General features: G+C 59.4%; 63 protein-coding genes and 1 pseudogene (1 of these 64 only partly in view). 26 read left to right on the plus strand and 38 right to left on the minus strand.

The window, feature by feature from the left end; all coding sequences use genetic code 11:
- Positions 1-346: 346 nt before the first annotated feature.
- The 6 genes from AC5ZGW_RS27280 to AC5ZGW_RS27305 all read right to left on the minus strand — a co-directional run bounded on the left by AC5ZGW_RS27280 (position 347) and on the right by AC5ZGW_RS27305 (position 5080).
- Positions 347-1357, minus strand: coding sequence for a methyltransferase (locus AC5ZGW_RS27280; RefSeq protein ID WP_130225123.1), 1011 nt, complete (start codon positions 1355-1357; stop codon positions 347-349).
- A gap of 349 nt (positions 1358-1706) precedes the next feature.
- Positions 1707-2813: a mandelate racemase/muconate lactonizing enzyme family protein gene (locus AC5ZGW_RS27285; protein ID WP_463327744.1), complete on the minus strand. Its 1107-nt coding sequence runs from the start codon at positions 2811-2813 to the stop codon at positions 1707-1709.
- A 136-nt stretch (positions 2814-2949) separates the two neighbouring features.
- Positions 2950-3357: an ACT domain-containing protein gene (locus AC5ZGW_RS27290; RefSeq protein WP_130225121.1), complete on the minus strand. Its 408-nt coding sequence runs from the start codon at positions 3355-3357 to the stop codon at positions 2950-2952.
- A 106-nt stretch (positions 3358-3463) separates the two neighbouring features.
- A complete protein-coding gene (locus tag AC5ZGW_RS27295) occupies positions 3464-3928 on the minus strand; it encodes a GNAT family N-acetyltransferase (protein WP_130225120.1) in 465 nt (154 codons plus the stop codon).
- A gap of 65 nt (positions 3929-3993) precedes the next feature.
- Positions 3994-4257 carry a hypothetical protein gene (locus AC5ZGW_RS27300; RefSeq protein ID WP_130225119.1) on the minus strand — a complete coding sequence of 88 codons (264 nt, stop codon included), beginning with the start codon at positions 4255-4257 and terminating at the stop codon, positions 3994-3996.
- Between the two features lie 454 nt (positions 4258-4711).
- Positions 4712-5080 (minus strand): hypothetical protein, encoded by a 369-nt coding sequence (locus AC5ZGW_RS27305; RefSeq protein WP_130225118.1) that lies wholly within the window; start codon positions 5078-5080, stop codon positions 4712-4714.
- A gap of 226 nt (positions 5081-5306) precedes the next feature.
- Between AC5ZGW_RS27305 and AC5ZGW_RS27310 the strand changes: the two genes are divergently transcribed.
- Positions 5307-5846: a DUF2380 domain-containing protein gene (locus AC5ZGW_RS27310; RefSeq protein WP_130225117.1), complete on the plus strand. Its 540-nt coding sequence runs from the start codon at positions 5307-5309 to the stop codon at positions 5844-5846.
- Between the two features lie 233 nt (positions 5847-6079).
- Here AC5ZGW_RS27310 and AC5ZGW_RS27315 read toward each other — a convergent pair whose 3' ends face one another.
- A complete protein-coding gene (locus AC5ZGW_RS27315; RefSeq protein ID WP_130225116.1) occupies positions 6080-8584 on the minus strand; it encodes an arylsulfatase in 2505 nt (834 codons plus the stop codon).
- 731 nt (positions 8585-9315) lie between these two features.
- Positions 9316-10218, minus strand: coding sequence for a LysR family transcriptional regulator (locus AC5ZGW_RS27320; RefSeq protein WP_130225131.1), 903 nt, complete (start codon positions 10216-10218; stop codon positions 9316-9318).
- A gap of 104 nt (positions 10219-10322) precedes the next feature.
- Between AC5ZGW_RS27320 and AC5ZGW_RS27325 the strand changes: the two genes are divergently transcribed.
- Genes AC5ZGW_RS27325 through AC5ZGW_RS27335 form a run of 3 tightly spaced genes read left to right on the plus strand, consistent with a single transcriptional unit; the run spans position 10323 to position 11758 of the window.
- Positions 10323-11060 (plus strand): SDR family oxidoreductase, encoded by a 738-nt coding sequence (locus tag AC5ZGW_RS27325; protein WP_130225115.1) that lies wholly within the window; start codon positions 10323-10325, stop codon positions 11058-11060.
- A 27-nt stretch (positions 11061-11087) separates the two neighbouring features.
- The gene (locus tag AC5ZGW_RS27330) at positions 11088-11351 is read left to right on the plus strand and encodes an SDR family oxidoreductase (protein ID WP_130225114.1); all 264 of its coding nucleotides are present in this window, start codon (positions 11088-11090) and stop codon (positions 11349-11351) included.
- 41 nt (positions 11352-11392) lie between these two features.
- Positions 11393-11758, plus strand: a complete 366-nt coding sequence (locus AC5ZGW_RS27335) for a nuclear transport factor 2 family protein (protein WP_130225113.1) — start codon at positions 11393-11395, stop codon at positions 11756-11758.
- 217 nt (positions 11759-11975) lie between these two features.
- On the opposite strand, the pseudogene AC5ZGW_RS27340 reads toward AC5ZGW_RS27335, so the two are convergent.
- A pseudogene (locus tag AC5ZGW_RS27340) lies at positions 11976-13326 on the minus strand (transposase).
- Positions 13327-13458: 132 nt separating this feature from the next.
- A complete protein-coding gene (locus tag AC5ZGW_RS27345) occupies positions 13459-14091 on the minus strand; it encodes a tyrosine-type recombinase/integrase (RefSeq protein WP_130225112.1) in 633 nt (210 codons plus the stop codon).
- A gap of 182 nt (positions 14092-14273) precedes the next feature.
- Here AC5ZGW_RS27345 and AC5ZGW_RS27350 point away from each other — a divergent pair, with 182 nt between their 5' ends.
- A complete protein-coding gene (locus AC5ZGW_RS27350; protein WP_130225111.1) occupies positions 14274-14627 on the plus strand; it encodes a hypothetical protein in 354 nt (117 codons plus the stop codon).
- 180 nt (positions 14628-14807) lie between these two features.
- On the opposite strand, the gene AC5ZGW_RS27355 is transcribed toward AC5ZGW_RS27350, so the two are convergent.
- The 3 genes from AC5ZGW_RS27355 to AC5ZGW_RS27365 form a co-directional block, all read right to left on the minus strand.
- Complete coding sequence (locus tag AC5ZGW_RS27355; RefSeq protein WP_130225110.1) at positions 14808-15065, minus strand: hypothetical protein; 258 nt, start codon at positions 15063-15065, stop codon at positions 14808-14810.
- Between the two features lie 149 nt (positions 15066-15214).
- Positions 15215-15535, minus strand: a complete 321-nt coding sequence (locus tag AC5ZGW_RS27360; RefSeq protein WP_130225109.1) for a hypothetical protein — start codon at positions 15533-15535, stop codon at positions 15215-15217.
- A gap of 2 nt (positions 15536-15537) precedes the next feature.
- Positions 15538-16485: an NlpC/P60 family protein gene (locus tag AC5ZGW_RS27365; protein ID WP_130225108.1), complete on the minus strand. Its 948-nt coding sequence runs from the start codon at positions 16483-16485 to the stop codon at positions 15538-15540.
- Positions 16486-16839: 354 nt separating this feature from the next.
- Between AC5ZGW_RS27365 and AC5ZGW_RS27370 the strand changes: the two genes are divergently transcribed.
- Positions 16840-17031 carry a hypothetical protein gene (locus tag AC5ZGW_RS27370; RefSeq protein ID WP_130225107.1) on the plus strand — a complete coding sequence of 64 codons (192 nt, stop codon included), beginning with the start codon at positions 16840-16842 and terminating at the stop codon, positions 17029-17031.
- Here the strand turns inward: AC5ZGW_RS27370 and AC5ZGW_RS27375 are convergent.
- The 8 genes from AC5ZGW_RS27375 to AC5ZGW_RS27410 form a co-directional block, all read right to left on the minus strand.
- Positions 17010-17204, minus strand: coding sequence for a hypothetical protein (locus AC5ZGW_RS27375; RefSeq protein ID WP_130225106.1), 195 nt, complete (start codon positions 17202-17204; stop codon positions 17010-17012). The genes AC5ZGW_RS27370 and AC5ZGW_RS27375 overlap by 22 nt on opposite strands.
- Before the next feature lie 76 nt (positions 17205-17280).
- A complete protein-coding gene (locus AC5ZGW_RS27380; protein ID WP_130225105.1) occupies positions 17281-17580 on the minus strand; it encodes a hypothetical protein in 300 nt (99 codons plus the stop codon).
- Positions 17581-17805: 225 nt separating this feature from the next.
- Entirely contained in the window at positions 17806-18420 is a 615-nt protein-coding gene (locus AC5ZGW_RS27385; RefSeq protein WP_130225104.1) for a hypothetical protein, read from the minus strand.
- Positions 18421-18806: 386 nt separating this feature from the next.
- Positions 18807-19259 (minus strand): hypothetical protein, encoded by a 453-nt coding sequence (locus AC5ZGW_RS27390; protein WP_130225103.1) that lies wholly within the window; start codon positions 19257-19259, stop codon positions 18807-18809.
- Between the two features lie 64 nt (positions 19260-19323).
- On the minus strand, positions 19324-19581 hold the full coding sequence (locus tag AC5ZGW_RS27395) for a hypothetical protein (RefSeq protein WP_130225102.1): 258 nt from the start codon (positions 19579-19581) through the stop codon (positions 19324-19326).
- Complete coding sequence (locus tag AC5ZGW_RS27400; RefSeq protein WP_130225101.1) at positions 19559-19828, minus strand: hypothetical protein; 270 nt, start codon at positions 19826-19828, stop codon at positions 19559-19561. Before AC5ZGW_RS27400 ends, AC5ZGW_RS27395 begins: the two co-directional genes overlap by 23 nt.
- Positions 19829-19937: 109 nt before the next feature.
- Complete coding sequence (locus tag AC5ZGW_RS27405) at positions 19938-20927, minus strand: HAMP domain-containing sensor histidine kinase (RefSeq protein WP_283813251.1); 990 nt, start codon at positions 20925-20927, stop codon at positions 19938-19940.
- Positions 20928-21357: 430 nt separating this feature from the next.
- Positions 21358-22041, minus strand: a complete 684-nt coding sequence (locus AC5ZGW_RS27410; protein WP_130225099.1) for a response regulator — start codon at positions 22039-22041, stop codon at positions 21358-21360.
- Between the two features lie 314 nt (positions 22042-22355).
- Here AC5ZGW_RS27410 and AC5ZGW_RS27415 point away from each other — a divergent pair, with 314 nt between their 5' ends.
- The 7 genes from AC5ZGW_RS27415 (at position 22356) to AC5ZGW_RS27445 (ending at position 29303) form a co-directional block, all read left to right on the plus strand.
- Positions 22356-22907: a hypothetical protein gene (locus AC5ZGW_RS27415; protein ID WP_130225098.1), complete on the plus strand. Its 552-nt coding sequence runs from the start codon at positions 22356-22358 to the stop codon at positions 22905-22907.
- 60 nt (positions 22908-22967) lie between these two features.
- Positions 22968-23978 (plus strand): YncE family protein, encoded by a 1011-nt coding sequence (locus AC5ZGW_RS27420; protein ID WP_245474637.1) that lies wholly within the window; start codon positions 22968-22970, stop codon positions 23976-23978.
- Positions 23979-24150: 172 nt separating this feature from the next.
- Positions 24151-25272: a DUF3182 family protein gene (locus AC5ZGW_RS27425; protein WP_130225097.1), complete on the plus strand. Its 1122-nt coding sequence runs from the start codon at positions 24151-24153 to the stop codon at positions 25270-25272.
- 428 nt (positions 25273-25700) lie between these two features.
- Positions 25701-25970 carry a hypothetical protein gene (locus tag AC5ZGW_RS27430; protein ID WP_130225096.1) on the plus strand — a complete coding sequence of 90 codons (270 nt, stop codon included), beginning with the start codon at positions 25701-25703 and terminating at the stop codon, positions 25968-25970.
- Between the two features lie 8 nt (positions 25971-25978).
- Entirely contained in the window at positions 25979-27376 is a 1398-nt protein-coding gene (locus tag AC5ZGW_RS27435) for a hypothetical protein (RefSeq protein ID WP_130225095.1), read from the plus strand.
- Between the two features lie 5 nt (positions 27377-27381).
- The gene (locus AC5ZGW_RS27440) at positions 27382-28632 is read left to right on the plus strand and encodes an ABC transporter permease (RefSeq protein ID WP_474418173.1); all 1251 of its coding nucleotides are present in this window, start codon (positions 27382-27384) and stop codon (positions 28630-28632) included.
- Positions 28629-29303 carry an ABC transporter ATP-binding protein gene (locus AC5ZGW_RS27445; protein WP_130225093.1) on the plus strand — a complete coding sequence of 225 codons (675 nt, stop codon included), beginning with the start codon at positions 28629-28631 and terminating at the stop codon, positions 29301-29303. The genes AC5ZGW_RS27440 and AC5ZGW_RS27445 overlap by 4 nt, the downstream gene beginning before the upstream one ends.
- Here the strand turns inward: AC5ZGW_RS27445 and AC5ZGW_RS27450 are convergent.
- Positions 29252-30511 carry a DUF3182 family protein gene (locus AC5ZGW_RS27450; protein ID WP_130225092.1) on the minus strand — a complete coding sequence of 420 codons (1260 nt, stop codon included), beginning with the start codon at positions 30509-30511 and terminating at the stop codon, positions 29252-29254. The genes AC5ZGW_RS27445 and AC5ZGW_RS27450 overlap by 52 nt on opposite strands.
- Positions 30512-30659: 148 nt before the next feature.
- Between AC5ZGW_RS27450 and AC5ZGW_RS27455 the strand changes: the two genes are divergently transcribed.
- Positions 30660-31256: an ABC transporter ATP-binding protein gene (locus AC5ZGW_RS27455; protein ID WP_130225091.1), complete on the plus strand. Its 597-nt coding sequence runs from the start codon at positions 30660-30662 to the stop codon at positions 31254-31256.
- Positions 31253-32059 carry an ABC transporter permease gene (locus AC5ZGW_RS27460; RefSeq protein WP_130225090.1) on the plus strand — a complete coding sequence of 269 codons (807 nt, stop codon included), beginning with the start codon at positions 31253-31255 and terminating at the stop codon, positions 32057-32059. Before AC5ZGW_RS27455 ends, AC5ZGW_RS27460 begins: the two co-directional genes overlap by 4 nt.
- A gap of 207 nt (positions 32060-32266) precedes the next feature.
- On the opposite strand, the gene AC5ZGW_RS27465 is transcribed toward AC5ZGW_RS27460, so the two are convergent.
- Positions 32267-32512 (minus strand): hypothetical protein, encoded by a 246-nt coding sequence (locus tag AC5ZGW_RS27465; protein WP_130225089.1) that lies wholly within the window; start codon positions 32510-32512, stop codon positions 32267-32269.
- Between the two features lie 300 nt (positions 32513-32812).
- Between AC5ZGW_RS27465 and AC5ZGW_RS27470 the strand changes: the two genes are divergently transcribed.
- From AC5ZGW_RS27470 to AC5ZGW_RS27485, 4 genes are all read left to right on the plus strand, one after another.
- The gene (locus AC5ZGW_RS27470) at positions 32813-33118 is read left to right on the plus strand and encodes a hypothetical protein (RefSeq protein WP_130225088.1); all 306 of its coding nucleotides are present in this window, start codon (positions 32813-32815) and stop codon (positions 33116-33118) included.
- Between the two features lie 35 nt (positions 33119-33153).
- Entirely contained in the window at positions 33154-33528 is a 375-nt protein-coding gene (copC, locus tag AC5ZGW_RS27475) for a copper homeostasis periplasmic binding protein CopC (RefSeq protein WP_130225087.1), read from the plus strand.
- Between the two features lie 2 nt (positions 33529-33530).
- Entirely contained in the window at positions 33531-34439 is a 909-nt protein-coding gene (gene copD / locus AC5ZGW_RS27480; protein WP_165435140.1) for a copper homeostasis membrane protein CopD, read from the plus strand.
- Between the two features lie 317 nt (positions 34440-34756).
- Complete coding sequence (locus AC5ZGW_RS27485; protein WP_130225129.1) at positions 34757-35395, plus strand: QcrA and Rieske domain-containing protein; 639 nt, start codon at positions 34757-34759, stop codon at positions 35393-35395.
- Positions 35396-35448: 53 nt separating this feature from the next.
- On the opposite strand, the gene AC5ZGW_RS27490 is transcribed toward AC5ZGW_RS27485, so the two are convergent.
- The 9 genes from AC5ZGW_RS27490 to AC5ZGW_RS27530 all read right to left on the minus strand — a co-directional run bounded on the left by AC5ZGW_RS27490 (position 35449) and on the right by AC5ZGW_RS27530 (position 41553).
- Positions 35449-35682: a PepSY domain-containing protein gene (locus AC5ZGW_RS27490; RefSeq protein ID WP_130225085.1), complete on the minus strand. Its 234-nt coding sequence runs from the start codon at positions 35680-35682 to the stop codon at positions 35449-35451.
- A gap of 17 nt (positions 35683-35699) precedes the next feature.
- Positions 35700-36431, minus strand: coding sequence for a hypothetical protein (locus tag AC5ZGW_RS27495; RefSeq protein ID WP_130225084.1), 732 nt, complete (start codon positions 36429-36431; stop codon positions 35700-35702).
- A gap of 347 nt (positions 36432-36778) precedes the next feature.
- The gene (locus AC5ZGW_RS27500; protein WP_130225083.1) at positions 36779-37072 is read right to left on the minus strand and encodes a hypothetical protein; all 294 of its coding nucleotides are present in this window, start codon (positions 37070-37072) and stop codon (positions 36779-36781) included.
- A 246-nt stretch (positions 37073-37318) separates the two neighbouring features.
- Positions 37319-37849, minus strand: a complete 531-nt coding sequence (locus AC5ZGW_RS27505) for a PepSY domain-containing protein (RefSeq protein WP_130225082.1) — start codon at positions 37847-37849, stop codon at positions 37319-37321.
- Between the two features lie 52 nt (positions 37850-37901).
- Entirely contained in the window at positions 37902-39068 is a 1167-nt protein-coding gene (gene chrA / locus AC5ZGW_RS27510) for a chromate efflux transporter (protein ID WP_165435139.1), read from the minus strand.
- Between the two features lie 265 nt (positions 39069-39333).
- Positions 39334-39744 (minus strand): hypothetical protein, encoded by a 411-nt coding sequence (locus tag AC5ZGW_RS27515; protein ID WP_130225080.1) that lies wholly within the window; start codon positions 39742-39744, stop codon positions 39334-39336.
- A complete protein-coding gene (locus AC5ZGW_RS27520) occupies positions 39726-39911 on the minus strand; it encodes a hypothetical protein (RefSeq protein WP_130225079.1) in 186 nt (61 codons plus the stop codon). Before AC5ZGW_RS27520 ends, AC5ZGW_RS27515 begins: the two co-directional genes overlap by 19 nt.
- A gap of 44 nt (positions 39912-39955) precedes the next feature.
- The gene (locus AC5ZGW_RS27525) at positions 39956-40897 is read right to left on the minus strand and encodes a DUF1259 domain-containing protein (RefSeq protein ID WP_130225078.1); all 942 of its coding nucleotides are present in this window, start codon (positions 40895-40897) and stop codon (positions 39956-39958) included.
- 65 nt (positions 40898-40962) lie between these two features.
- Entirely contained in the window at positions 40963-41553 is a 591-nt protein-coding gene (locus tag AC5ZGW_RS27530; protein ID WP_130225077.1) for a superoxide dismutase, read from the minus strand.
- A gap of 698 nt (positions 41554-42251) precedes the next feature.
- Here AC5ZGW_RS27530 and AC5ZGW_RS27535 point away from each other — a divergent pair.
- From AC5ZGW_RS27535 to AC5ZGW_RS27545, 3 genes are all read left to right on the plus strand, one after another.
- Entirely contained in the window at positions 42252-42932 is a 681-nt protein-coding gene (locus AC5ZGW_RS27535; RefSeq protein ID WP_130225076.1) for a twin-arginine translocation signal domain-containing protein, read from the plus strand.
- 141 nt (positions 42933-43073) lie between these two features.
- Complete coding sequence (locus AC5ZGW_RS27540) at positions 43074-44885, plus strand: GMC family oxidoreductase (RefSeq protein ID WP_165435137.1); 1812 nt, start codon at positions 43074-43076, stop codon at positions 44883-44885.
- An 83-nt stretch (positions 44886-44968) separates the two neighbouring features.
- Positions 44969-46006 (plus strand): thermonuclease family protein, encoded by a 1038-nt coding sequence (locus AC5ZGW_RS27545; RefSeq protein WP_130225074.1) that lies wholly within the window; start codon positions 44969-44971, stop codon positions 46004-46006.
- 235 nt (positions 46007-46241) lie between these two features.
- Here AC5ZGW_RS27545 and AC5ZGW_RS27550 read toward each other — a convergent pair whose 3' ends face one another.
- The 4 genes from AC5ZGW_RS27550 to AC5ZGW_RS27565 all read right to left on the minus strand — a co-directional run bounded on the left by AC5ZGW_RS27550 (position 46242) and on the right by AC5ZGW_RS27565 (position 49714).
- Entirely contained in the window at positions 46242-46844 is a 603-nt protein-coding gene (locus AC5ZGW_RS27550; protein ID WP_130225128.1) for a c-type cytochrome, read from the minus strand.
- Between the two features lie 72 nt (positions 46845-46916).
- Entirely contained in the window at positions 46917-47759 is an 843-nt protein-coding gene (locus AC5ZGW_RS27555) for a hypothetical protein (protein ID WP_130225073.1), read from the minus strand.
- 73 nt (positions 47760-47832) lie between these two features.
- Positions 47833-48600: a sulfite exporter TauE/SafE family protein gene (locus AC5ZGW_RS27560; RefSeq protein ID WP_245474636.1), complete on the minus strand. Its 768-nt coding sequence runs from the start codon at positions 48598-48600 to the stop codon at positions 47833-47835.
- Between the two features lie 313 nt (positions 48601-48913).
- The gene (locus AC5ZGW_RS27565; protein ID WP_245474635.1) at positions 48914-49714 is read right to left on the minus strand and encodes a transcriptional regulator GcvA; all 801 of its coding nucleotides are present in this window, start codon (positions 49712-49714) and stop codon (positions 48914-48916) included.
- Between the two features lie 121 nt (positions 49715-49835).
- Here AC5ZGW_RS27565 and AC5ZGW_RS27570 point away from each other — a divergent pair, with 121 nt between their 5' ends.
- From AC5ZGW_RS27570 to AC5ZGW_RS27585, 4 genes are all read left to right on the plus strand, one after another.
- The gene (locus AC5ZGW_RS27570; RefSeq protein WP_130225072.1) at positions 49836-50084 is read left to right on the plus strand and encodes a DUF1127 domain-containing protein; all 249 of its coding nucleotides are present in this window, start codon (positions 49836-49838) and stop codon (positions 50082-50084) included.
- Positions 50085-50120: 36 nt separating this feature from the next.
- Positions 50121-50813, plus strand: coding sequence for a glutathione S-transferase family protein (locus AC5ZGW_RS27575; protein WP_130225071.1), 693 nt, complete (start codon positions 50121-50123; stop codon positions 50811-50813).
- A 42-nt stretch (positions 50814-50855) separates the two neighbouring features.
- A complete protein-coding gene (locus AC5ZGW_RS27580; RefSeq protein WP_283813249.1) occupies positions 50856-50984 on the plus strand; it encodes a hypothetical protein in 129 nt (42 codons plus the stop codon).
- A gap of 76 nt (positions 50985-51060) precedes the next feature.
- Positions 51061-51318 (plus strand): hypothetical protein, encoded by a 258-nt coding sequence (locus tag AC5ZGW_RS27585; protein ID WP_130225070.1) that lies wholly within the window; start codon positions 51061-51063, stop codon positions 51316-51318.
- 76 nt (positions 51319-51394) lie between these two features.
- Here the strand turns inward: AC5ZGW_RS27585 and AC5ZGW_RS27590 are convergent, their stop codons facing one another.
- Together AC5ZGW_RS27590 and AC5ZGW_RS27595 are read right to left on the minus strand one after the other, a co-directional pair.
- The gene (locus AC5ZGW_RS27590) at positions 51395-52462 is read right to left on the minus strand and encodes an efflux RND transporter periplasmic adaptor subunit (protein ID WP_165435136.1); all 1068 of its coding nucleotides are present in this window, start codon (positions 52460-52462) and stop codon (positions 51395-51397) included.
- A 201-nt stretch (positions 52463-52663) separates the two neighbouring features.
- Positions 52664-54888, minus strand: partial view of an efflux RND transporter permease subunit gene (locus AC5ZGW_RS27595; protein ID WP_130225068.1) — the 3' portion only. The gene runs 991 nt beyond the window's last position; the window shows 2225 of its 3216 coding nt (coding positions 992-3216); the start codon falls outside the window, past its right edge; the stop codon is at positions 52664-52666.

Raw genomic sequence — 54888 nt, forward strand, 5'->3', positions numbered from 1 at the left:
CACACTCGCGCTGTCACCAATTCGTGACACGCTAATCGAAGGCTTCAGCCACTTCGTTACCTCCATGACTGCTCCGACTGCTTCCGGCTGGAGCGTTTGCCGGGTGGGACTTGCACCCACTGGAAAGCGCCGCCTTGTCACGGCCCACACCCAGAACGGACATTCCGCGATGCTTGGACTTGCGTCGGGAATTAGGAAACGGGCCATGCCGACCGCGATGAAACGGTTCGTGATCAGGGGAGACCGGAAGTCATCACCGGAGAGCAAACGACGCGAAGGCCTCCTAAACGGGCCTCGCGCCATTGCACCTTGTGACGTATCTGACGGCAAGCCGAGCCCGGATAAGCTACTTTAATCCGATCACCATCGAATCCGGGCCGACAAGCGGTTCGACCCGCGTTTCTGAAAATCCGACTTCGCGCATCCAAGCCTGACAGTCCTCGCCTGTATAGTCGAACCCCCCGGCAGTTTCGATCAGCATATTTAAGCTCATCATGAGACCGAAAGCATTTTTGCGGCGGTCATCATCGATGATGGCATCATAAACGATGACTGCGCCGCCTTTCGGAAGCGCATCAAACGCTTTGCCGAGAAGCGCCTTTTTCTCGGCAAGGTTCCAATCATGGAGGATGTGCCCCATGACGATGACGTCAACTTTCGGCAGTGGGTCCTCGAAGAAATCTCCTTCGTGAAACCGCACGCGGTCCTTCACCCCTCGGTGAGCAACAAATTCCTCGAAAACCGGCTTGACCGCGGGAAGGTCGAAGCCAATGCCGATGAGGTGGGGATGGGCGCGGACAACAGTGGTGGGTACCATGCCTTGAGCGGAGCCAAGATCCATGAAGGTCTTGTAGTCTTTCCATGGGAAGCGGGCGGCGATGGCTTGGGCGGCACCCACACTTATTCCACTCATCGCGCTCAGAAACTCGCGCAACTGATCCGGATCGACATACAGTGCCGCAAAGAGGTTTTCTCCTCCACCCTTACTCTCGTTCTGCACTTCACCGGTGCGCAGGGCCTCCGTGAGCGATCCCCAGAAACGGTAGAGCCGGGCATTAGCCATCTCCAGGACACCGCCGATATAGGATGGCTTGGCTCGATCGAGAAACACGTCCGTGTCTGCGGTGTTGCTGTAGATGCCGTTCTCGCGCTCCAGCAACTTGAGTGCGACCAGCGCATCGAGGAAGTCGCGGGCTGATCGTTGATGCAGCGCAAGCTTTCTTTGAAGCGTCGGCAGGTCGGCGGGTGCATTGGCCAAAGTGCTGAATACGCCCAGTTCGACAGCACTCAGCAGCGTTTTGGATGCCCAAAAGCCAAAACCAACCTCAATAATATGTTCCGGTGTTGCTGCGCCCACGACTTGATCCTCAGTTTGGCTGTCACTTGATACGCCGGACTAGTCGCACGAACTCGCTACGGCGTAATTTCAAAACGATTGCGGCCGTAACATTCGGCTCGGCAGGCACCATCGGCGCAGATTAAGGGTTCTTCAGGTCCGCAACTGGCCCTAATGCGAAGTCCGCCCGGGTTCTGAAATTGGTCTGCTTATCGGGGTAGACCGGAAGTGACTGATCAACCTTCCAAGCGGCGCTTTTGACCCAAAGCCGACCTCCAGAGCTGAGCCCTCACGTCGGCTTGGGCCCAAACAGAACTATTGCGTTGCCTCTCGACGAAAGCTGGGCGGGAGTCTGATCCTTGGAAGCCTCTTAAGCCGCGTGGCCCCGCACCGCATCCAAATCGAAAGAGAAGCCCCACCCCGGTCGATCCGGGACGATCGCGTTGCCATCTCTGTCCAGTTCGATCCGCTCAGCATAAATCGGTTCGAACCACGGCATATGCTCAAGAATGTAAGCGTTCGGTGCAGCGGCAAGTAGCGACAGGCTCATCTCGCTGAACAAATGCGAAGACAGCTTGACGTCGAACGCCGCGGCGAGGTGACCCGTCCGAATGAACTCGGTCGGACCTCCCATCCGCTGCAGGTCCGGCATCAGAACGTCGGCCGATTTCATCTGCATCATCGCAAACATTCCGCGGCTTGTGTACTCGGTCTCACCGCTTGCAATCGGCGTGTCGAGCGCAGCCGCGATGGTTGCCTCGCCCGCGTGGTCCCAATACGGAATAGGCTCTTCGAACCATGTCAAATCGTATTCTTCCATCGCACGGCCAAGGCATATCGCCTCGGAGACGGTTAGTGATTGGTTTGCGTCGGCCATGAGCTTGATGTCTGGGCCGATCACTTGGCGCACGGCGCGGACCCGCTCGATATTCCACGCAACCGGGCGGGCGCCGACACGCATTTTGATCGCCTTAAAGCCGCAAGCCAAATAGTCCGCTGCCTCTCGCTGCAACTCATCGACGGATGAGGAGAGCCACAGTCCACCGCTAGCGTAGGTCGGTACCGCGGTTGCGGCAGCGCCAAGCAGGCGAGATACGTTGAGATCGACAATGCGACCCCGGAGGTCCCACAATGCGGTTTCGGCGCCGGCAAAACCGGCGATAGTCGCGCCGGTATGGCCAAAAAAGGCAATATCGGCCCAGGCGCGTTTGTAAAAAGACGATGCCATCGTCGGATCGAGGCCAATAAGTAGGGGTTCGAACGAGCGAACCATATCGTGCAAGAGATTCAGGCGGTTGCCGTTGAGTGCGAAGCACAGGCCTTCGCCGGTCACGCCTTCGTCGGTGTCGAGGAACACCAGAACTGCGTCCGTTGAATGGATCTCGAGAGTCGCCGACAAGATTGGCCGCGGTAGTGGCAGCCTCACGATCTTGGTACGTAGCCCGGTTATTTTCACCTTCCGTCTCCTTGCAGCCACCCTAGATGGCGCTAGTGGTAGCGTCGTATCCTGGTCCGATCCAGACAAGATTGCGCTCAGGAAGTCGGGCCATCGCCCAACTTAGGGGGCCGTTCTTGTTGCCGTAGGGGGCGGCTTCTGACCCCAAGCAGTCTTACTAATGCGCGGCCTTTCGCATCATCCCTTGCAGAAGAGCCAGAGCCTCATCGGCCCTGTCATGAGGCACAAACAGGTGATCGTGGTAAAACGCTGAAACCACGTTTACGCTTATTCCGGCTTCAGACAATCGCGTCGTGATCGTGGCCAGAAAACCGACAGCCTCAAGCGAGGAATGAACGGTCAAGGTGATAAGACGTGATATAAACTGGTAAGTGAGACCGAGACTTTCGGCTTCCTCTCGCTGGACGACAAATGTCGTTCCCTCGCTCTCACGGAAGGTAAAGAGCGGCTTTATCATGGCTGGAACTTCTGTCTCTTCCGAAATCGTGCAAAACACAAAGATGCCCGGCTGCATTTCCGGCTTCATACGGCTTAAGAGTACCTGAAGATCGATTTCGCTCGCCATTACAATCTGACCAGCCGCTGTTCGGTTTGCGATTTTAGAGCACTAACTAGCGCGGACAAACGGGATGTACACTTAGAGCTGGTTTTCGGGCGACGATCCGGCGAACCTAGTCTATTGAGATACGCTTTCGCATATGCACCGCAACAGCGCCTGGCGCCACGGTTTCCCGCATATATTCGATGTAACCGCGCTTAGCGTAAAAGGCCAAATTTGAGGCGAAAGCGGCGTTTGTGTAAAGGCGAGTTTCGGTCAAACGGAGTGCGCGAGCTCGATCTTCGGCGTGCTGTAGCAGTTTATCACCCAAACCGAAGCCTTGCTGATCGGGACGAACAGCGATGCTCTCAATCAGCAGGTGATCGGCTAGTGGAACTACTTCGATCAGCGCTAAGAGCTGACCGTTCTCTTCGTAGAGGTCGATGATGTGGTCAATGATTGCACGCTCGTAATCGGCGGTCATTGGTTTAGGTTCGCGCGCAATTAGCGGCACCCATTTCGCGTAAGCTGACCGGGTGACTACACGAGCTTTATCGGCGTCAATCAAGGTCGCTCTTCTGAGCGGTAGCGGCGCCATCGAAATCTCCAGATCAATTTGTGTCCAATAAGGGCCGATATTTGGGGCATTAGTCTTGTACGGGCTTATGTGCCCCAAGCCAACTCGAGGCCAACAGCCTCGCGATGCAGACAGTCCCCGACTTCGGCAACGACGTCTTCAGGTTCAAGGTCGCCAGGGGGATCCTGAAGGATTTTCCGGAGGTCGAAGTCACAATCCGGATGAGAACCTGGACGGCCAATTCCAAGTGTCAAATTGAAGTAGAGCAGTATGGTCACGAGCAGGACATCGGCTTGGCTACGGAACAGGTCGTCAGGAATGCCAAGATATTCGCCAAGTTCAAAACCCACATGCTCGGTCCCAGGGGACAACGGCAAGCAATAGGCAAGACACGGTCGGCCAAGCCGAGAAGCCGCCAGTCGAGCAACGTCCGCTTCTGGCCCTAATGCGAAGTCCGTGCGGGTTCTGAAATGGTCCGTTTATCTGGGCAGAGCGGAAGCGACTGGCTGGCTTCCTAGACGGCTCTTTTGACCCGAACCGGAAATCGACCAACTGTCCGGGTGGCCGATGATCAGCCCAGAGATTCGGCTCCATTGCTCGTCGCTCAGAACCGGTGGATCCAGGACACCCAAGGCAGCCTCCCAAAAAGCAGCCTTGAATCATGCTTCGACTGATTTGAGAATCCCAGGAGTCGACACAACCTAGATGGCTTGCTGGCTGACCGATGCCTCATACGTCGGTGATGGGCCAGCACAACGCCAGCATTGCGGCCCAACCCCGCCGCGTGGGGCTCTCAGCCTCGCGTCACGTTACCCAGCCGACCTTCTGGCGCCACAGGAGTGCTGCGGCCCGCCTAGCCTCGTGCTCCAGCGGCGTAGGGAGCGGATCGGCCTTTGCCCTGGCGAGAACGACGGCGATTGCTGGCAAGCCTGCCTCTTTCCGCCACGCATCGACTTGAGACGCGTCTTCCAGTTTGTGGACTTGCGGCCCCTCCGGCCGAAGGTCGATCTGTGTTCCAAAGCGCTGAGGAATTACATCCTTCAGGTCGTTCTTAAAGTTGAGTGCGCTTGCGAGTTTGAGGGCTAAGACAGTCTGGGGCGAACAATTTCTTCTATCGCCATCAAGCGCCTTGGCGTTTTCACACAGCCAAGACCCGAAGCCGACATTCCGCAACGCAAGGAATCCTCGCCGCGAACTTCTGTCCCACTGCGTAACGAACTTCAAACCCCAAGTTTAAAGCCTTTGCTCGTCTCTGGGGTTAGCGCAGCTCGCCGATGCCGCTTGTGAAAGATAGGGCTCTCCCACGATTACCGATTGTTCACTACACTTCCGCCGAAAATGCGCTCAGCATAGTTCGAAGCAAAACGATGGTGGATGCGTAACAGATCGAGTCATCGCCATGCGCCACGCCCTACTCTTGCACGCTCTTGCCACAGCCGGCCTGTTCACCGGTCTGGGATCCAGCAGCCTCATCTCAGATGCATCCGCCGGGACCGCCGGCCACGCCTTGGCTGTCTCCGTCGACGATTTCTGCTATAGAGACACGTCGAACGAGCCCACCGATCAGACGGCCGTGCATGAAAAGCGATTGCGGGCTTTCATGACCTCGCTGCGGGACGATGTCACGGCAGACGGCCGTTTTGAGCTCGTGCTGTCCTCCTGCGCACCAAATTGTCCGACCGACGGACCGGCGTTGCGCGATCGGCTGCGCGCGGCGTCACAGGCCGGCGCGCAAATCCTGATCATCGGGGGCGTTCATAAGATGAGCACTCTGGTGCAGTTTGCGCAGACTGTTGCCATCGATACAACATCCCAGCGCGTCGTGTTCCGGAAGTACTTCCAGTTCCGCGGCGACAATGACGAGGCATGGCAGCGGGCGGAGCGCTTTGTATCGGAGGAGCTCCGCGACCGGCTGCTTGAAAGCAGATCGCAGCAATAGGCGGCGCGCGGCGAATGTGCATGGCCCGTGAGTCCGTTTTAACCGTTCGCGACAACATCCGCCTGTCGCCTCCATGTCGGCTCTGAAGGGGTAGACCGGACCGGATCGAGATCGGGCAAAACCGTCGCGATTGACCCGGAGCGGACTCGGATCAGCGCTCCTGAACGCTTCGCGGTGGTCGAGCGCGCGCCAAGCTCAGCACGCACCCCACCGTCACCAGCTGATGCATCACTTCACTTCGCGTCTTGTGCGGCGCGACTCGCCTCCATCAGCTTCTTCTCATCCTCCGGCGTCAGCTTCGGAGGGGCGACGGCAAGGGTCACCTTGTTGATCTTGCCCGTGAACGGGAACGGGACCTTGTAGTCGCGGTCGTCGACAGGTGTGGCACCGCTGGTGCCGATGTTGAACGTCTGATCGAGCGGCAAGCCAAGGGGAATGCTGCGCTCCATCCGTTTCGTGGATACCGCCTGCCCGTCCACCTTCAGGGCCCCCCTTCCGCCGCGGCCGACGCCGCTGACATTGTTGAACGCGAGCGTGCCGGCGCCGAGCCCGTCATAGTGGAAGTCGTACACGATCGTGTGCTTGCCAGGACCAAGCGCGTCTGTGCCTTCCCAGCGCACCCGTTCGAGGTCGAGCAGGTTCTGAGTGAACACGGGTTTGCCTTTCACCAAGTACAGCGCGTATCCGGCAAATCGTCCTCCCTCGCCGATGATCACGCCCTCGGAGCCGTTCTGCGGCACGTCGATCTCGGCCGTTATCGTGAAGGAGGTGTTCAGCAGGCTCGGCTGGTTACCATTGGGCATGCTCATGGGCGTACCCGAATAGGTGAAGACGTTGCGTCCTGCCGCCATGCTCGGACGGGGCGTGACAAAGCGCGTTGACGCCGAGCCGTCCAGCGGCAGCACCTGATACTTGGCAAACTGGCCGAACATCAGGTCCCGCATCTCTTGCACCTTGACCGGGTACTTCGCCGCGACGTCGTTTGACTGCGTCCAATCATTGCCGAGATCATAAAGCTCGAACTTGAACGCGGTGGCAGGATCGGCGACCGCCGCGCCGGCCAATTGCCAGGGGGCACGGATCGGAACGGCGCTCAGCATCCAGCCGTCATTGTACAGTCCCTGCACGCTCAACATCTCGAAATACTGGGTCCGGTGTGTGGACGGCGCGTTCGCGTTGGCCTTGTCGAAAGTGTAGCCCATGCTCACCCCTTCGATCGGCTTCTGGCCGACGCCATCGACCATAACAGGGGCTGGAATGCCGGTGGCCTCCAACAACGTCGGAACGATATCGATAACATGGTGAAACTGGGAGCGGATGCCGCCCTTATCCTTGATCTTGGCCGGCCAGGAGATTGCCATGCCCTGGCGCGTCCCGCCGAAGAACGAGGGAATCTGCTTGGTCCATTTGTACGGAGTGCAAAAGGCCCAGGCCCATCCCACCGCATAGTGCGGGTAGGTTTGCGCCGACCCCCAGGCGTCATACCACGGCATTTGCTGTTCAGCGCTCATGTCGATGCCATTGAACGGCAAAGCCTCATTGACTGTCCCGGTAACCGACCCCTCGGCTGAAGCACCGTTGTCGCCGCTAATGTAGATGATGAGCGTATTGTCGAGTTTGTCCATGTCCTCGACCGCCTGGATCACGCGGCCGATCTCGTGATCAGTATAGGCAAGATACGCCGCGTACACGTCGGCTTGTTTGATGAACAGCTTCCTCTCGACGTCAGTGAGCTTATCCCAACTCTTCAATAGATCGTCGGGCCACGGCGTCAGCTTCGCATCGGCAGGGATCACGCCAAGCTTCTTCTGGTTGTCGAAGATCTGATCGCGCAAGGCATTCCAGCCCTTGTCGAACAGATGCATGTCGCTGATCTTCTTGATCCATTCGGGAGTCGGATGGTGCGGCGCGTGCGTGCCGCCTGGAACGTAGTACAGGAAGAACGGGATCTCCGGATTGACGTCGTTGAGCCCGTTCATCCACTGGATGGCGTCATCGGCCATGGCTGTGGTCAGATTCCAGTCGGGTTTTCCGAGGTAGGGCTGGATGTGCGTCGTGTTCCGGAACAGCGAGCCGGGCGTCCACTGGTCGGTGTCGCCGCCCATGAAACCATAGAAGTACTCGAACCCCATGCCAGTCGGCCACTGGTCGAACGGGCCGGCCAGGCTGGTCTGATAGACCGGCGTGTTGTGGTTCTTGCCGAACCACGAGGTGCGATAGCCGTTCTCCAGCAGGATGCGGCCGATCGTGGCGCTGTCCTTGCCGATTACGCTGTTATAGCCGGGGTAGCCCGTCGCGATCTCGGAGATCACGCCGAAGCCTACCGAGTGGTGATTTCGTCCGGTGATGAGCGCCGCTCGCGTCGGCGAGCACAGCGAGGTCGAGTGGAAATTGTTGTAGCGCAGCCCCTCGGCTGCGATCCTGTCCAGTGCGGGCGTCGGAATGACGCCGCCGAAGGTCGACGGCGCACCAAAACCGACATCGTCGGTCATGATGAGCAGGACATTCGGCGCCCCCTTCGGCGGCACGACGCGCGCGGGCCAGCCGGGCTGTGACTGGAGAGCATTGAGATTGATCTGGCCGTCGAATTTTTGCGGAGGGGGCGGCAGATAGCGGCCGTCGATCGTCGTGGTAGCATCAGGCGAGCCACGAACGCCCGTGGTCTGCTGACCGAAAGCTGACGCAACGGTCAGCACGGTCAAAGCCACACCTGAGAGAGCAATCTTGAAAGTCTTCATGTGCAACCCTCCAATTCCATCAGCCGATGTTGCTCGAAAACTTTGAGGCTGCTTCAGCCTGACGAGAACCCTGCCCGGCGTTATGCAATTCCGGCAAAATACGGGCAGATGATGGTGGGCTGAATCTTCGGTCATGTTGATTTGGATCAATGCCTTTTTTGAGCCCGGGCCAGGGTGGGATAGTCCCACCTTCCGCGCCCCGACACCTTCCCCTGGAAGGCACAAGGGCCGTGCCCGCCAAAGCCCGTAAACGACATTCCCTTGATCTAACTCAAAGGCCGCCCATCCCCGTTTCGGACCATCGGGCCGTGCCGGAGCTCGACAAACAAGCTGAGGGCCGAGAGTCTAAGCCGTCGCGCTTGGAAGAAGTGCGGCGCGTGATCGAGGAGTATGCGGCCGACCTCCGCGAGATCATCAGGAAGCTCCGGCAAAAGATGAATTAGGCCCGCCGTCAGTTGGCGGCATCATTCATTCAGCGACTTCCGCTTGTGGCCCTAATGCTAAGTCCGTGCGGGTTCTGAAATGGTCCGTTTATCTGGGCAGAGCGGAAGCGACTGGCTGGCTTCCCAAACGGCGCTTTTGACCCCATAGCGGACTTGCGCGGTGATTTGTTGTCAGCGACATGCTCGGAGGCTAGTGGCTAACAGGCCCTCAGAAGCCCTAAGCCTTTTGTGTGCGAGCAGTTGGCGCTGAAAAGTTCGGGTGCGATGATCTGACTTGGTGCGCCAATATCATCGCCAAAGTTCGGTAAGGAAACGGAGAACTGCCTTCACGTTCGGGCTGTGACGCCGGCTTTCGGGCCAGACGGCCGTTACCGACGAACGGTCTAGCGCATAGTCCTCAAGTATGGGCACCAGTTCACCCCGCGCGACATGCGGAGCGGCTATGTAGGTCGCCGAGATGCCGATGCCACCGCCTGCGATCAGCACCGCCGACACGCCATCACTGGTGTCCACCGTGATCGCCGCATCAGGAACGAACTCCACGATGTCCCTATCGATAAGGAAGGGCCATCGCAGCGATTGACCCGAACTCTGGAAGCGAAAGTTGACGCATCTATGACCAGACAGTTCGTCCGGATGCTGGGGTGTCCCGAACTTCTTCAGATATGATGGAGCCGCGTAGGCGCAAAGTCGGTGCGGTCCCAGTTTTTTCGAGAGAAGACGGGTATCTGCCAGATCACCAACGCGGATAGCCACGTCTATACCTTCTTCGGCGACGTCGACGAACCGATCTGCGAGCCTTAGGTCGATGAGCAATTGTGGATACTGCTCGCAAAAGCGTGGTAGCGCAGGTCCCAGTACGTGGACACCAATCGGCAAAGGTGCCGCGATCCGGATTGTGCCTTTCGGCTCGGCGCGGGTCGCCAGCGCCGCCTGCTCGATCTCCTCCGCCTCCCGCAGCAGACGCATTGCGCGCTCGTGGAGGTCGCGTCCCTCCGGCGTCAGCGTGAGTGATCGGGTCGTCCGGTTGAAGAGCGAAAGGCCGAACTGCTGCTCGAGCCGCTGAACGCTCTTGCTCACCGCCGACGGTGACACCCCGAGCGCCCGCGCCGCCGCCGTATAGCTGCCAAGCGAGGCGGCCCGCGCGAACGCGATCAGCCCCGTCAGCCTTTCCAAACCGATTTGTGCCACCACGGCATCAGTAAAGCGAAGCCGAGAGCAATTATCAATCCCGTCCCACGTCCGTAAATCGAAGCCCTGAGCGCCCTAGCGTGTGCCTTCAAGGAGTTCGACAGATGACAAACCAATTCCCATCCAGCCAGATCGAGGGTCAAAAGGTCCTGATCGTCGGCGGTACGTCCGGCATCGGTCTCTCGGCCGCGATCCAGGCCAAAGCGGCCGGCGCCGAGGTGACCGTGCTCGGATCGGACCCAGCGCGCGCGGCCCAGGTCGCGGCCGAACACGGTTTAACCGGTGGGCTGAGTGCGGACGTGACCCGGCCCGAGACGATCGAGGTGGCGCTCAGGGGTGTGGCACACGTTGATCATCTGGTGCTATTGGCCGGCAGCTTCGCAGTGGGCAAGGTGCTCGAAGCCGATCTCCTTCGACTGCATCGAGCTTTCGACGAGCGCGTCTGGGCCGCCGTGCACGTCCTGCGGGCCTTGGGCGAACGCCTCGCTCCCGACGCTTCGATTACCTTTATCTCAGGCGCACTCAGCGACCGCCCCAACGGCTACGGTACTGCCGTGCTCGCCGCAGCCTCGTCGGCGATGGAGTCGCTGGCGCGCGGCCTGGCGCTGGAGCTCGCTCCGCGTCGGGTAAACACGCTCTCGCCCGGTCCGATCGACACGCCGTTGCTCGGAAAAGCGTTGGGCGACGGACGCGATTCCTATGTCGCCCAGCTTCGGCAGACGCTGCCGCTCCATCGCTTAGGCACCCCGGATGAAGCGGGCGCGGCGGTCGTTTTCCTGATGGCTAACGGCTTCATAAACGGGGCCACTCTAAACATCGACGGCGGCTCGCGCCTCGTCTGATCCCGCCACCGCGACCCAGAGCACAACTTGGTACGTTCGTTAGCATACAAGAAGGCTTTGGTGACCGGCGGCTCCCGCGGCATCCGCGCCAACGTAATTGAGCCCGGTCCGATCGACACCGGCATGGCGCCGACCGAAGGGCCTGGGGCTGACATGCTCAAGGCCCACTTCGCTCTCAAGCGCTACGGCACGCCCGAAGAAGTGGCCGCGGCCGTTGCGTTCCTGGTCGGGCCCGAAGCAAGCTTCATCACAGGTGCGACGCTTGCCATTGATGGCGGCTTATCGGCCTAAACTGGACGTCAGAGCATCCCAAAGAACCAGGAAACCAGACCATGTCAGATATCAATTATGATCTCCTGCTCCGATCCAACCTCCAGCGCGTCTTCAACGAAAGAAATCCGGATCATCGAGCGCACGCGCTGGCAGAACTCTACGTCGATGATCCGGTTATGTTCGAGCCTGAAGGGGTGGTAGCCGGCAGGGAGGCGATTAGCGCCGTTGCGGGCAAGCTGCTCGACCAGTTTGGACCGACTTTTTCCTTTAAGCCCGACGGCGTCGCGCTCGGTCATCACAGTTTTGGGTTGTTGCGCTGGCATGCTGGACCGGACGGCGGTCCGGTAGCGGTCACCGGGGCTGACGCTGCAGAGTTCACCGGCGGCAGGATCGCCCGGCTCTGGGTGCTTCTTGATCGACAATGAGTGCTCGCGAATTTCTGTCGAAGTGCGAACAGCCACGGGCCCGTGTTGCAGGCCGCCATCACCTTCCATAGGAACATTGCGAACAGTGAAGCCGCTTCAGTCGGCGTCGTCATTGATTCAGAACGCATGTCCGCTTCTGGCCGATTCCGTTGAAAAAGGCCGGCAGTATTTCGTTGTAATAGCTCCGTCGCGACGTGGCCGAGCTGCTCTACCGCCCTTATGCGAGCCTCGGCCTGGGCATCGGAATCAGCTTGGCCATCTTTCGAAGGTTCTGGGCGGTGGCTGCGAGGACGAACTCGTCACGCGCGCCGTTTGGACCTCGTAAACGCAAACGGTCGAGCTTGAGAATGCGCTCGAGGTGCGCGAACAACATCTCGATTTTCTTGCGGAGCAGGCGCGAGGTGCCTCCCTCCCACGATCTCGCGATCTGGCGCGCCATGTCGCGAGCGCCCTCGTAGATCGAGCGCGGCACTCTCCGTGAGGCCTGCTTGGGGCAACACCGAGCCTTCAATGCGCATCGATCACAATCGCGCTTGCTGGCGAGGTAAAGCATGGTGGCACCATCATTCACCAACGTTCCGGTCGTGGTAAGAACTTTGTCACCAGGGCAACGATAGATATCCCCGGCATGGTCATAGGTGAAGTCGTCGCGCGAGAAGATCCCATCTGTGCGGGCCGACTTATCGAAGACTGTAACGTGCGGCTCGATGCCGTGCTCATAGACCAGCCAGGCGAGCATCTCGGCCGAGCCATAGCCGCTGTCACCGAGGAGCCGGCTCGGATAGAGATCAAACCGCTCCAGCGAGCGCTCGATCATGCGCTTAGCGGCCAATACCTCCGCCTGCCGGATTGCCGTCGTTGCCTCAACATCGACGATGATCGCGTTCTCGATGTCGATCAGGTAGTTCGTCGAATAGGCGAAAAAGGCTCGGCCGCCGTGCGCCCCCGTCCAGCGCGCCGCCGGGTCGGAGGGCGACACGAACTTCGGGGTGACCTCGGTCGCGGCTCCGAAAGCGGCATCATCGAGGACAGCCAGATACTCATCGATTGCTCGGCCGGCAGCCTCCGGCGGAAGTCCCTTATCGCCTTCGATCCCTTCTGCCGATTGGCATCGGCCTTGATCAGGCTCGCATCGACTGCAAATCCTTCACCGCCGACCAGTCGTTCCTCGATGCAGCGGTGCAACACGCTCTCGAACACGCGACGGAAGAGATCGCTCTGCCGGAAGCGGCCATGCCTGTTCTTCGAGAAGGTCGAATGATCCGGCCCCCCCCATCCAGACCGAGCCGGCAGAACCACCGGTAGGCCAAATTGAGGTGAACCTCATCGCACAGGCGCCGCTCCGACCGGATGCCGAAGCAGTAGCCGATCAGGAGCATCCGGATCATCAGCTCGGGATCGATCGAAGGTCGACCGATACTGCTGTAGAAGGGCGCCAGGTCCTGCCTAATCTGTTCAAGGTCGACAAATCTATCGATCGATCGGAGCAAGTGGTCGGCGGGGATGTGCCTTTCGAGTGAGAACTCATAGAACAACGCAGCCTGCTCGACTTGCCGATGCCCCATCATGATCTTCAGTCCTGCCAACTAGACAGACTGAATCACTGATACCTCTGCGTCGCAACCGCTGCCTTTTTCAACAGAATCGGCCCGGAGCCGTCTGTAAGGGCAGCGCAGAGCACGTCTGCTCTGCCCCCGAAGTCAGACGTCAACTTGTTCGGCTATCGCGAGGGCGTCGTCGACCTCGATGCCGAGATATCGAGCGGTACTCTCGATCTTGGTATGCCCCAGAAGGAGCATTACGGCTCGCAGGTTGCCGGTTCGGCGATAGATCAAGGTCGCCTTGGTCCGGCGAAGGGAATGCGTCCCGAACAGGTGCGGGTCCAACCCGATCTCGGCGATCCAGCGGGACAGAAGGCGGGCATACTGGCGGGTCGTCATGTGTCCGGCCCGCCGCCGTCCGGTGAACAGGTATTCGCCTGACTTCTTGACGGTCACCCGCAGGTAGTCATCGATGGCCTGACGGGTCGATTCCGTTAGTTCGAATTTGACTGGCCGACCGGTCTTCTTCTGTCGGACGATCGCGCGATCGGCCGTACACCCGCCCGGCGCAACGTCATCGACTTTCAATGCGACTACATCGCAGCCGCGCAGCTTGCTGTCGATGGCGACGTTGAACAGCGCCAGATCACGCGTTCGGCCTTCGACCTGGAGCTTGGTTCGGATCGACCAGACATGCTTGGGACGGAGCGGCGGCTTTGCGCCGACGATCTTCCCCGTGTTCCAAGGAGCGTATTTAGAGACGGCAGGGATGGTGCTTGGGATATCGGTCATGGTTGACCTCCTCAGCTAGTGAGGCTGGTCATTTTCAGCTCGGAGCCCTTCCAATCCCGCGTCCGCTTTGAGACGATTGGAGACGTACTTGGGTCCAATTTGAGCGAAGCGGGGGCCGCCTTTGACCCTTAGCGGACTATTAATGTTTGACGCGCTCGATAGTTAGCGACTGGAGAAGCGAGATGTCGCTCATTTTATTCCTACTTACCATTGCGCTAATCGGCGTTGCCGGATGGGGTTTCATGTCCGTCATGAGCGAACTGGCAAAGTGGTATCCCCAAGAGCCGGTGGATACGATTTCACGTAGGTTCGAGGTTGATGGTTTCGTCTGGAGCTCCCGCGCACCGCGCGCGCTGCGCCGCCGGTACGTTGTGACACAGGCATGCGCTATTCCTGCGTTTCTGTGTTTGGCCGCACTGGTTTGGCTGAATGAGACACGTCCGGATGTCCGTATCTTCGGGACTATCGCATTCTGCTCCATGTCATTTCTCCTCGCTGGTGTTCTGGCATGGAAAGTCATTCGGCGCGGGGTGTGATCGCGCCATCTCGGACCGCAGGACTGGTATTGGCCCATCTCGTCAATAGTTGCATATCCGCCTTTGCGCCGCTCTTCGGGGGTAAGCGGACATGATCATTTATGGGTACACAGCCCAAAAACGCAAAAAAGACCCCGCCGGCCCATAGGACCGACGGGGTCGGAACGAAAGATGCGACTGTTACGGACTACCATCGCCGCAACCGCCGCTATGATCACCACTGACGCCCTCGCCGCCCCACCACTCAAACTGATGCCGATCGATTTCGTCGGCGAATGGTGCAACGGCGAGACCATCCAGGGTGAGACCAATTGGAAGTTGCCGAGCTGGATCGATGACGGCAGCAAATGCACCAATATCTTGAGTGTAACCAAATATGACTTCAGCTTCGAGATCGACGGCAAGCCATTCAGTTGCGTGCCAGACACGATCAGTCAAAGTACGGCGCCATCTGGCACCAGCTACCAGGCTACAATCAGCGCCCATTGTCGAGGAGATGGTCCGGTAACCGGGCCCTGGACTGGCAGCGACGTTCGAGTTCTCCCGCTACAAGGGCAATGTCTACATTAAGCGGAAGTGATTGGCGCCTATTGAAACCAGTTGCCGAAGATGCCGCCATCCCGCTGACGCTGGCGCTCCTTCTCCTGCCTTGCCTTTTCCTTCTCTTCCTGCAGCTTCTTCTTCATGATCTTGTGCATCTGCACGCCGCCGGCAAGGAACGCGCCGACCATGACCAGGATGCCGCCGGCGGCGATCCGCACTGTCTTGAGCGGCAGAAAATAAGTGATGGTAAGGAGCACGAGCAGGATCACGAAGGCCGCGCCGAACCAGTACACCAAGGGATCGAACAGCCACTGAAAGGACGCGGTGATGCGATCCTCGATGCTGGTGATGATGTCGTTGATCATCGTCATACCTCGGAAGCGGCCCGCCCCGCATTGTCGCCGACTGCGATCACCCTCTCCTTCGGAGGCGGCGCGGACTTCGGCCAGTAGTAGCCGACGATGCGGCTGCGCTCGTGGATCGACCGCTTGACCTGATCATCCTCATTGGCGCCGATGCCGCGCACGCCGCTCGAGTTTTCGCCGTCGTACAGGAAGACATGCCCGGTGCCGGCGTCCTTGGAGCCGCGCCACATCGTCACGATGCAGCCCAAAGCCGGGAGCTTGAGCTTGGTGAACTCAGGACTGGTCTCAAAGCTGCGCGCCGTGGCCGAGCGCGTGCCCTTGAAGCCGGAGGTCTCCAGGCAGTAGTTGGCGAAGATCGCGCACCACGCATCGCCAAGCTTGCCGCACTTGGCGCCCGCGATGAACGGCTCAGTGCCGTGGTTCTCGCCAACCTCGTGAAACCCGATCCACTTCTCCGCGGTGATGTACCACGGCGGCTTGTCCCCGGCCGAGAGCGGCGGCGGATTGAGCGGCTGGTCCTGAGTGCCGAGCCGAACGCCCTTGTTCAGCTCCATCACCGTGAGGTCACCGACCTCGCCGTCGGGGCTGAGGTTGCAGGCGGTCTCGAATTTGCGCACCACGGCCTGGCACACCGGGCCGAAGATGCCGGCGACCACCACGTCATTGAAGCCGAGCGCGATCAGGCGCCGCTGCACATCCTTGACGTCCTCGCCGGTGTCGCCAAGCTTGACGACCCGGTTCAGCTTCAGCGGTGGCTTTACGTCGGCTTTCGGCTTGAGCCACGCCGCGATTCCCGCAAGCAGCGCCTGCCACGCAGTGAGCGTGGTCGCCGGCGGCGGGACGGTGGCCGGCGGCGTAGCGGCCTGCGGGTTGGTGGATGCGCAGTCGTCCTTGTTGTAGCCGCTGATAGCGGCCTTGTCCTCTTCCGGAACTCCGGCGGCATCCGCCATCGTCGCGCCGACCTCGTCCAGCGGGACGGACCTCGTGAACGCATAGAGTGGCTCGAGGCTACGGAGGCGGATTTGCCCTTTGCCAGCTCCTGGGCGAAGCGCTCGTCCTTGGGGTTGGAGAGAACAGGCATTAGTCAGCTACTCAGCATCGCAGGGCACAATCGTAACGAAGCCGGCCTATGGCCTATGTTGGCGACGAGCGCTGGGGCAGTTGCCCGGCTTATAGGAACGTCAACAATGCCTGGGCGTTAGGAGGCGGTAAATAGATCCCGACCGCACAGGACTGCGAAGCCACCGTCCTCAGTCCTTGGAGCGCTCAGGCAACGCCGCGAACAAGAGCAACGCGGAGGGCCCATGAGAAACATCGTGAACGAAACCGGCGAAATCATCGCCAAGGCATCGGATGGCCACACGCTGGTCGGCGGCCACCACCGCATTATGGTGGCGGCTGGCCTCGGTCAAAAGCTGTTCTGGCAAGATACCGGCGAACCCGTAAAACTCGACGTTTTCAGGCGTTCGGAAAGCTATCTGCGACATTCAGCTTGAGCTGCTGCTGGCTTGGCGAAGGTCGAGCCCCGAACCCAGCTCGCGGCATTTTCGCTAGATTGATTTCCCCGGTTCTCTTGATGGCCAGCGAGCACATAAGCTTCATCGGCTGTCTTGCCCTTGGCCAGGTCTTGAGCGAAGCGCTCATGCTTTGAGTTTTTCAGGATGGGCATTGGATTGCCTGTAAGTCGTATGGAAGGGTGATGCCGCACTTTTTGGCCGGGGTGTACTCATAAAGCTGTCGTGTTCTTACTTTCGTTCGAGGACTAGATGGACGGCTAGACGAATCGCGCCAGCGCCCCAACCCGCCACAAGAATAGCAACGGTATCGTCAATTCCCCACTGCCCCTGAATCACTCTGACTAGAAAAACGTAGAGTATGAAGAGAAGGAGGGTATGAAATAAGAGATATGGAAGCCAGCCAAAAGTGTGCTGTGGAAGATTAAGCAGTAGCAGCCTGCGCACAGAAAGAGCAGTCGTTTCAAATTCCGCCAACACAGCTCGCTCAGCGACGAAGTCTTCGCGCACAGCTTTCGTGGCATCCTGCATCAACCTCTCAAGTTCGCTTCTATTTGTCTCCGGGACGTTTGCCAAGCCGGCATAACCTGCGAAACTTCTCTCGACGAAATCTATTATTCGGTTGGCTTGATCTAGTGTGCGTGCGAGCCGGCCTGCACGAACACGCGACAACAACGATGCCGCTAGTGTGCCTCCGATCGCTGTCGCTAAAGCGCTCGCTAAAGGAATTAGTATCTCATTCATTCTTCGTCGCCGCTACTTGTTGCGCTCCTTTATGTGTTTTCCAAGCGCATCCTCCGCCGCCGAAATCGCTCTCACCTCATCTTTGAGGTCATTCACGAGGCTTCTCATCATGCTGCGATCTGGCGTCGCTAATCCGGCCTCGTTGGCAAGTCTGCAAAGTGTATCGACTCGCTTTCTATCAATGTTGATCTTGAGTGCCTTGAAGGAGTCTTCCGCCGCGAACAGATCACCCTCTCGCGAGATCTGGGCCAAATCTTGAGAAATGGCATCAATCCGCGTCAATGCGTCAGGTATTCTTGATAACCGTAAGTCGCTTGATATCCCTATCCCAGCAGCCCCGCCTTCCATGTGGGCCTCGACGATTTCGATCAGCCTCAATTTCTGGCTTTCGAGATCGATGATCGACGCTCGCAATTGCGTCAGACGGGACCGGCTTCTCCTCAGCGAGCTTGAGAGGTCTAGGGTCGCGAAGTAGTCCTTAATCGCGTCCCACACTCCTGGTTCAATACCTGTTTCGACCCTGTGAAAGCATTCTGATTGTTGCGCGAAGCTAGGCGAGATGCAGCCTTCCCAAAGAAAGAGAGCGGCGCATGCAAACAACATTCTGAGTCGGATTTTGGTCTTCATGCTCCACCCCACAACCCAGCGAAGGAATCAGACTACATCCCTTCAGGATGCAAGGACTACACTAAGTCCGCTAAGGTGGCGCGTCCATTGGTCGCCGGAAAGCAGGCTGTGCGAGTTTTGAAGCTCTTCAGGAGCCACAGGCGCGCGATCCTCGTGGGCGGCTTTCCGAGTCCAAGGCGCGGCCGCTCGTCGACCATGAACGGACCATCCCCTTATCGGCCCTTGGGCCCTGTCGGGACACTGCAGCGGCGAATACTGACACTGCCGGAATTGGCTGTCGAAAAATGCCGTGGCGTAGTTGGTTTGCTATCGGAGGGCGTTTTCGGCTTGTTCCTGGCTGGATGTCGGAGGCTGTCGGCAAGCCCCGCGACCAACCTACCGCCCGGTCATTCCGGACTCCCGTTGTGGCCCGTGTCCGGGTTCAGCGACGCCTCCAGCTCGGCGAGGTCATGTTCCTGCGCTTCGAGAGCAGCCTCGCTCTGATCGAACAGCACAGTCGCTTTCTGCCCGAGATCGCGGCCCCTCTGCGCGATGGTCGCGGTACGAGTGTCCTGCGCTTTCTTGTTCGCGGCGATCTTGGCCGCCAATTCTGCGATGCTGGTCATCTTGCTTCCTGCGGTCGCCGCCGCAGTGGCCTTGGGCACGCTTACGGGCGTCGCCTGAGGCGGTAGCGGCGTTTCGTAGATGTCAGGTGCCGGCGCTTGCGAGATCGCATCGGCTTGCGGGTGCGAGGACTGCACGGGCGCACTCGTCACCTGATTCATGATGGGCGCAGCAACATCAGACGGCACAGGACCGGGCTTGCCAGCGACAGTCGCGGCCAGCTCTTTCAGCCTCATGTTCATGCTCGACACCCAAAACTCGAGATTGGCTTCGAAAGTCGCCGTGATCAGCTCGCTCTCATCAGTGAAAGCTGAATTTCCCCAGGGGATGCGCAAGCAGGATGTCCGAAACCGCGTAGATGACCGGGGTCACAAGCTGACGCTTGTTGGCGTCTCCCGTCTCGACGATCGTAATCAGCACCGACCGGAGATGGTCCGCTCCATGTTCACGCAGGATGCGCTCCAGCGTGTCATGAGCGAAAGTCTCCATCAGCTTCCGCTGCCTCGTGACTGGCACGATGGAGATCCCCAGCTCGTCACACAGGTTTGCCAGCGTCATGTTGCCCTCCATTCTCTGGCGTCGGTTCGTCCAACACGTCGCCGTTGATGAACGTCCGCTTGCCGCCCCGCTTCTGGAAGAAAGACTTGTCCGGCCCGCGATACTTCTCCCCGACCACCACGTCATGTTCGATGATCGGGAAGACGGGAATGTTCCCATCCGCGTCCGGATTTGATTGCGAAAGGAATTCGGCGACGATCCGGAATACCGACGCTCGATTGTCGGGGAAATAGTGAGGCTGCACCAACTAGTTCTGCCACTGAAGGTCGAGATGGAACCGAACTTGAGAGGCGAGAACCCAATTTGGGCCACGGCTCGACGATTTGGCTGAGTGCGGGCGCAGACCGCAGCGCATTTCACGGTGATGCGAATTCTTGTCTCTTCCTTCGCGGTTCATACGGCAACTGTCGACCCCCGCCGGCTGCGGATGAACCATCCGGAACCGGTAGAATGACCCGGAACGAGCTCCCATCGGTTCGTTCGCTTACGAGTTCAATGTGCCCGCCGTTCGCCTCAATTGCCCAGCGAGCGATTGCGAGCCCCAGTCCGACTCCGCCCTCCTCCCGAGAGCGGCTTGGGTCGACGCGATAGAAGCGTGCGAAAATATGATCCCGATGCGCAGCAGGAATCCCCGGTCCGGTGTCTCGTACCTCGATTATGGCCCGCCCGTCCGTTGCATTCACTTCGATGGTGATCGTGCCGCCATTTGGCGTATATTTTATCGCATTGTGTATCAGATTCATGAGCGCAAGCCGGATGAGCGCGGCGTCTGCCGTAGCATGGACTCGGATCGGAGCTCGAAGGGCGAGATCTTGCTGCTTTTCGTCGGCGAGCACGCGGAGCTGATCGATGACATTTCCCGCCAACCCTACAAGGTCCAAGTTCTCCGGGGCCAGCTGGACCTTTCCCGAATCGGCGCGCGTGAGAATCAGAAGGCTCTCGACAAGCCGAGTGAGCCTGTCGACCTCCTCCAGCATGCTGCCGATAACGTCGCGATAAGTGACAGCGTCAAGTGTATTCTGCAGCGCCACTTCCCCAACGCTGCGCATTGCGGTGAGTGGGGTGCGCAGCTCGTGCGACGCATCGGCCGTGAAGCGGCGCAGTCGTTCGAACGCATCTTGCAGGCGGGATAGCGTGTCATTGAATACTGTCGCGAGCTGCCCGAACTCGTCCCGGGCGTTATCGACCGGAAGCCGTTTGGCGAGCGATTCCGCGGTGATTTCGCGGGCTTTTTGCGCCATGGCTCCAACCGGAGAGAGTACGCGACCGGCAAGGAAGTAACTCCAGCGATCGCCAGGCCCGCCGCCAAGGGAATCCCCGTCGCGAGGATCACTGCGAGTGTCCAGAGCGTGTCCCGCAGGGAGGTTTCCTCAACCGCGGCGGCCACGCGATAGGACGATTCAGAAACGCTGTGGACGCGATAGCGACGGCCGCTCAGAGCCGTCCAAGACTGCGGCGATGGCGAGTCACCTGGCTGCAGCGCGCGTGATAGTTCTTCTCGCTCCCATGCTTCGGTTTGCTGACGGATCTCGCCGGCCTCGTCCACCTCGAACAATGTGATGCCCCAATGTGAAGGGAGATCCTTCAGTTCCTCCGGTTCCTCGCGATAGATATAACCAATGGTTGCTATCTCGCGCTCGAGTTGCGCGTCCAGCGCGGCGTAGAGGCGCGTCGCGACGAAAAGCAGGATGCCCGCGGAAAAAACGCATACGATGAGCGTCAACACGCCAGCGTGCCAGAGCGTAAGCCGCGCACGCACGCTTGGCAGGCGGAATCTCATTCTTGCCTCCCGCTCAGCATGTACCCAACGCCGCGGACCGTGTGCAGCAGCTTTTTCTCGGATGGTTCGTCGATTTTGCGACGCAGCCGCGCGACGGTGACATCGATCACGTTGTCGAGCGGTGTAGCTCGGGCCGTCGCGTGCCACACGTCGCGCGCCAGCATCTCTCGCGACACCACACTGCCGCTGTGGCGCAGGAGGTATTCGAGCAAGTCAAATTCCTTCGCGGTCAGGTCGGGAGAATGCGCTCCCCTGGAGACTTTGTGTGTAACGAGATCCATCTCGAGATCCTCGTGCCGTAGCTTGAGAATCTGATCCATGCGCCCCCGGCGGACCAGCGCGCGAATGCGCGCGAGCAGCTCGGAGAATGCAAACGGCTTGGTAAGGTAATCGTCGGCGCCTTGATCGAGGCCCATTACCCTGTCCTCGACGGCGTCCTTCGCCGTCAGGACCAATACCGGCGTCTGATTGCCACATTTGCGCAACGTGGCGAGGACATCGATGCCGTCGCGGCGTGGCAGCATGAGATCGAGCAACAGAAGGTCGAAGGAGCGCTGGCTCGCGAGGAAGAAGCCGTCCTCTCCCGTCGCAGCAATCGTAACTTCATAGTGCTCCGCCTTAAGGCCTTCGCGCAGCGCATTCGCGAGCTTCTTTTCGTCCTCGATAATCAAAATGCGCACGGTGTACTCCGCTGCGAGAGTTCCTACGGCATTATAGACACGGTTCGTCGCTGCGGCAGCTTCCTGACAGGAATTTCAGAAATTCTTCAGTGGTGGCGCAATGGGAGACAGGCAAGATCAACGTGGTCGAGCCGCACCACGAAGGCGAGCACCGGCTCGACCAGTGGAACTAATCGGGGACCTGAAATGGCAACAATGTTGCGTGGCCAAAAAGACCCGATCGAAATCCGCCGCGGCCGACTTTGGATGCTTCCGTCAAATTTGAGAGGCAGTCCACAGAAGCGAACTCTCGCGCATACAAGGAGGAGCTCAACATGATGAGAAAAGGCCTGATGCTCGTTATCGCGGTCGTATTCGCGACGTTGGGGCAGAATCTTGCCTGGGCTGAAGATGCTGATCAGGCAACTCTGATCAAGGCGCTGCCAAGCGCCAAGCTGACCCTGCAGCAAGGCATCGACCAGGTGGCTAAGGGAACTGAAGTGCCCATCGAGGCGAAATACGAAATGGTCAAAGACAAGCTCATGCTGTCGATCTACACCTCGGCAAAGGGCTTTGACACCGCTGCGGAGGACAACTCCTTCAACGAGTACATCGGCGATGTGACGACGGAGACCTGGAGCCCTAAGAAGGAAGTGTTCGCTGACCTAAAGCACATCGCTCGGTCGGCGCAGTACCACTCGCTCCTGTCAATGACCAAGGTAACCATACCGGCGATCATCCAGAAGGCGTCGTCGCTGGGTACGGTCCTGGCCGTTAGAGAGAAGATCCGTAGCGGCAAGCCCGTCTTCGAAGTCATGGTCGTCCAGGGCAATGCGATCAAACCAACTTTCTATGATCTCGTCAGCGGCGAGCCAACGGCGAGCTGAGCAAAGCTGACCGAATCGTCGCAGGGCGATATCAATCTCAAGCAGTTTGGGCCTGATGGAATGAAGACTATGCGTCGATATTGCGTGGTATGCTTCACCGTGATTGCGGTGGCGACGGTCGCAGTGGATCGATCGCTTGGTCAGGCGTCGGCGACGCCACCGCTCCAGCTCGAGAACAAGATCACTTTGGGCGCGGTGAGCGGCCGGATTGATCACTTAGCCATCGATCTGGCCCGGCAGCGCCTCTTCGTCGCCGAGCTTGGTGACGATAGGGTCCAGGTCGTCGATCTAAAGGAAAGCAGCGCCCAGCGTGTCATTACCGGGCTGAAACGACCGCAAGGTATAGGCTACGTGCCGTCGAGCGACACGCTCCTTGTTGCCAATGCCGGTGATGGTTCGGTGCAGTTGTTCCGCGGTCCGAATTACGAGACAGCAGGACAGATCGATCTGGGAGATGATGCCGATAACATTCGCATTGATCCTGCATCCAACCGGATATTCGTCGGCTACGGCAATGGCTCACTGGCAGAGATCGACCCGGCGACGAATGGCAAGATCGCAGACGTTCCGCTGCGGGCTCACCCCGAGAGTTTCCAACTTGCCCGCTCGTCCCGTCGCATCTTCGTAAACGTCCCGAAATCGCGTGAGATAGCGGTGATAGATCGCTTTGCCAGCAAGCAGGTGGCGAACTGGCCGGTCGACACCGGCAGCAATTTTCCGATGACCCTGGACGAAGAGTCCGGACGCATTCTCGTGGCGTCCCGGAATCCCGCTCAGCTTGGCGTCTTCTCAATGCAGGACGGCACCATCATTGCAACCACCGATAGCTGCGGTGATTCAGACGACCTCTTCTTCGATGCGAAGCGCCATCGCGTATACCTCATCTGCGGCGATGGATACCTGGATGTGTTCGAGGCAAACGGAGATGCATACCGTCGCTCAGCTCACATGCCCACAATATCGGGCGCGCGAACCGCGCTGTTTGTCCCCGATCTCGATCGGCTTTTCGTCGCCGCGCGCGCCAATCCCGGCGAACCCGCCGCAATCTGGGTGTTCCGTCCGACGCCGTGAGCTAGGGTCACAATACGTGAGGTGGCCGCGAGCTGACGCCGCGCCTCTTGGGCGCTCGGGAGCCGCCGCACGCTGATAGTCGATCAGCCGGTTGAAAGAGCACCGAAACATTTGGAGCGTGGGGGCGGCACATCCCCGACCGGGATCAGAAAACGTTGGATTCAGTGTGAGAATGCCCAAAGGTACCGTGGTCACTTATGCATCCCGACTTGGAAAGCCGCTACGTGCCCATCAGAGAATCATGTTGGTTGCCGACGCCAAAGCGATCGCCGGGCTAACGCAATATGAATTTGGCGGCGATTACGGCGCCGCTGCCAACAACAAGCGCAGTGGTCATATCTACTTCGTTCCAGACGACACCCTGTTGTTGGATGAAGCAGAATCTCTCGGTATTCGAGCCGCCACCGATCTCTATGGTGGCGTTGTTCCACATCCATTTGTCAAGACAAAGGCCATAACACATCCACTCGTCGACAAGGACGCACATCGGCCAGATGGATGGCTATTCAGATTCGGAGAGCGAATACGCAATGCGGTATTGCCCGGCTATACTGTCTTCTGTCGTCGGGACGCGAGGATTGCGGCAGGCCGAATGCTCCTTCGCGGACCAATCCGCTTGAAAGACCCGCGAGAGGCTGGAGGTCGAGGCCAGACGGTTATCACCGCGCCCAACGAGCTGGACGAACTCCTCGATCGCTTCTCGATGGACAATCTGGCCTACTCTGGCTTGGTGCTTGAAGAAAATCTGCATCAAGTTGCAACGTTGAGCGTTGGTCACATTGCGGTTAGTAACTTGAGTTTCACGTATTGTGGAAGGCAAAGGGTGACGACGAATAACGAGAATCGGCCGGCTTATGGTGGCTCGGATCTCATCTGTGTGCGGGGAGGATGGGACGCCCTCTATCAGCTGCCGATGGGCCATGCAGTTCGCGTCGGAGTCGAGAAGGCAAGAGTTTATGACGAGGCGACGAACGCGTATGCCGGTTTTATGGCCTCGCGCCGAAACTATGATGTCGGTTTGGGCCTTGACGTGAACGGTAATTATGGATCGGGGGTTTTCGAGTCCTCGTGGCGGGCCGGAGGGGCCACGGGCGCGGAAGTGGCGGCATTGGCCGAATTCATGCGGGATTCCTCAGTAGAGATCGTCGAAGCATCTCACGTCGAAGAATTCGGCAGGGATCTTGAACCGCCACCAGAAGCTCTCACCTCCATTCGGCTCGATGATCCCCAAGACGGGCCTATGATCCGGTATACGGTCGTCCGACGTATTGAACGAGCCAAGCGTCGGGCTTGAGACTTCGGGAAGAGCATCCAACGAAGCCTGCGAATGAAGCTTACGAATTGTTTGCGGGTGGCGCTCAATACGATGGCGAGTACGTGACTGGGAGATCGGCGAAGTCGCGTGCGTCTGTTCTTCTCGACGACCAAAATGCGTGCATGGTGCTCCGCTTCGTGAGCTCCTCCGGTGTTATAGACGCGGTTCCCCTTCGGCCGCAGCTTCCTGACAGTAATTTCAGAAATTCTTCAGTGGTGGCACGCTGAGAGACGGGCAAGATCAACGTGGTCGAGCTGGCGTCTTACAGGAGGATGCGATGAGAACTGCCCCAATGTGGATTAGCCTAATGCTGGCTGCCGGCGTGGTGACGACCGGGACTCGGAATTGATAGCGCAGGCTGGAGCGGCGCCGCGGTCGCCCAGAAGAGGTCCCAAGGTCGGGAATCGGTGGACCGGATCGTGAGTTCGTTGCGCGCGGTGGATACAGCCTACGCGTCAGGCAACGCCGCCGAAGCTCAAACCCGGTTTGGCGAAGCGCGTGCGGCTTGGAACAGCTTGGCGCCGAGGGTTTCCGCGCGTGAGGCTCGCGAGCAACAACTGTTGTTCGATTCGCTAGACAAGGAGATCACGAGCGGCGCGCCCGCCACCAAGGTGAAATCGACCATTTCCGGCATGATCGGCGAGCTCCACGAGGATATCGAGCGCGAACTGAGATAGGAACGATCGTGTATCGCGGGCTGATTTGGCTCGCCTTCGTCGATCTCAAGAGGGCGTGGCTGCGGTCTCTGGTGACAGCGCTGGCGATCGCGCTCGCACTGATCGCAGTCACGTTCTTTGCGGGGCAAATAGGCCTTCGACAGGCGGAGCTCCTGACCGGCTATGAAGCGTCCGGAGCAGCAACATTTGTTGTTGAGCTCGGGAGCCTACCTGCGGGCGAAGTCGCGAATCTAATTGAGGCGCTACGTTCGATTGCCGGCGTGCAGTCAGTCGATGCTCCCTACAACGGGACGCAGCTCGGCTTGGTGGCCGACACCTCCTTTGTGGTCTTCGAAAACGAGAAGCAGCAGGAATCTCTCGGTGCCCGGACAACTGTGCTGGGCGTCGATCGGTCATTCGATCCAGTCCGCAGCTATTATGTGAATTTCCACGATCTGAATCCGACCGCGCCCACGGCAGTTCTCGGAACCCCCCTGCTTGCGACATCTGGAACGGTCCGTCCGCCCGATCGCAATGAGGTCGTTATCCCCTCCGGGGTCACCGACTATGTCGGGATTCGACCTGGTGCCGAAGCAACTGTCGATCTGACGTATCCGAATGCAAATCCACCAATCGTTCGACGCTACGAGAAGCTACGCCTGATCGGGACATTCGAGCTCGTAGGCCCGGATCAGGGTCGATTTGAGCCATTTTGGCGCCTTGCTGCGCGCGGCAGCGAAGTTCTCACAGTCCGCCGGCCGGATGCGCCAGAGGGCGTGGCAACCACGTTGCCCATTCTTTTGAACAAACAGCTCTTGAAGGAATTTCTTGGATTTGTCGGCGAGGAATTGGCCGCCCGCGGCATACAACCCCCGAAAGAGGCGGCAGCCAGGGAACTTGTCGTGCGAGCGAAATCAGTTCGGGCAGTGCCGACAGTCGAAGGCGAAGCGACTTCCTTGCTCGATCAGCGCGGTCTCAAGCAAGACTGCGGCGCTGCCAGTCAAGCTACCTTCTGCCTGAGAGTGCCGGAGCGAAACAATTTCGAAGCGGCACTCCAAGAGCAAAGGAAACTGGAAGCAGGAGGGTCGTTCTTCGTCCTTCTCCTGCTCGGGCTCGTGGCTGCCGGGGCAGCGGGTCAGCAGATCCAGTTGGTCCTGGCACGTTGGCGCGAACTCGGCATTTTGCAGGCCGTTGGTTTTTCTCCGTCAAGAGTTTTGCTCTATCTCGCGGTTCGACTGTACGCTGTGCTTGCCGCAGGCATAGTAATCGCTGCAGTGGCGGTGAGCATTCTGCCATTCGCTCGCAGCGCTTCAACGTTCGGTTTTGCCGTCGCCGTTGCGCTTGCGGCTGCGAGCATCGCAGCTCTTCCGGTACTGCTTTGGCCGCTTGCGCAAGCGCCTGCCCAGCTCCTTCGGGTGTCTGCATGATATGGGTGAAGCTTACCTTCGGAGGCTACGGCCGCCGCTTCGTCGAAGCGCTTGCGGCCGCCATCGTTCTCGCTGCTACCAGCGCGACCGTAGCGGCTTCGCTGATGGTGGTCGAGGGGGCCCGAAACACATTGACCAGGGCTACACGTCAAGATCGGCCCGACGTCGTTGAGGTGAAGAGTCGTTTCAATCGTGCTCTGTTTGAAACCCCCCGCAGCGGATATTTGCCGCCGCTCACAATTCCGGTCTATGAACCGCTCATCGATCCCACCGAGCTGAGAACGGCTGCGGGCGACAACCGGGTCGTTAAACGGCAGTCGCTATTTCGCAACGTCGTCAACGGCGACAGCTTTCTCAATATCTATATTTTCGGTATCGATCCCGACGTCGAGCGCGATTTGAGCAGCTTCTCGCTCGCGCGCGGTCGATTCCTGCGGAGGGAGGACCGTGCTGTGGCGGTGATCGATCAAGCATCGGCTCGGGCGCTCGGCATAGACATCGGCGGGACCTTCCCGGTACGGAAGGCGGATGGCACGGATCTGCAGCTCACCGTCATCGGCATTCTCGACGGAGTAGAGTTACGGGGCGCCCCGCCAAGGTCGGCTGAAGCGCCCTCGCTGAGGCCCGATTCGACCTTCGTCTCGAGTGGTGCGTTCGTGAACATCCAGACGAGCGAAGACATCTTCGGTCGCGAAAGCCTGACCGATGCCCTCGTTATTGCAAGAAGCACCCCTGACGTGCCAGCTCTCGTCGCCAAGCTCCAGGAAGCCTTTCGGCTGGAGCCCGGCATCTTCGTGACGGAACGATACAGCCAATACCAGCGCAAGGTGCGCGATTTCGCTCTGACCCTGACGTTGTTTTCGGCCATGAGTATCGCGACGCTGTTATTGGCCGGATCCTTCGCCGCAAACCTGCTGCACGACATTTATGTCGAGCGTCGGCGGCAGTATGCCACGCTCATGGCCCTCGGGTTTCCGCCCGGGATGGGCGTCTCTCCGGCTATCGCCTTCGGGCTAATGCTTGGATTGGTCGCGGTTGCCGTTGGCGGTCTCGCCGCCAGCGCTTTCGTGCCGAGCACCTTCGCGATGCCTTCTCTCATGGCCGATCTTGGCCCGACGGAGCCCACAATCGATTGGGTGGTGGTGTGCTCCATGGTGGCGATCGCCATTGCAGCCGTGAGCCTGGGCTTGGCTTCCACCATAGCTCGGCTCCTGCGAGAGCCGGTTGCAGCGACTCTATCGGAGGCAAGCCCGTGACTCCTGCATTTGTCTCCCTGCGTTCAGTTTCGAAGACATATCGTAGCGACCGCGCCACAATTGGTGCATTGCGCGAAGTCTCACTTGAGATCGAAAAGGGCGGGTTCGTTCGGCTCAGCGGTCCATCCGGATCAGGCAAGACCACGCTTCTCAATCTCGTCGCGGGACTTGATCGGCCTGATCAGGGGGAAGTCTTCGTGTCGGGTATCGACGTCGGTCGGCTGTCCGGAAGTCGGGCATCAAAGTATCGGGCTGAGCAGATCGGTATGGTGTTTCAGAGTTATAATCTGATCCCGCAGCTGACCGCGCTAGAGAACGTTCTGCTCCCAATGATTGCGCTTGGGCGAGCGAACCAAGGCCGCGCCCGCGAACTTCTCGATCTCGTCGGCTTGGCCGATCGCAGCGACCACAATCCGTCCCAGCTCAGCGGGGGAGAGCAACAACGGGTTGCTGTTGCCAGGGCGTTGGCAAATGATCCTGCGCTCGTCCTTGCTGACGAGCCAACCGGGAATCTTGACGACCAAAGTGCACAACGTGTGATGGGGCTGCTAACGCGCCTAGTTCGCGAACACGGCAAGACCCTGCTTCTCGTTACTCACGAGCGCGACCTACAGACTGCTCAAAGATCTCTCGAACTGCGAGGTGGTGTACTAATGGCGGCGCCGGAATGATGCGCCGGGAACCTTGCCATTGCACGGAGCAGCGCTCGTATGATGACGGTATATCTGAGCAGCGGCCCCTCTTCGGGGTCGTCGCCCTCAAAATGCACAATTGCGCCAGGCGGGATTTTGCGCGGCTTTCCGAAATGTTTCACAGAGGCAGCTTCGACAACCTGCAAGGCGGAGTCTTGCGCGAACGCGGTCAGGGCCGCGAGTTCGGCGGTGCTTGCACCACCTGAACGCCACGACGCCTCGAACACCCCGGACCGCCATTGCCCGTGCCCGTCGATGCCTTGGCCGACGTCATAGTTTCGGCGCGAGGCCAGAAAGCCGGGATATTGGGCTGCATTGCGGTCATAGGTTCGGGCCTGAACTATGGCGAGGCGTGCCTCGGCATTCATCGGCAGGTTTTCCAGTTCTGCCCAGCCGCCGCGCACGCAAGTCAAATGCGAGCCACCGTAGACGGAAACTCCGAGATTGTTCGTAGCCGATCGTTGCGTGCCGTGATAAGCGATCGTCCGATCGCCGACCATTGTGTAACCGATGCTTCGCGTCGTAACGCAGCGCAAGTTCGTTTCGAGAACCAGTCCATGGCACGCGATCTTCTCGGTTGGTAAACTGTCGAGAAGAGCGTCTAACTCTGCAATCGTGCCAATCACCGTTTGTCCGTGGCCGCCGTCTCCGAGCGGCTCCTTTACGCGGACAGGTCCCTGCAACAGCAGCCGCCTGACGGCCGTCCCAGCGTCGTCCGGATCGAACGCGGTATAGCCCGGCAGGACAGCATTGCTCACATTTTCTGCGAATGCCACCGACCAGCCGCACGGGTGCGCTGCGAGCGGATTTATCAGCCGGTGTGTGATGGCTTTCGTTTTGGCGAAAGGATAAGGCACAACCGCGCCATAAAGCTGGCGGGGCGAGTGGATGCCGAGGTTCCCCGCCTCGTCGAGCATGAGCGTGTCGTCCGGAACGAAGAAGATATCTCCGGTCGAATGCTTCTTGGCATCGAAGATACCGGCGTATCTATGACCGTTAAGCCGCGCGATGCTTTCGGCGACCGCCGACAGCGTAACCTTCTCGTGGGCATACATCGGCGCGCCCAGTTGGGAAAAGTAGACGGCGACCGCATTGACCGCCGGCGTGTTGGGCTCGCTTTGACCGACGGCGGCAGACCGCAGTCGTCCAATGTAATCAACGAAAGCAGATAACTTAGTGCCATCCATGCGCAACCATCCCGACAAGCGAGGATTGGCCAGTGCTTGGACGGAACACCCGTCTGACGGGGAGACTGCAAACCCCCGTGGGAATACATTAGTGAGCGACCTCCTCTAAAACAAGGCGTGGCCTTGTTCTGAAAGGCCATAGACGGTCATGCTTACAGTCAGCAAGCTGAAGCGCTTGCACATCTGTGTTTCGTTCGAGCTGAAGGATGCCGAATGCGTCGCCCTGCAGGGACCTTCCGGGGTCGGCAAGAGCCTGCTGCTTCGCGCCATCGCGGATCTCGATCCCAATGAAGGGGCGATCAAGCTGGACGGAACGCTCAGGGAAGCCGTACCGGCCCCGCTTTGGCGGAAGCAAGTGACCTACCTAGCCGCTGAACCGGGCTGGTGGGCGGACACGGTGCAAGAGCATTTTGACGCCTGGGATGATGCCATTCCGCTGGTCGCGCGATTGGGGTTACCGTCCAGCTGCGGAACCTGGCCCATCCAACGACTTTCCACCGGAGAGAAGCAACGGCTGGGACTTGCGCGGGCGCTGATGCTGCGATCACGCGTGCTTCTGCTGGACGAGCCTACTTCGGCGATCGACGCGACATCGACCGCGATCGTTGAATCGATCATTGCTGAGCGCGTCTCGAGTGGGACAGGTGTCATATGGAGTACTCACGATAGCACCCAGGCCTACCGTGTCGGATCGCGGTTGTTTGTGATGGGAAGTGACGGTCGCATCGAGGAGCATCAGATTTGACCTACATCCAGCTGACTTACAGTGATCTCATTCTGCCTGCGCTCCTCGTTCTCATGGACGGCGCTCTCTCGCTTGCGCTTCACCTCAAGCTTGAACGGCAACTCGCCGTCGCAACTGTGCGGATGGTCGTTCAGCTGGTGCTGGTCGGATATGTGCTCACGTTTCTGTTTGCTACCGTCTCACCCGCTTGGACGGCCCTCGCTGCCGTCATCATGGTTCTCTTCGCATCGCGCGAAATCGTCGTGCGGCAGAAGCGGAGGCTGCTAGGTTTTGGAACCTACGGCTTGGGCGCAGGATGCACGTTGCTCGCTGCCGGTACCGTCACGATGTTCTCGCTTCTAACGCAGCTGCACCCTGAGCCTTGGTATCACCCGCGCTATGCGCTGCCGCTGTTGGGTATGATCCTGGGCAACACCATGACAGGGGTAAGCTTGGGCTTGGACGTGCTCACGACTGGCCTGATGCGCGAGCGAGCCGCGGTGGAAGCCTGCCTCGCGCTCGGGGGTACGCGGTATCAGGCGCTACTGCCGGTCATGCGGGACGCGCTGCGAAGTGGCTTCATGCCCACCATTAACGGCATGGCGGCAATCGGTCTTGTTTCCTTGCCTGGAATGATGACCGGCCAGATCCTTGCCGGGGTCGAACCGATAGACGCCGTGAAATATCAACTCTTGATCATGTTCCTAATTGCCGGCGGAACGGGTCTCGGAACGTTGGCCGCCGTCATGGGAGGCGGACGCCTCCTTACGGATCATCGGCATCGATTGCGCCTGGACCGGATCGCGGTCGAAACGCAGGGGTAAGGACTAGCTCCTTGTCGTTGCAGCCACGCCGCGTGCGTGGGTTATCATCCTCTGGAAAAAGATCCGGCATCTGTGGGCTGGATCAGGCCGATCGTCATCCTCGTTTTCATCGCATTCTTTCTCTTTCAAGAGTACCACGTAACCTTCGCTGCGCCAGAATTTCGCCGGCCGGGCCGCCGAGCAAGCCGCGGCAAGCTCGGCCCGCACTTACTGCTTGTCACCCATGTGGTGGGGCGTCGAAGTGTTGGGATCGCCCGTGTAGTGATGGCCGCCCGACGTGGTGCCCTTCGATTTGCCGATGGTTTCTTTCTTGCCCATGTGGTGCGGCACTTCGGTCTTCGGCCCGCCGTTAGAATGATGGCCGTTCTTTTCCTTATCGACGGTCTGCGCCAGAGCCGGCATTGCGACAAGCGAAACGACAGCGACTGCAGCCATGAGAGTTCTGGTGATCATGTCCGGTCCTCTAGATTGTGAGAACTCCAGTCAACCGCACGCGGCGCCAAAGACCTTGCGGCAGATCAAGCCTCCGGGCTGGAACGCCTATCTTTCCCTATTATTGTGGCCGTGACAGGCAGCGCCGCGACATGATCATCGTGGCGGATCCTTCGTTAAATCCGGCGATATTTCGCACCAAAATGGCCCTATCGACGTCCCCTTCCCGCCCGGATTGGTTCAGCTTCCATTTAACCACAATGCCTATTATTCCCGACACGTGGTTCGCTTGTCGAAGCGTCAGGGATTGGGAGATCTGTTATGAAGCTGAAGACTGCACTTCTGGCCACCGCATTGACCTTTACCGCGCTGCCCGCGCTCGCTCATGACGACGAGAGCTACGGGCATGGAGCGTTTCATGGCGAGCTTGGCGAGGCTCATGAACGTGCCCACGAGGAAGGATTTGAGAGCCACGCCGAGCATCGCGCCTATCACCGCGCCCTTCGAAACTTGCACGAGGCTTATCACGAGGATCGCGATGGCTACGCAGGCTATTATTCCTACCGGTCGCGCTACTATTATTCCCAACCGAGGTACCGCAGTTCTGGATGGTACTATGGATGGTAGCCATGACCGGCCGCTGAAGGCGAGGAGGATAAGTCATGCGGGCTAAACTTTTGACCATCGGGGTGGGAATCGGCCTTACCTTTGCTACGACCGGAGCAATAGCTCATCCTAGACTCACGTCTACTGTTCCGCCGACTGACGGCACGGAGAGCGCCGCTCCACCCACCAGGGAAATTCGCCTGAGTTTCTCGGAATCTGTCATCGCCAAATTCTCCGGCCTAGAGCTGCGAGACGAGAGCGGAAAATCGATTGCGACAGGAATGCCCGCGATCGATCCGAAGGACAAGAAGCAGCTTGTGGTCCCCCTCAATGCGCCGCTGGAAACGGGCAAGTACCGGGTGATATGGCACGCGGTGTCGGAGGATACTCACCGCGTCAAGGGCGAATACACCTTCGCTATCGGCAACTAGCCGTGGAGTCATGGCTCGTCCTCGCGCGTTTCGTGCACTACGGGTCATCTCTCGCCCTGTTCGGTCTGGTGCTGTTTCCCCTCTATGCGTGTCCGCCAGTCAGAAGTCGCGACAGCGGCAGCCGCGGGCTGGCCGCGTCGTTACCGGTCTCACTTATCGTTCTTGTCAGCGGCATCTTCTGGTTCATAAGCGCTGCAATCAGCATGGCCGACGCCGAGCTCAGTTGGGAAACGGCTCGTTTCATACTGACGGAAACTTCCTTCGGCGCCATCTCATTGTTGCGGCTGAGTCTAGCCATAGTGGCAACAGGGATCCTCGCCCTGCTATTCAGAGGTCCGTCGAGGACGCTTGAGCTGCTTCTCGTCGCATTGTGTGCAATTTTGCTGGGCAGTTTGGCTGGCGTTGGTCACACACAGGTCGAGGATGGCCAAGGCCGGGCAGCACACACCTTGTCGGATGCTCTCCATCTTCTTGCAGCAGGTGCCTGGCTTGGCGGACTCGTTGGTTTGTCTAGTCTTACCGTCATGTCTCTCCGCGGCGAGAAGGAACCGTACTACCCGGCGTGCGAGGCAGCATTTCGGTTTTCGACAATGGGGTACACCGCCGTCGCTATCTTGGTCGCATCCGGGCTGATCAATTCGTGGTTTCTTGTAGGCTCGTTTATAAACCTGGTCACGACAACATACGGCCGGCTGCTTCTTTTAAAGCTTCTTCTCTTTGTCGTGATGGTCGGCTTTGCCGGTCTCAATCGCTTCTTCGTGGTCCCGACTCTCCTGGATTCGGCCGCGACCGGTGCGAAGCTCGGGCTGCGCCGGCTCCTGATCAACGTCGCTGCAGAACAGGGCCTTGGCTTCGCCATCGTTCTGATCGTCAGCTTGCTGGGCATCACCGAACCAGCGGCCACGTCTTAATGCACCAGACTCATTGCTATGCTTCGAAGGCTGGTCTCACCATGCGGCCTGACTTCGCATGGGCAGCTACTTAGCCAGCGCCGACCGACAGCGGCAGAACCTGGTTGTCCACCACACGATGCTTGCTATGCCGCGTTGGCGTAGTCCCCAGTGCATCCTGGTTATCCGTCTTTGTTCCGATTTAGGCCCTCATGCGCACGCTCGGTGCGACGCGCGCCGAATTACATCGATCGCAATCGGTCAGGCGCCTCTCCGGCTGCGATAGGCACTCGTTGGTCGCCTTCATTTTCGCTGAGTCGCGGCGCTCAATTTGCGCTATGATTAGCGCAAACCCTTGTTGCAAGAGAAGCCGAACGGAGGCGGCGATGGCGTGTCAGGACCCGGTACGACGCTCGCTGCTGCTGACGGCTCTGGCCGCCGGGGCTTATCTGGCTGCAAAGCCGGCCGTGGCGGAGGAGGAGGATCAGCCAGGCAGCGATGAGCGACCGCAAAAAGGCGACTTTCTCGTTCACTCCGAGGGGGAGCATGCCGGCGAAAGCATCAAACCGGCTGATCTGGAGGTTGGTGGGCCGCCCGTGCACGCTTGGCCGAAGGACCCGAAATCCTCGGTGATCCGCAAAGGATCGCGGCTCAATGAGATTGTCCTCCTAAGGCTTGATCCGGGCGAACTCGACGATGAGTCCCGGTCGCGATCGGCCAACGGCATCGTCGCCTATTCGCTGATTTGCACTCACGCCGGATGTCCCGTCTCCGAGTGGGTGAAGGCGGCAGAGAGCGACAAGAACATTCTGAAATGTCCGTGCCATAACTCCGAATTCAATCCCCGAGAAAGTGCGCAGGTCGTATTCGGACCGGCACCCCGCCGTCTGGCGGCACTTCCACTCGCTATCGCCGACGGCTCGCTTACGGTGGCCGCAGGGTTCATCGGCAAGGTAGGCGGCCAGCCCGGAAGGTAGCGGTCGCACGGTTAAGGACGCGATGTTGACCTAGTCTCTAGTAGTCGGCCGGCTTAGCGCCGCTCTTTGACCTGACCGCTGCTGTCGACGACGAGCGATACGTCCTTGCCGTCCTTCACCGCCTTGACCGAAATGCCTTCAGCGGTGGATTTGATGTCACGGACTTGGGTGTAGCCGTCCGCTTGAAGCTTAGCCAAGAGTTCCTGCTGGGTCAGGGCATGAGCCGGCGCGACTAGGCTGACCATCAGGCAGCAGAGGATCGCTTGGGAGATTGTACGTACTGACATCATCTGCACTTCTCCTGTTATCTGACGTGGGCGCTCTCGAAGAACCAGAGTGGAACGCCGAACGTCAATCCGACACGAACTTCGTCGACCGGACGGTGATTGGTCAGCGCGTGGCGATAGGCGAGATCGAAAGAGAGCTTGTCGCTCACCTGCCAGATCAAGCCTACGAGCCCGGAAAAGGTTTCCTCCTGGCCGAATTCCTTTTCGTAGAAAAATTCCGAGACCGGCCGCACCCTCCATTTCGACGGCCCCTCGATGATACTGCCGAGGAAGACATCGGCATGATGGTCCCGCGTCAGCAGCATTTCCGCGTTGAGGTGGATCGTTCCCCAGTCCCAGCGCTGCGAGACGATGGTCGCCCAGCTTGCGCCGACGCCGCTGTCCCCCGTGCTGTCCGGCAGCAGCACTCCGAATTCGGTCGCGATGCTCGGTCCGCTCTTGTCCTGCAGGCTGCCCGGCACCACGACATGCTTGAGGAACGCACCTGCTGCGATCAGGTTTGTCGGCCCCGACGGCGAAAGCGGCGTCTCGCCCTGTCCCTCGAACACCGCCTCCCATCCTTCGCTCAATCCGAAATTCAGGACAGTCCATGGCGCGACCAGCGTCGGGGTGGCCCCGTCGCGGCGAACGCCGGCCGGCTGCAGTTCGACTTCGAGTTCTCCAGGGGCGGCCACGGCGGCATCGGTGCCGTCGAACGGCCGGTAGGCGAAGGCACGGCCGGAGCATGCCGCGACACCGACAAAGATCAACGATGCCGCAGCGCATCGAACTAGAAACGAGTCACCAATGAGCATCTTCGTTCGTCCGCGGTCGACACCTGGGGGCGATGGGCGAAACAAGTACCGCCAGCAACGCGGCGGAGAGTTCATTCTCTTCTCCTGCCCTTTGGCGATCTCGAGTTCGATCCGTTAATCGAGCGGCTCCGACACCCTCGAGAATCGCATTCCGGCCAGCAGAACAACCTCGACCGCACTACTGAATGCTTGTTGGCAGCCAGCTCGGATAGTGGCACGAGACCGCGCGCGTGCGAGAGAGCTCTTGCCGCAACCTGCCCTCCGGCGGGCGGCTACCGTACGCCGGAGCAAGCCGGTTCTACTCAATCCTCGTCGTCGTCATCGGCAGAGCGCAACCGGCCGGTCTGCGCGTCGACTGAAACCTTTGTGGTTTGGCCGCTCTTTGAGCCGATCGCTTCGAGATACCTTCCATCACGAACGATCTGTACGTTCGACCAACCATCGGACTGCAGTTTCTGGCGCAACTGATCCTCGGTGACCGGTTGATCGCCGGCGATGAAAACCGGGCCCCTGCTGGGTTCGGCGGTCACCATGGCTACGCCAGCTAATCCCAACAGTAACAGACCACCACCGGCCAATATCCACTTTCGATCCATCGCGTTCTCCTCTTCGCGGTTTCGATTGCTCGCGCTTGCCGACGGCGATCATCAGTCGTGGCGCTGAAGGGCTCTTCCCAGAACCTCTTCTGGATCGCTGTAGTCGCCGAACCGACCCTGGCCACGTTGATCTTGCCAGCCTCTCAGCGCGCCACCACTGAAGAATTTCTGAAATTGTTGTCAGAGAGCTGCGGCGATCGATGGATCGGTCATGCACGCCCAGTTATGCCTTGACCCGCAAGTCGGCTAATCCAGCGGTTCGCTAATGCTCGAAAGTTTCTTCCCGTTCAAGAAACCAAGCGACGCAATGGGCTGCTCGTTTTTCAATTCAGGCACGGCGCTCACCACAATGCTCTGCGAGCCGTATCCTTTTGCCTTGGCCACGGCAGCGGCCAGCGTCACCTTTGCCCTGTCCAGCGCAGCCTTTTGGGCCTCAGCGTGTTCAAGGTCCTCGCCTTCGGTGATGGGCTCGACCTTGCTTATCTCGCCGGTCATGTGATCGACGATGACTTCGAAGAACTTTACGTCTTTTGCGGTGTAGATCGAAAGCTGAAGCTTGCCATCTTCAGCCTCGAATTTTCCGGAGATTGGCCTGCCTTCCCGTTCGCTGGTCACCAAGGCCTGTTGCAAGCTAACCTTGGCAGAACCTAACAATCTGACCAGAACGCCTTCGCCTTCATCATCACTGGCCGCGCGCCCGAATCCAACAGACAATCTCGTCAGACCAACGATGACGAGCCCGGCAGCAGAAGTGAGAAGCAACTTCCTGCGAGTCATGGGTCCCTCCGTTCACTGACCTCAATGCCCCCTCGCCCCGCACCGAAACCCGTCACTTGATCATCACCCACGCTGGCTGCAGCCACGGATACGCGATCAAGCCGACGACCGCCGTCGCTGCAATGAGCGCCGGATTGCTGACCTTCCAGCGGAACAGAACCGCGAGTGAGATCACGCCGATCGCAACCGTCAGCCAGTCGCCGATGGCGATCTTGCCAAGCAGGATGCATGCGCCCAGGATCGTGCCGATCGCGGCCGCGTAGGCGCCTTTGACGAACCCCTGCACATTGGCGTTGCCACGGTGGCGCGCCAGCAACGGCGCAACGATCAGGACCAGCAGGAACGACGGCAGGAAAATGCCGACGGTCGAAACCAGCGAGCCCCAAAAGCCCGCAACCAGGTAGCCGACGAAGGTCGCGGTGATCACGACCGGTCCCGGGCTGATCATGCCAATCGCAACGGCGATCAGGAATTGCCGCTCGTCGAGCCAGCCATATTGCTGCACCAGCCCCTGCTCCAGGAACGGGACGATGACGAGACCGCTTCCGAAGGTCAGCGACCCGGCCTTAAGAAAGAATAGCAAAAGCTTGCCGAGCGTGGAGCCAGTCGCGACCGGGGCGATGGCCGGCGCGGCGGCGGGGATGACGACGATTTGCATCGCGGTTGAGGAACGCTTGAGGACGTTTCCGTAGTAGAGGATCCCGACAATGCCGGCGCCGATGAACAGCAGCGCCACTTCGGCCTGCAGGACGACAGTAACAACAAGGCAAACCCCAGCGATGGCCCACTGCAACCAGTCCTCCATGCCAAGCTTCGCGAGCCGATAGCAGGAATGCAGGATGAGCGCGATGACCGCAGGGCTGACGCCATAGAAGATCGCGGTCACCGGCTGCAAGCCGCCGAGGTACACATAGAGCGCGCCGAGCGCCGCCACGATGATGAAGTTTGGCAGGATGAAGCACCAGCCGCCGATCCAGGCACCCCAGAAGCCGCAGCGAAGCCAGGCGACATAGATGCCGACTTGGATCGCGAGCGGGCCGGGAAGCGACTGGCAGATGGCAATCGACTCCCGCATCTGCTCCTTGGTCAGCCACTTCTTGTCGTTGACCAGCTCCCGTTCCATCTGGCCGACGAGTGCGACCGGGCCGCCGAAGCCGAGAAAGCCAAGGCGAAGGAAATACCGTGCCAGTTCACTCTTGCTATTGTGTTCTGCCTGCATTGTCGTCGTCACCTGTGCCCCTCTCTCGTGATCGGCGTGGCCCGCCGGAAACTCCAAACTGACTCGTGCGCTGCATGGCGTTGAGCGCCATTGCGAAGGCGTCGCTGACGAGCTGCGGATCGCCATAGAAGACGAGGGTAGACGAGCCGGACGCTCGCGCTGATTCGCTGTCGCCAGGAGTCTGTTTGGACGCCCGCTCTTTTCCCTTGATCATCGCTGGCTCCTCATCGTTCCATTCCCTTGCAAGTTCGACCGCTCAAACTGGCTATTCGCGATCCGAAATGGGCTCGAGAACGCCGACAGCCGGTAGGCCCAGTCCCCTCGGGGTCATGACAATCCATGAACCCGACGATGCCACCTCGAAGCACCCGTCATCCGGCTCCGGAAGGTCGAGGCAGAGATCGTCTGAACGAACGAACCATTTGCCTGTCAGCACCTTGCCCATCGAGTAACTTCTGAACGTCCCGTCACGTTGGTAGACTTCGCGCCAGTGCACCTCATCGGTAAGCTGCCTGTCAGAAAACCGCGCGCATATCTGTGCGCCCGACAACTTCTTCAACTCTTCGGCCGATGCACTGCCGCTCCAGAGTGTGAGCATGGTCAGCAGTCCGACGGCGGCATATCCGACGCGCGTCCTTGCACAGAGATTGCTCATGCTTACGGCTTCGATTTGCATGACTTCAGGCACATCTGGTACTCGGTCTTGCAGGCAGGGCCCGCGTAGTTCTTCATGCATGCCTTGTGCTGCTCGGCGCATACCTTGCAGGACGATTGTGCCTCGGCCACGCGATCGGCGGCTAAAAGGCCTGCCAGCACGGACAGCGCAACGACAACTCTCTTCATCCGCGGTCCCCTCTTGACTCTGCTCCGTGTTGCCTGCTCCTCACCTAACTCTTGGTGCTCGCGGTCTTGTCGAGTGCCGCACGCAGCCCTTTGGCCAGCTTGATCGCATCGTCATTGGCCCAGAAGTGCATGAAGAACAGGCGCGGCTGCTCGTTGAGCATGTGGTTGTGGACCGCTGTTACATCGATGTCGTTCGCCTTCAGCGCCTTGATCACAGGATTGACCTCGTCGCCGGTGAGCACGAAGTCGCCGGTGATGGCTGCCTTGCCGCTCCCCGTCGGCTGGAAATTGATGGACTGTGCCACACCCATCGGGCCGACCGGTGCGAGTTGCATCCCAGCTTCGCTGATCGGATCGCGCCGCGGAACGGCGAAGGCGTAGACACCGCCATTGTTCTGTCCCTTGGCGCCGATGATCTGATCGAGCTGGGCGGTATCGAGGTCGATGGCGGGCGGTGCGGCAGCTGCCGAGGGCGCCAGCGGCGTTTTGCTCACTGCCAGCGCGTCGCGGATGGCAGCAGCCATCTTCACGGGATCGCCGTGACCGCCGACATGCATGTAGAAAGTCGCAGGGCTCGCCCGGAGCAGGTGATTGTGAACGGCGGTGATCTCAAGCCCGCCGGCGACCAGCTTCGCCATGACCGGATTGATCTCGGTTTCCAGCAGCACGAGGTCGCCCATCACCATGGCTTCGCCGTGCATCGGCATAAACGCGACCCAGCCACCGAGCGCAAGCGTCGGCTTGATGGTCACGCTATCCAAAGTGACGGTCAGGTCGCTGCGCGGGAATCCATAGCGATGCACCTCGCCGGAAACTGCCGGCTTCCGACCGAAGATCTCATCGATCTTTTGCCACTCGATTGCCTGGGCATGCGCACTGGGGATGAACGGCTCGGTGAAGATGTTCCAGTCGATGGTCTGCGCATTCGCAATTGACGCGGATGACAGCGCCAGAATTGAAGCAGCCAGAAGATATCTGAGACACATGGTGAACCTCCATGGTTGGATAGAAGGGCCTCCGCCTGCAGCGTGCCCGGAAGGAGCGGACAGCGTCATTTTGAGAGACCCTCGTAAAGCCGTTCGACGGCGGGCCAATTGACGGCCGACATGAACGCGCCGACGTAGTCGGCAGCCTTGGCGCCGTAATCGATGTGATAGGAATGCTCGTACATATCGAGCGCCAGGATCGGCGTGCTCCCGGCAAGCGTATGGCAGTGATCGGATGCCCATTGATTGACGAGCTTCCGGTCACGCGGCGACCACGTCAGCAGTACCCAGCCGGAGCCGCCACCGAGCGCCTTGCCCATGGCAACGAATTCGGCATTCCAGCGTTCATAGGTACCGAAATCGCGCGTGAGCGCATCCTTCAAGCTTGTTCCGGGCTCGCTTTCATCGCCAAGGCCATCGAAGAACATTTCGTGCAGGATCATTGAATTGCTTGCGATGAGTTGCTCACGCTTCAATCCGTTGAGCAGGAAGCCCGGCGCGGTCGCGTAGTCGAGTTCAGCAAGCTTCTCATCGATCAGGTTTAGCCGCTTCACCGCGCCGCCATAGTTGTTCTCGTAATGGCTGATGATCATCCGCTCCGACATGCCACGCACGCGGCTCGGATCGCAGGAAAGGGGTTTCATGGTGTAGGTCATGGCAGCTTCCTGACGCATGTACCGGCAAGCAACCGGGCGGTGGGAACGCCGGCAGCCAAAGGCACAGTCGGATCAGAAAGCTTGCGGGAGAGGACTCGGATAACGGCAGACATGATGCGCCCTTGGTGAAAACCGGACGCGATTCTTGGGCATGTCGCCTCGTGGGGAGATCGCTTTCCCCATGCCGCATGTAAGTCCCGCAAAGACCAGTTTGTCAACGGGGATCGGGACCCTCTGCCACGCCCTGGCAGAGTTGGATTGGGAACTAATCCAGGGAACTTCGCTGTAGCAAGACCGTCAATCTGCCTGCGCAGCCCGCCGCCCTTTCCCTCAAGATGCTTCCTTCAGATCAGGGCAGTTTGCCGGGCGAAATTTATTCGCCATCCCATACCGGTCGGGTCGCCGACATCAGTGTCGGGGCTTGATCACGGATGCCGACCAGCTCCCGCGCTAATCTAAGAAAAGCAGGATTGTGTGAACCAGATCATAGAGAATTCGCGCAGGAGGTACTTTTCTTCTCGTGCACAACTCGTCAGGCACTTCAAGAACAGAAAAAGCAAGCCTTCTGTATTCAATGATTGGTTGAATATTTTATCGCCTTCGCCTGTCGCAAGAGCTTGTTCCGGATGCAAGGTTAGCCTAACTTTTTCCGGCCGCACCCGCGGTGACGAACGACCGACGGCTTGACGGAGACGGCAATGAGAACAGCCAACTCCAAATATTCGGAATTCCCCAGCAAGATCGATCTTGGCAGACGGCACTTTCTCGAAAAGGTCGCCGTGGCCAGCGCAACTGCAGCCGTCCTTTGGCCGGGATCGGCGAAAGCGGTCATGGAGCTGTGGGAGGAAGGCGACCCGCTCTGCAGCGTTCACTACGAGGCGCTGCAGAAACCGGACGGCTACGATCTGGACATTGCGTATCTCGAAAGTTTCATCGGCGTGTCGAAGTCGCTAACCGGACTCGCCGAGCTCGACCGGCACATCGCAAACCAGTACATGGAACGCTTTGCTACCCATCCGCAGCTCTCAAAGAACCTGGACCTGCTGATACGGGCCTATCGAGCAATACCTGGGGGCAACCCGGGTGAGAATGAGGTCAAGCAGTCGATCTGGATGTCGTCGGATGCCGCCGTGCGAGCCGGCGCGAAGCAGCTCATCTATCTCTGGTACATTTCGGCCTTTTACATTCCGCTCGACATCACACCGGGCCCGAAGCCGCCGCTGCAAGATGATCCTGCCGACACTCGGAAGAAGATCTGGGTCTATGGCACACCGGAGCAGTACAGCCGCGGCATGATCTGGCAGGTGATCCATGCGCACGCGCCGATGACGCCGGGCGGGCCTCGCCGCTATTGGGCCAGCAAACCGCACGTCGCGTGAATGTGGACCGGCAACCACGCACTGTAACTGGAAAGTCGCTGAAGCGACATAGTCGCCAATAGCAAGAAGAGAGTCCGGTTCTAGTCCCCTGAACCGCAACGCTCCGGATCCGCGATCAATGGCTGCTCGGGAGACATGATCATGCGACCAATTCTCGAACATGCGGAATTCGACCTCGTTGTCATCGGTTCCGGCGTGGCTGGCGCGATGGTTGCGCATCAGGTCGCGAAGGACGGCTTCCGGGTCTTGATCCTGGAGGCCGGCGGCGTCCCTCCCGACTCACTCGGCCGCTGGGCCATGGTGCACAACTACACCAATTCTCCTTCCAAGGCGCCGGACTCGCCTTTCTGCGGTGATGATGTGCTGCCGGTCGATCCGAAGGTCGACCCGAAGACCGATCCCGGCAAATACCGTTTTCTGCAGCCGAGCCCGATCGAAGACGGCGGCAAGAACTATTACGACTACACCGCCGAAGCGATCGGCAAGAAGCGCTTCTTCAAGAGCTATTACGAGCGCATCGTCGGCGGCTCCACCTGGCATTGGCAGGGTATCTACATCCGGATGCTTCCCAACGACTTCAGGATGAAGACGCTCTACAAGGTAGGATTTGATTGGCCGATCACCTATCGCGAGCTCGAACCCTGGTACGTCAAAGCCGAATACGAGATGGGCGTTGCCGGCAGCGATGAGGAAAATGAAGACTATTACGAACGGAAGTGGGGAGCTTATCGCAGCGAACCGTTCCCGATGCCGGCCCTCGCGCCTAGCTTCCTCGACAATGAGCTCGCGCGCGTCATCAATGACAAGAAGGTTCCGGATCATGGTTTGCGGCTGAAGGTCAATACGGTCCCGCATGCGATCAACTCCCGACTCTATGCGGGCCGCCCCGAATGCGACGGGCACACGTCCTGTGTGCCGCTATGTCCGATCAAGGCGCGATACGAAGCCGTCATTCATGTCGAGAAGGCATTGTCTGCGGGCGCCGTTCTGCGAACACAGGCGGTCGTCACCAAGCTCGATGTTGACCCCGAGCAGAGGTGGGTATCGCGCGTTTGGTACAAGCGGCCCGACGGAACCGAAGACCGCGCGTCAGGGCGCGTCGTGGTGCTCGCCGCCAACGGCATCGAAAATCCCAGGATTCTGCTGTCGTCCGGGGCCGCCAATTCCAGTGACAAGGTCGGTCGCTATCTGATGGATCACCCCATCAAGCAATCTTTCGCACTGGCGCCCCAGCCACTCTTTCCCTTCCGCGGACCGCAGACCACCTCCGATATTGCGGCATTCCGCGACGGCGATTTTCGCGCGCGCTACGCCGGCTTCAAGACCTCGATCAAGAATGACGGCTGGGCGAGCACCAAAACGGGCTCCCCCCGCGGAAACTTCATTCCCCCGAAGGACCCGAGCGGCAATCAGAACCTGAATGGGACAATCCTGGATTTCGTCGAGAACTTTGCTCTCTTCGGAACCGATCTGCGGAAGAAAATCAACGATCATGTGACTCGTCAGATCACGCTGAACAGCGCCTGCGAGCAGCTGCCGCGCGAAACCAATCGCGTGACGCTTTCCGCGAATTCAGATGGGCTCGGCATCGCGAAACCAATGATCAGCTACAATCTGGACGATGACGAGTACGTTCGCAGCTCGTTCAAGACGATCATCGATGTTCACAAATTCATCTTTGATCAGCTCGGCGCGATCGATCGCGTCATGCAGGCCGACCCACCGGATAGCACCATCTATGGTGGCTCTGGCCACATCATGGGCACGACCCTGATGGGCAACGATCCAAAGACGTCAGTCGTTGACAAACATTGTCGCACGCATGACCACCCAAACCTGTTTGTGCTGGGCAGCAGCGTATTTCCTACCAGCTCAACGGCGAACCCCACGTCGACTGTCGCGGCGCTGGCGTTGAGGGCCTCAGAAACGATCAAGGAACAGTTGAAGGGCTGAGCGCCGAGGGAAAGCCTTGGTTTGCCGCAGGGTGCTTCGGAGAAACAGAATTCTTGAGTTTCGCTTGGCAGGGGGAGTTATCAATGCCGGCAGGATTGCTCGAAGTGGACGGCACAATTGAGCTCAAACAGTTCTGGCCAAGCGGTCAATCGGACGCTGACACTACAAAAGTCATTTTAAGCGTCGGGCCCGACGCGATTAAATTCCGCAAGGACAGCTCTTCGCCATTTCACCCGACGCATGTGTTCAACAATGCGAAGGTCAAGGGCAAGTTTAGTACTCCGCCCATCAAAAACGGAAAAGTCACAATCCGACTGCAGGGAATCGATGCGACCGAGCTCCATTATCAGCCGTCTGCGCTCTCGGCGAAGGAGAAGAACGGCCTGAGTGCGACGAAGCTGACGGCATACAAAGGTCTCATCCACTTCTATCGGCAGCTACTGGGGGCCACTTCGGCGAAGGCGCTGCACGACTTTCTCACGTCGACGGGAAAGACGGTCCTCGACTGTCGGGTTGTGACTCAAGTGGATACCCCAAACGAGGTGTTCGACACTTACGGTCGGCTGGTTGGCGACATCGAAGTGACGGTGAATGGCCAGGCGGTAAATCTGAATCACTGGCTGGTCGAGCATGGCTGGGCATATCCTACGTTCTACTCAAGCATGACCAATGATGAAATCAATGCGCTTCTCGCCCTTGCAAAAATCGCACGGTCAAAGAAGACGCTTGTGTGGAACTTTCTGTCCAATACGATTAGTCCCTTCGATTTCAATCTGCGCGAACCAAAGGTCGGCGACCTCAGCGTGCTGGCCACGGACAAGGGACCTGCCATCTTTCCCAAGCTTTATCGGCGCTATACCAACTGGTCGGCACGCAAGAAGGCGCAAGTCACAGGTCAGAACTTCCAGGCGTTTCTAGCGGCCGGATCTGGCGGAACGCCCGACATCTGCTTCGTACTCGCTGATTTCCTGGCCACTGGCGTTCATTCGGCGATCCCCCACAACTTTGCCGACTTCGTGGTGGGCGGGAAGACAACCAAGTTCGCCCCAGATAGTCTGGTTTTCAAAGAGGCGCCTTCCACGTTGCTCGGGCCCGACAACAAGCCCATCACCCATTTCTGAGTCTAGTACGCGCGATCTTCGGCCTAATGCTCTTGCGTGGTCATGATTGACCTCCTTCGAATGTTGCAGAGGAAAGGGAGTCCGTGGGACTGGACCCACCACCAGATCAACAGGCAAGTCCGCCCAAGAACCAGACCAGAGCCCTATTGGCGTCGGCCACCAATGCTTCAGACGTCCTCGGCGGAGATCATCGATCGGTTCCGATCGGATCGCCTCATTGCATCTGGCATCTCTGCTAGAGTCGTGCGAGATAATGCGCCAGCGCCGAAATATCGTCCTCGCTCAAGGGATAAGCTACCTCGGCCATAGCGGCCACGCCGCCGCCGGATCGAGCGCCGGCTTTGTAGTCATGGAGTGCCTTCGCAAGATATTCCTCCCGTTGACCCGCAATGCGGGCGACAGCCTTGCTGCCAGCGTAGTTGTCGCCGTGACAAGAGGCGCACCGCCCAGCCGCAGCCGCTTTCTTGCCAGCTTCGGTCAAGTCGGGATGATCGTCGGACACCTTCGCCGCGGCTGGATCGGAAGGCTTGAGCGAAGAGAAGTAAGCGCTGAGGTCGCGGACATCTTCGTTGCTGAGTTGTTCCGCGATTGGTCCCATGACCTCATTCTTACGCGCACCGCTGCGGAAGAAAACCAGCTGCCATTGTAAGAACTGATCAGGTTGCGCCGCCAATGACGGCGTGTTCTCGGTGGCGGAGACACCTTTGTCGCCGTGACACCCCGCACAGGCCTCTGCCTTGTTCTTTCCGGCCTCAGCATCCGCAGCAACGCGATGCATCTCCCCACTGATCGCCAATGCGACCAGGATGAGCAGCGAAGCGTATCCCCAGGATCTCATCCTGGACGGCCAGCTGCGGACCGGCGGTCCTTTCACAATCTTTCGCATAATCGCGATCTCCGCTGTTTGACCTTAGCCTCCCAATCGCCTCTGCGGTTCCGACTGGTCACCGACCGATGGCAAGGGCGCGATCTCGATCTGATCGAAGCGCGCTATGTCCGTGTGCTCAGTCCAGATCCCGCACCGTCCCCTTGCGTGCTCGCCACGGTCGAACGCGGTCAGGACCCATCGACCGTCCAACTGCATCGTGAAACCATCGCCGCTGACGGCGACTTCCAGCGTTTGCCAATGATTCCAGGCAATATCCGCGTCGACCCCGGCGATTTCATCAGGCACGCCGTGGACCACATGGAGCAGCGACAGGCGCTGGTCAAACACGCCGACACGAACGAGGTAGTAGTCGTCCGGACTGGTCACACGCATCGCGAGCCCGGCGCTCGGCCGCGATCCTTTCATCAGCCTGAACCGCGCACGGATCCGCACATCGGTTGCGGCCACAGGATTATAGATTGCCAGCGATGGCTGCTCGTCCCTATCCGCTGCTGAGCTTTGGATGGCCAAGTCGTCGTCAACGGCGCCTTCGTGAACTACGTTCCAACGATCTCGATCGCTTCGACCGGCATGCCAGAATTCGAAATCCCGTGGCGGAACCCCGACCCGTTGGTGCGACAGATCGATGACGGCGGATTGAGCTAACGCTGGGACGATCAAACTTGTGAAGTAAACGAAGTTCGTTAAGGCGGCCGCCGCAATGCTGCGCCAACTGTGCTGGCCGGCGCTGCGCCGCCGAAAAGGAAGCGGCGCCACGTCGAGACGACGCAAAAGCTTGCTGTTCGGCCAGAGCTTGTAGAGGACTGTCGAGTTAACGGCGGGCATGCTGCGTCCTTCTGAAAACCGGACGCGATTCTTGGGCATGTCGCCTCGTGGGGGGATCGCACGCCCCCATAGATCGAATAAACCGATTGCCGTCGCTGCTGTCAATCGGCTGTCAGATAACCAGCAAGACTCCCGAAATCAGCAACAAAGCGAGGACGATCTTTCGGAACATCGCTTCGTCAATGTAGTCAAACAGTCTCAGCCCAAACCATGTTCCGATTAGCAAGCACGGCAAACCCATCACGAAGAGTTTAACGGTCTCGCTGGTCACCGTTCCCTTTCCTCCAAGCCAGAGCGCTGACATGAGGAAGGTCGTAACGGCAACGGGCTGGAATATCGTGCGTTGAAGGTCCTTGGACCAGCCGCGCAGGCCGCACCAGATCGTCACCAGTATGCCTGCTAAGCCGGTCAGGCCTCCAAGCACGCCGTTGAGGAAGCCAACCGCAGCGTCGGCCGCGCTCCCTCCGGTGGAGATCGGTTTTAGGCTGGGTCGAAGAAGTGCGTAGAGACTGTACGCAGCGAGGAACGCACCAACCGCGATGCGGACGGTTCGAGGATCGGACCAGGTCAAGAGAGACACTCCGGTCGGAACCCCGAGAGCGGCGCCGACGATGAACGGCAGCAATTTGCTCCCATCGAGCGCGCGGCGCAGTCTCCAGACTGAGTAGCCTTGCACCAGAAGACCGAAGCCGACGATCAATGTCGCGCTCTGCAGCGGCGTGAGGATGTAAAGCCATAGCGAAGCCGCCACAAGTCCAAAGGCAAAGCCCGAGAGCCCAGCAACAAGTGCACCCGCAAAGGTCGCAAGCAGAAACAGCGGCAGTTCAAAAGTGGACCCGTCCATGCGCTCGCTCCATAGAAAAGCGAGCAGCGCTTGCATGGGATCACCATTTTACGGGGAGGCTGCGACGTCCCCGATCAGTAAACTAGCGCAGGAAGCGAACGGCCGCAACGAGCGACGGTTTTCCGCCGCCTTTCCTATTCGCAACGGCGATCAGGAAGGATTACTGACCGTTGCTTGATCTTCAATCGTCTGCGTGAGGGCGGATCAGTCCCCGCTCTCTTTGAGCGGGCTCAAGGACCAGCCTAGCTGCTTGAGCTGCCGCAGATCCCTTGAAGCCTCTGCCAAGAGCCAGTCGCGGAACGTGACGATCTTCGGCTGGGCTGTCGTCGCCTTCGGACAGATGATCCAGTTAGGTCTTCGATAGTCGCAACGCTTCCGGAAATGGCCGCACCAGCCGCCCGTTGATCAGGTCCCATGCCGCCAATGTCGTACGGGCAAGCGCAATACCCTGCCCGTTGATCGCCGCGTCGATCACCATGCTGGCCCGATTGAGCACGGGGCCGTGAATGATATTCGTGTCATTGACGCCCGCCGCCTGCAGCCACCTGGACCAATCGGTTCGGCTGTCCATATGGACCAGCGGATAGTTGAGGATATCGGCCGGCTTGCTGAGTCGTCGGCGGCCCGAGAGAAGTTTTGGACTGCAAACGGCAAAGAGCTGCTCCGCGCTCAGCTTGACCGTGTCGAGCCCCGGCCAATTGCCCTCGCCATGGCGCACCGCAAGGTCGACTTCCTCTCGCGCGAAGTCGACGTGATGAAGCGTTGCGGAAACGCGAAGGTCGATCCCAGAATGAGCTTCGGCAAAATGGCCCAGCCGGTGAACGAGCCATTTGGCCGCGAAGTCCGGCGAGGTGCTGACGGTAAGGACGCCGGCGTTCTGCCGTTGCAGAAGCCGCTCTGTGCCAATCGCAATGCGGTCCAGGGCATCGCGAACGATAGTCAGATAGTCCTTGCCGGCCTCGGTGATGATCAGGCGCTGGCGCTCGCGATTGAACAGCTTGATCGCAAGCTCAGCCTCCAGCGCCTTGACCTGATGGCTCACGGCGCCCTGCGTGACGCAAAGCTCCTCGGCTGCGCGGGTAAAGCTTTCATGCCGCGCCGCGGCTTCGAAAGCCTTCAGCGCATTCAGGGGCGGCAAGCGTGGACGCATCGCACAAAGACTTCATGAGAAAAACTAGGGCCGGCCAGAGAAACGATGCTTTGCGGATAACGGCCCGCTGACCTTATGGGAAAGCTTCAATGCAGCATTTCATGAGATTTGGAGCTTGTCGATGTCAACCGTTGCCCGCAACGCCTCGACGTTTCGGCTGATCCGGCCGGCCGGTCCGCTCCCACAACTTCATCAGGAAAATTCGGTGCAAAGGCTCGGCGCTCCGGGACGCGGGCTTCGAGCTTGGTCCGCGCGGCGCAGGCTGCGTCAGGCACTCCGCGATCTGGCCGACGACAAGCATCTGCTCGCCGACATCGGCCTCACACGCGAAGAGGCGCTGGACGAGGCCGCTAAGCCATTCTGGCGATAACAAGCGCCCGTTACCAACAAGATAGAGGAGGAACAGATGGCAGAGCCAATCGTCTATGGCTTCCCGCGAAGCACCTACGTCAACATCGTGCGGTTGATTCTGACGCACAAGGACGTAGCGTATGGCTTTCATGACCTTGAACCGGTGATGGGCAAGCGTGAGCATTTGGCGCTGCACCCGTTCAACCGGGTCCCGATTCTTCGGCACGGCGACTTCACGGTCTACGAGACCAGCGCGATTGCCTCCTATGTCGACGAAGCCTTCGGAGGGCCAAAGCTGACGCCGCGCGACGTCCGCCTCCGGGCGCGCATGAACCAGTGGATCAGTGCGGTCAACTCCTACTACTACCCCTACATGATCTATCACGTGACCCACGAACGGCTGGTCTTTCCGGAACTCGGCATCGCATCCGACGAAAAGGTCGTGGCACACGCGATACCCAAGGTCGAGCTTGCGCTTGGCATGGTGGAGCATGAATTGGAACACGGCCAAGACTACCTGCTCGGCACGGAAATCACGATCGCGGACTTCTTCCTGCTTCCGAGCACATTCGCCTTCAGCCTAACGGACGAAGGCAAGGCGATGTACCCGAACTATCCGGCTTTTTGCCGATGGCGCGAGCGCATGGAAAACCTGCCGGCGACGCGAAAGCTTCGCGCGATCCTGCCGCCGCGCGAACCGATTCCGCATGCCCGCGAGTGGGCGAATTCGCACCGACCGAGATACTGACCCTGCAAATCCAAACTTGTCGGAAACCGCGGCGAGGCAAGGATGCCTCTGCACACCGCATTCGACCCCAAGACCCGGCGCGTCTTCATCGCGCATATCGCGCGCAACACCGTCGAAGTGATCGATCACGCTGAGGATAAACACGAAGCGACCCTGCGGGGATTCCACTAGAAAAATATATCCCTCCGCTGGAACCTTTGTCGGCTGCCTCTATTTGCTCGCTGTCCAATGCTAGGAGGTAGATACTATGACGAAAATTCTTTTTGCGACGGTCGCCATTCTCGCATTTGGGGCACCTTCATTTGCGCAGCAGGATAAAACCACCGGACAAGCGCCCCCATCAGGCACTTCCGCGTTCTACGTAGCTCAAGATCCCGCGACGATGAAATGTAAAGTTGTCACTGCCCAGCCCGCGCCTGGTGAAATGAAGGTTATCGGTACGGCTCATCCGACACAGGCGGAAGCGCAAACAGCTTTGGCAGCTGAGAGAACTTGCGCCAAGTAATGAAGTGAAGGCGCGAGTACGGGGATGAGGCATTGGTTCGACAAAACTACTGACGCCCCAGGCCTCGGCGTCGATGTTAGGTGTTCTCGCGAACCATCGCCGACCGAACCACCGTTCCAAGCGGCGGAATGCCCTTGGTGGTCGCCAAGACCGGTGTCTCCTCCGACAGGCCCGCCGTAATCTCAATGCGACCGTTATCGATGAGACCAGTCCTGACGGCGAGGCGCGTGACCCGATCGGTAGCGATGGCGTAGACGAAGTTGCCGCCATCATCCGAACCTACGGCAGCGGTGGGTACGGTAAGCGCATCGGGCCGTCGGTTCATTTCCAGTGAGACCTCCGCATACGTGCCCGGATAAAGCCGTTCGTCGGGATTGGGCAGGTCGATCTCGGTCCGCATGTCGCGGGTCTCGGGATCGAGGCGCAGCGAGAAGCGGGTTACCTTGCCGATGAATGGCTTACCGTCGAAACCAGAGGGCTTTACAACCGCCGGATCGCCGACGTGAAGGTGAGACACGTCGTTCTCCGGAACGTCGCAAAACACCCTGATCGTGTCGATCCGCTGCAGTGTGAAAAGTGATCCTGCGGACGGCGTAGTCCGCGTTGCCGCGGCGGCCTGGACCAGATCGCCCCGGTTCACCTGGCGCCGCGCCACCACGCCATCGAAAGGCGCCACGACCTGCGTATAGGCAAGCAGCGTCTTGATCCTCTCCACGGTGGCGGCGGCGACGTCGACCTGGTGGGCCGCGAGATCGCTGTTCGCCTCCGCAACGCCGAGGTCCGCCTTGGCGATGGCAGCATTGGCGTGCACCTGATCGAGTGTCCGGTCGCTGATGAAGTTCCGTCCCTGACCCAGCTCCTCCCGGTCCTTCGCCAGGGCGTCCTGAAGCGCCAGCTCTGCCTTGTTGTGATCTAGCTGACGGCGCGCGCTCTCCAGCACACTTCGTTTGGCTTCCAGCTCGGCCTTGGCTTCGGCAAGCTCCTGCTTCATTTCCGGAACGTCGATAACGGCGAGCACTTGACCCGCCTTCACATGATCGCCGATATCGACCCGCACCTCCGACAGGTATCCCGAGACTTTGGCGAAGAGATCCGCTTCCTCAAAAGCTTCGAGGGTCGCATTGGTTTGAAGACGTTGGGCCACCGTGACTCGGCGTGGCCGCACAACCTCGACCCGCGGAAGGTTGTCGACCTTCGTTTGCTTCACCGGTGATGGCGATGCCGCCAGGTGTTGCCGCTCAACAGCGACGCTTCCTGCAGCGACGCCGATTAACAAGACCCTGATGACGGTTCGGCTCGTGAAATTCATAGTACGCCACCTTTAGCATCCACTCTGGCCATTCGCTTATTCCGCCGCCAGATCGCGGGATTCTGCTGCTTGATCGCCAGGATACCGCACTGGCCCGAGCCGCGGTTCCCGCTCGAAATAGCGGCAATGCGGGTCGCCGGGATCCAGCGACGCGGACGTCGACGTATGTCGCGACTGGAGCATGGCTATGATCGCGGGCAGAATGAACAGCGTAACGCAGGTTGCGCCGAGCAGACCGCCGATCACCGCCCGCCCAAGTGGTGCACTTTGCTCTCCGGTTTCGCCTAGTCCGAGCGCCATCGGCAGCATCCCCGCCAGCATCGCGAAACTCGTCATCAAGATCGGACGCAGGCGGCTTCGTGCGCCTTCGATGGCTGCCTCCCACGGCTCGCGGCCCTCAGCGCGGCTTCGCTCTGCGAAAGTTACAAGCAGGATGGCGTTTGCCACGGCGACGCCGATTGCCATGATCGCGCCCATGAACGATTGAATGTTGAGTGTGGTCTGGGTCAACCAAAGCATGATTACAACTCCCGCCACTACGCCGGGAATCGTCAATCCTACCGCCAGGGAAAGCCGGAACGACTGGAAGTTGGCGGCCAGCAGCAGAAGGATGACGCCAACGGCTATCAAGAGCCCGAGACGGAGGCCGCCGAACATCTCTGCCATCGGCTGGATCGCTCCGCGCAGCGTCACACTCACCCCATTTGGCGGCTTTCCCACGTCGCCGATCGCCTGCTGCACACGGCTTGCCACGCGTCCTAGATCCTCGCCGTAGATATTCGCGCTAAGCGTCAGCATACGTTGCATGTTGTAGCGATCATATTCGCCAAGCGCGGTGCTATCCGTAACATGAGCAACATTGCGAAGGTCGATCTGTTGGGCCGATCGGCGAGCGATTGGGAGGTTCTTCACCTCTTCCAGGGAATTCATCCGGCGCTCAGGGATCTCGACTTGCACCTGATATCCAATGCCGCTCTTTGGATCGGCCCAATAATTGGCCGAGGTGTAGCGACTGGATGAGGTACCTGCGACAATCGATTTCGCCACGTCGTCCGTCGTCACTCCCAGAACGCCCGCTCGCTCGCGGTCGACGGCGACTGCAACGGTCGGGTAATCGAGTTCCTGCTCGAATTCCAGATCTCGCAGCGTCGGCACCTGTCCCAGCCTCGCTCGCAGCTTATCGGCATATTGGCGGCTGCTGGCGAAGCTCGGCCCGCTCACAGCGACTTCGATCGGGGTTGGCGCGCCGAAGCTCATCACCCGGCTGACGATGTCGCTTGGCTCGAACGAGAAGCGTACACCAGCGAGTTCCTGCGGCAACTTCTTGCGCAGCCGCTCCTTCAAGTCCTCGATGCGGATCCCGGCGCCACGCTTTAGCTGCACCTGCAGCACGGCTTCCTCGGACCCCGAACTCCAGAGATAGATGGTATTGATCGGGTAGTTGGGCGGCTGCGTTCCGACAAAGCCAAGACTAATGTCCACATTGTCGGGCCCCACCTCGCGCTTGATGATATCGAGTGTTTGTAGCGTAATCTGCTCGGTACGCTCGATCCGCGTTCCCGCCGGAGCCCTAAGATGCAATTGCATCTGGCCGGTATCCACGATCGGAAAGATCTCCGTGCCGAGCGAGCTGCCGACTACGAGGATGATGGCACCACTCGCAACGAGATAAGAGAGTACAATGATACGCCGGCGCTTCATGACCGCGCGCGTGAGCTGATCGTATCTGGCGCGGAACCGATCAAAACGACCGTCTTGCGATTTGTGTCGCTTGGCCGGTTTGCGCAGCATCCAGACCGACAGTACCGGCACAAAGGTGCTGGAAAGCAGATACGATCCTACCATCGAGAAGCCGACCGCCAAAGCGAGCGGCACAAAAAGATTGTGCGCTGCGCCGGTCATGAAAAAGGCTGGAATGAACACCGCCAGGATGCAGAGCATGGCCACGAAGCGCGGCAGCGTGGTTTCGGCCGTGGCCAGGCTTGCGGCACGGGCGAGGCTATGTCCATCAGCGAGACGCGTGTGGATATTCTCGATGGTGACGGTCGCTTCGTCGACCAGGATGCCGACAGCCAACGCCAACCCGCCCAGCGTCATGATGTTGATCGTCTGACGCGATATCCAAAGCGCGATCACCGAGGCCAGTATCGCAAGCGGAATATTCAGGACGACGACGAGCGAACTGCGCCAGTCCCGGAGGAAAAGTAGCACCATGAGACCCGTGAGAACCGCACCGAGCGCCCCTTCAACGAACAGGCCCA

It is taken from the genome of Bradyrhizobium sp. Crot121, assembly GCF_059512385.1.

Coding starts and splice junctions, on each gene's coding strand:
- AC5ZGW_RS27290 (WP_130225121.1), bottom strand. CDS start 3,357: ATGGCGAGCGAAATCGATCTTCAGGTACTCTTAAGCCGTATGAAGCCG.
- AC5ZGW_RS27295 (WP_130225120.1), bottom strand. CDS start 3,928: ATGGCGCCGCTACCGCTCAGAAGAGCGACCTTGATTGACGCCGATAAA.
- AC5ZGW_RS27310 (WP_130225117.1), top strand. CDS start 5,307: ATGCGCCACGCCCTACTCTTGCACGCTCTTGCCACAGCCGGCCTGTTC.
- AC5ZGW_RS27315 (WP_130225116.1), bottom strand. CDS start 8,584: ATGAAGACTTTCAAGATTGCTCTCTCAGGTGTGGCTTTGACCGTGCTG.
- AC5ZGW_RS27325 (WP_130225115.1), top strand. CDS start 10,323: ATGACAAACCAATTCCCATCCAGCCAGATCGAGGGTCAAAAGGTCCTG.
- AC5ZGW_RS27335 (WP_130225113.1), top strand. CDS start 11,393: ATGTCAGATATCAATTATGATCTCCTGCTCCGATCCAACCTCCAGCGC.
- AC5ZGW_RS27345 (WP_130225112.1), bottom strand. CDS start 14,091: ATGACCGATATCCCAAGCACCATCCCTGCCGTCTCTAAATACGCTCCT.
- AC5ZGW_RS27350 (WP_130225111.1), top strand. CDS start 14,274: ATGTCGCTCATTTTATTCCTACTTACCATTGCGCTAATCGGCGTTGCC.
- AC5ZGW_RS27360 (WP_130225109.1), bottom strand. CDS start 15,535: ATGATCAACGACATCATCACCAGCATCGAGGATCGCATCACCGCGTCC.
- AC5ZGW_RS27365 (WP_130225108.1), bottom strand. CDS start 16,485: ATGGCGGATGCCGCCGGAGTTCCGGAAGAGGACAAGGCCGCTATCAGC.
- AC5ZGW_RS27370 (WP_130225107.1), top strand. CDS start 16,840: ATGAGAAACATCGTGAACGAAACCGGCGAAATCATCGCCAAGGCATCG.
- AC5ZGW_RS27375 (WP_130225106.1), bottom strand. CDS start 17,204: ATGCCCATCCTGAAAAACTCAAAGCATGAGCGCTTCGCTCAAGACCTG.
- AC5ZGW_RS27380 (WP_130225105.1), bottom strand. CDS start 17,580: ATGCAGGATGCCACGAAAGCTGTGCGCGAAGACTTCGTCGCTGAGCGA.
- AC5ZGW_RS27385 (WP_130225104.1), bottom strand. CDS start 18,420: ATGAAGACCAAAATCCGACTCAGAATGTTGTTTGCATGCGCCGCTCTC.
- AC5ZGW_RS27390 (WP_130225103.1), bottom strand. CDS start 19,259: ATGAGGCTGAAAGAGCTGGCCGCGACTGTCGCTGGCAAGCCCGGTCCT.
- AC5ZGW_RS27395 (WP_130225102.1), bottom strand. CDS start 19,581: ATGACGCTGGCAAACCTGTGTGACGAGCTGGGGATCTCCATCGTGCCA.
- AC5ZGW_RS27415 (WP_130225098.1), top strand. CDS start 22,356: ATGATGAGAAAAGGCCTGATGCTCGTTATCGCGGTCGTATTCGCGACG.
- AC5ZGW_RS27420 (WP_245474637.1), top strand. CDS start 22,968: ATGAAGACTATGCGTCGATATTGCGTGGTATGCTTCACCGTGATTGCG.
- AC5ZGW_RS27425 (WP_130225097.1), top strand. CDS start 24,151: ATGCCCAAAGGTACCGTGGTCACTTATGCATCCCGACTTGGAAAGCCG.
- AC5ZGW_RS27450 (WP_130225092.1), bottom strand. CDS start 30,511: ATGGATGGCACTAAGTTATCTGCTTTCGTTGATTACATTGGACGACTG.
- AC5ZGW_RS27455 (WP_130225091.1), top strand. CDS start 30,660: ATGCTTACAGTCAGCAAGCTGAAGCGCTTGCACATCTGTGTTTCGTTC.
- AC5ZGW_RS27465 (WP_130225089.1), bottom strand. CDS start 32,512: ATGATCACCAGAACTCTCATGGCTGCAGTCGCTGTCGTTTCGCTTGTC.
- AC5ZGW_RS27470 (WP_130225088.1), top strand. CDS start 32,813: ATGAAGCTGAAGACTGCACTTCTGGCCACCGCATTGACCTTTACCGCG.
- copC (WP_130225087.1), top strand. CDS start 33,154: ATGCGGGCTAAACTTTTGACCATCGGGGTGGGAATCGGCCTTACCTTT.
- AC5ZGW_RS27485 (WP_130225129.1), top strand. CDS start 34,757: ATGATTAGCGCAAACCCTTGTTGCAAGAGAAGCCGAACGGAGGCGGCG.
- AC5ZGW_RS27490 (WP_130225085.1), bottom strand. CDS start 35,682: ATGTCAGTACGTACAATCTCCCAAGCGATCCTCTGCTGCCTGATGGTC.
- AC5ZGW_RS27500 (WP_130225083.1), bottom strand. CDS start 37,072: ATGGATCGAAAGTGGATATTGGCCGGTGGTGGTCTGTTACTGTTGGGA.
- AC5ZGW_RS27505 (WP_130225082.1), bottom strand. CDS start 37,849: ATGACTCGCAGGAAGTTGCTTCTCACTTCTGCTGCCGGGCTCGTCATC.
- chrA (WP_165435139.1), bottom strand. CDS start 39,068: ATGCAGGCAGAACACAATAGCAAGAGTGAACTGGCACGGTATTTCCTT.
- AC5ZGW_RS27515 (WP_130225080.1), bottom strand. CDS start 39,744: ATGCAAATCGAAGCCGTAAGCATGAGCAATCTCTGTGCAAGGACGCGC.
- AC5ZGW_RS27520 (WP_130225079.1), bottom strand. CDS start 39,911: ATGAAGAGAGTTGTCGTTGCGCTGTCCGTGCTGGCAGGCCTTTTAGCC.
- AC5ZGW_RS27525 (WP_130225078.1), bottom strand. CDS start 40,897: ATGTGTCTCAGATATCTTCTGGCTGCTTCAATTCTGGCGCTGTCATCC.
- AC5ZGW_RS27530 (WP_130225077.1), bottom strand. CDS start 41,553: ATGACCTACACCATGAAACCCCTTTCCTGCGATCCGAGCCGCGTGCGT.
- AC5ZGW_RS27535 (WP_130225076.1), top strand. CDS start 42,252: ATGAGAACAGCCAACTCCAAATATTCGGAATTCCCCAGCAAGATCGAT.
- AC5ZGW_RS27540 (WP_165435137.1), top strand. CDS start 43,074: ATGCGACCAATTCTCGAACATGCGGAATTCGACCTCGTTGTCATCGGT.
- AC5ZGW_RS27545 (WP_130225074.1), top strand. CDS start 44,969: ATGCCGGCAGGATTGCTCGAAGTGGACGGCACAATTGAGCTCAAACAG.
- AC5ZGW_RS27550 (WP_130225128.1), bottom strand. CDS start 46,844: ATGAGATCCTGGGGATACGCTTCGCTGCTCATCCTGGTCGCATTGGCG.
- AC5ZGW_RS27555 (WP_130225073.1), bottom strand. CDS start 47,759: ATGCCCAAGAATCGCGTCCGGTTTTCAGAAGGACGCAGCATGCCCGCC.
- AC5ZGW_RS27560 (WP_245474636.1), bottom strand. CDS start 48,600: ATGCAAGCGCTGCTCGCTTTTCTATGGAGCGAGCGCATGGACGGGTCC.
- AC5ZGW_RS27565 (WP_245474635.1), bottom strand. CDS start 49,714: ATGCGTCCACGCTTGCCGCCCCTGAATGCGCTGAAGGCTTTCGAAGCC.
- AC5ZGW_RS27570 (WP_130225072.1), top strand. CDS start 49,836: ATGTCAACCGTTGCCCGCAACGCCTCGACGTTTCGGCTGATCCGGCCG.
- AC5ZGW_RS27575 (WP_130225071.1), top strand. CDS start 50,121: ATGGCAGAGCCAATCGTCTATGGCTTCCCGCGAAGCACCTACGTCAAC.
- AC5ZGW_RS27580 (WP_283813249.1), top strand. CDS start 50,856: ATGCCTCTGCACACCGCATTCGACCCCAAGACCCGGCGCGTCTTCATC.
- AC5ZGW_RS27585 (WP_130225070.1), top strand. CDS start 51,061: ATGACGAAAATTCTTTTTGCGACGGTCGCCATTCTCGCATTTGGGGCA.